Source organism: Anabaena sp. UHCC 0187, from assembly GCF_009712035.1.
Taxonomy (GTDB): domain Bacteria; phylum Cyanobacteriota; class Cyanobacteriia; order Cyanobacteriales; family Nostocaceae; genus Dolichospermum.
In genome coordinates this window covers 24518-82188 of the sequence record NZ_VILB01000008.1, presented here as the reverse complement: position 1 = coordinate 82188, position 57671 = coordinate 24518, and the positions used below count along the sequence as shown (strand labels likewise).

46 protein-coding genes and 1 tRNA gene (1 of these 47 cut by a window edge) are annotated in these 57671 nt (G+C 38.3%); 23 read left to right on the top strand and 24 right to left on the bottom strand.

What is annotated here, in order from left to right; all coding sequences use genetic code 11:
- The 7 genes from FJR11_RS07370 to FJR11_RS07340 all read left to right on the top strand — a co-directional run.
- Nucleotides 1-1828, top strand: the 3' portion of a protein-coding gene (locus FJR11_RS07370) for a hypothetical protein (RefSeq protein WP_168503061.1). 734 nt of this gene lie to the left of the window's left edge; only the last 1828 of its 2562 coding nucleotides appear in the window; the start codon falls outside the window, past its left edge; its stop codon occupies nucleotides 1826-1828.
- A gap of 154 nt (nucleotides 1829-1982) precedes the next feature.
- Complete coding sequence (locus FJR11_RS07365; RefSeq protein ID WP_168503060.1) at nucleotides 1983-2543, top strand: DUF11 domain-containing protein; 561 nt, start codon at nucleotides 1983-1985, stop codon at nucleotides 2541-2543.
- Nucleotides 2544-2575: 32 nt separating this feature from the next.
- Nucleotides 2576-4231 (top strand): DUF11 domain-containing protein, encoded by a 1656-nt coding sequence (locus tag FJR11_RS07360; protein ID WP_168503059.1) that lies wholly within the window; start codon nucleotides 2576-2578, stop codon nucleotides 4229-4231.
- Nucleotides 4228-8085, top strand: coding sequence for a TonB-dependent receptor (locus FJR11_RS07355; protein WP_168503058.1), 3858 nt, complete (start codon nucleotides 4228-4230; stop codon nucleotides 8083-8085). The genes FJR11_RS07360 and FJR11_RS07355 overlap by 4 nt, the downstream gene beginning before the upstream one ends.
- Nucleotides 8082-10175, top strand: a complete 2094-nt coding sequence (locus FJR11_RS07350; protein WP_168503057.1) for an OmpA family protein — start codon at nucleotides 8082-8084, stop codon at nucleotides 10173-10175. Before FJR11_RS07355 ends, FJR11_RS07350 begins: the two co-directional genes overlap by 4 nt.
- A gap of 74 nt (nucleotides 10176-10249) precedes the next feature.
- A complete protein-coding gene (locus FJR11_RS23520) occupies nucleotides 10250-13348 on the top strand; it encodes a lamin tail domain-containing protein (RefSeq protein ID WP_254444708.1) in 3099 nt (1032 codons plus the stop codon).
- A gap of 338 nt (nucleotides 13349-13686) precedes the next feature.
- Nucleotides 13687-14037, top strand: coding sequence for a hypothetical protein (locus FJR11_RS07340; protein ID WP_168503124.1), 351 nt, complete (start codon nucleotides 13687-13689; stop codon nucleotides 14035-14037).
- A 15-nt stretch (nucleotides 14038-14052) separates the two neighbouring features.
- Here FJR11_RS07340 and FJR11_RS07335 read toward each other — a convergent pair whose 3' ends face one another.
- Entirely contained in the window at nucleotides 14053-15054 is a 1002-nt protein-coding gene (locus tag FJR11_RS07335) for a cyanophycin synthetase (protein ID WP_168503056.1), read from the bottom strand.
- A 278-nt stretch (nucleotides 15055-15332) separates the two neighbouring features.
- Here FJR11_RS07335 and FJR11_RS07330 point away from each other — a divergent pair, with 278 nt between their 5' ends.
- Nucleotides 15333-15569: a hypothetical protein gene (locus FJR11_RS07330; RefSeq protein ID WP_168503055.1), complete on the top strand. Its 237-nt coding sequence runs from the start codon at nucleotides 15333-15335 to the stop codon at nucleotides 15567-15569.
- 80 nt (nucleotides 15570-15649) lie between these two features.
- On the opposite strand, the gene FJR11_RS07325 is transcribed toward FJR11_RS07330, so the two are convergent.
- Entirely contained in the window at nucleotides 15650-17755 is a 2106-nt protein-coding gene (locus tag FJR11_RS07325) for a M3 family metallopeptidase (RefSeq protein WP_168503054.1), read from the bottom strand.
- Nucleotides 17756-18170: 415 nt separating this feature from the next.
- On the opposite strand from FJR11_RS07325, the gene FJR11_RS07320 reads away from it, so the two are divergent.
- The 3 genes from FJR11_RS07320 to FJR11_RS07310 all read left to right on the top strand — a co-directional run bounded on the left by FJR11_RS07320 (nucleotide 18171) and on the right by FJR11_RS07310 (nucleotide 20751).
- Entirely contained in the window at nucleotides 18171-18959 is a 789-nt protein-coding gene (locus tag FJR11_RS07320) for a dienelactone hydrolase family protein (RefSeq protein ID WP_168503053.1), read from the top strand.
- A 98-nt stretch (nucleotides 18960-19057) separates the two neighbouring features.
- A complete protein-coding gene (locus tag FJR11_RS07315) occupies nucleotides 19058-19435 on the top strand; it encodes a DUF1823 family protein (RefSeq protein WP_168503052.1) in 378 nt (125 codons plus the stop codon).
- A gap of 272 nt (nucleotides 19436-19707) precedes the next feature.
- Nucleotides 19708-20751, top strand: a complete 1044-nt coding sequence (locus FJR11_RS07310; RefSeq protein WP_168503051.1) for a 3-deoxy-7-phosphoheptulonate synthase — start codon at nucleotides 19708-19710, stop codon at nucleotides 20749-20751.
- A gap of 211 nt (nucleotides 20752-20962) precedes the next feature.
- Here the strand turns inward: FJR11_RS07310 and FJR11_RS07305 are convergent.
- The 3 genes from FJR11_RS07305 to FJR11_RS07295 all read right to left on the bottom strand — a co-directional run bounded on the left by FJR11_RS07305 (nucleotide 20963) and on the right by FJR11_RS07295 (nucleotide 23049).
- Nucleotides 20963-21036, bottom strand: a tRNA-Arg gene (locus FJR11_RS07305).
- 33 nt (nucleotides 21037-21069) lie between these two features.
- Complete coding sequence (locus FJR11_RS07300; protein WP_168503050.1) at nucleotides 21070-22167, bottom strand: tocopherol cyclase family protein; 1098 nt, start codon at nucleotides 22165-22167, stop codon at nucleotides 21070-21072.
- A gap of 147 nt (nucleotides 22168-22314) precedes the next feature.
- Nucleotides 22315-23049 carry a M50 family metallopeptidase gene (locus FJR11_RS07295; protein ID WP_168503049.1) on the bottom strand — a complete coding sequence of 245 codons (735 nt, stop codon included), beginning with the start codon at nucleotides 23047-23049 and terminating at the stop codon, nucleotides 22315-22317.
- A 243-nt stretch (nucleotides 23050-23292) separates the two neighbouring features.
- Here FJR11_RS07295 and FJR11_RS07290 point away from each other — a divergent pair, with 243 nt between their 5' ends.
- A complete protein-coding gene (locus FJR11_RS07290) occupies nucleotides 23293-24357 on the top strand; it encodes a two-component regulator propeller domain-containing protein (RefSeq protein ID WP_168503123.1) in 1065 nt (354 codons plus the stop codon).
- A gap of 62 nt (nucleotides 24358-24419) precedes the next feature.
- On the top strand, nucleotides 24420-25193 hold the full coding sequence (panB, locus tag FJR11_RS07285) for a 3-methyl-2-oxobutanoate hydroxymethyltransferase (RefSeq protein WP_168503048.1): 774 nt from the start codon (nucleotides 24420-24422) through the stop codon (nucleotides 25191-25193).
- An 81-nt stretch (nucleotides 25194-25274) separates the two neighbouring features.
- Here the strand turns inward: panB and FJR11_RS07280 are convergent, their stop codons facing one another.
- From FJR11_RS07280 to FJR11_RS07275, 3 genes are all read right to left on the bottom strand, one after another.
- Nucleotides 25275-25511 carry a hypothetical protein gene (locus FJR11_RS07280; protein ID WP_168503047.1) on the bottom strand — a complete coding sequence of 79 codons (237 nt, stop codon included), beginning with the start codon at nucleotides 25509-25511 and terminating at the stop codon, nucleotides 25275-25277.
- Nucleotides 25501-25671 (bottom strand): hypothetical protein, encoded by a 171-nt coding sequence (locus tag FJR11_RS23860; RefSeq protein WP_371417481.1) that lies wholly within the window; start codon nucleotides 25669-25671, stop codon nucleotides 25501-25503. The genes FJR11_RS07280 and FJR11_RS23860 overlap by 11 nt, the downstream gene beginning before the upstream one ends.
- Before the next feature lie 114 nt (nucleotides 25672-25785).
- Nucleotides 25786-26748 (bottom strand): DUF1517 domain-containing protein, encoded by a 963-nt coding sequence (locus tag FJR11_RS07275; RefSeq protein ID WP_168503046.1) that lies wholly within the window; start codon nucleotides 26746-26748, stop codon nucleotides 25786-25788.
- A 1325-nt stretch (nucleotides 26749-28073) separates the two neighbouring features.
- Between FJR11_RS07275 and FJR11_RS07265 the strand changes: the two genes are divergently transcribed.
- Nucleotides 28074-29309 carry a glycosyltransferase family 4 protein gene (locus FJR11_RS07265; RefSeq protein ID WP_168503044.1) on the top strand — a complete coding sequence of 412 codons (1236 nt, stop codon included), beginning with the start codon at nucleotides 28074-28076 and terminating at the stop codon, nucleotides 29307-29309.
- Here the strand turns inward: FJR11_RS07265 and thiS are convergent.
- From thiS to FJR11_RS07250, 3 genes are all read right to left on the bottom strand, one after another.
- Entirely contained in the window at nucleotides 29306-29518 is a 213-nt protein-coding gene (thiS, locus tag FJR11_RS07260; protein ID WP_168503043.1) for a sulfur carrier protein ThiS, read from the bottom strand. The two genes, FJR11_RS07265 and thiS, sit on opposite strands and share 4 nt — an antisense overlap.
- A 181-nt stretch (nucleotides 29519-29699) precedes the next feature.
- Complete coding sequence (locus FJR11_RS07255) at nucleotides 29700-29900, bottom strand: type II toxin-antitoxin system HicB family antitoxin (RefSeq protein ID WP_168503042.1); 201 nt, start codon at nucleotides 29898-29900, stop codon at nucleotides 29700-29702.
- A gap of 260 nt (nucleotides 29901-30160) precedes the next feature.
- On the bottom strand, nucleotides 30161-31198 hold the full coding sequence (locus FJR11_RS07250; protein ID WP_254444707.1) for a thiamine phosphate synthase: 1038 nt from the start codon (nucleotides 31196-31198) through the stop codon (nucleotides 30161-30163).
- A gap of 254 nt (nucleotides 31199-31452) precedes the next feature.
- Between FJR11_RS07250 and FJR11_RS07245 the strand changes: the two genes are divergently transcribed.
- Nucleotides 31453-33018 (top strand): DUF1565 domain-containing protein, encoded by a 1566-nt coding sequence (locus tag FJR11_RS07245; RefSeq protein WP_168503040.1) that lies wholly within the window; start codon nucleotides 31453-31455, stop codon nucleotides 33016-33018.
- 140 nt (nucleotides 33019-33158) lie between these two features.
- On the opposite strand, the gene FJR11_RS07240 is transcribed toward FJR11_RS07245, so the two are convergent.
- From FJR11_RS07240 to FJR11_RS07230, 3 genes are all read right to left on the bottom strand, one after another.
- Nucleotides 33159-33839, bottom strand: coding sequence for a hypothetical protein (locus tag FJR11_RS07240; protein WP_168503039.1), 681 nt, complete (start codon nucleotides 33837-33839; stop codon nucleotides 33159-33161).
- A gap of 131 nt (nucleotides 33840-33970) precedes the next feature.
- Nucleotides 33971-36058, bottom strand: a complete 2088-nt coding sequence (locus tag FJR11_RS07235) for an S-layer homology domain-containing protein (RefSeq protein ID WP_168503038.1) — start codon at nucleotides 36056-36058, stop codon at nucleotides 33971-33973.
- A gap of 88 nt (nucleotides 36059-36146) precedes the next feature.
- Nucleotides 36147-36674 (bottom strand): fatty acid hydroxylase, encoded by a 528-nt coding sequence (locus FJR11_RS07230; protein WP_168503037.1) that lies wholly within the window; start codon nucleotides 36672-36674, stop codon nucleotides 36147-36149.
- Between the two features lie 201 nt (nucleotides 36675-36875).
- On the opposite strand from FJR11_RS07230, the gene FJR11_RS07225 reads away from it, so the two are divergent.
- Nucleotides 36876-37265 carry a 6-carboxytetrahydropterin synthase gene (locus tag FJR11_RS07225; RefSeq protein WP_168503036.1) on the top strand — a complete coding sequence of 130 codons (390 nt, stop codon included), beginning with the start codon at nucleotides 36876-36878 and terminating at the stop codon, nucleotides 37263-37265.
- Between the two features lie 89 nt (nucleotides 37266-37354).
- On the opposite strand, the gene FJR11_RS07220 is transcribed toward FJR11_RS07225, so the two are convergent.
- A complete protein-coding gene (locus tag FJR11_RS07220; RefSeq protein ID WP_168503035.1) occupies nucleotides 37355-37678 on the bottom strand; it encodes a hypothetical protein in 324 nt (107 codons plus the stop codon).
- A gap of 409 nt (nucleotides 37679-38087) precedes the next feature.
- Nucleotides 38088-38777 (bottom strand): NYN domain-containing protein, encoded by a 690-nt coding sequence (locus tag FJR11_RS07215; RefSeq protein WP_168503034.1) that lies wholly within the window; start codon nucleotides 38775-38777, stop codon nucleotides 38088-38090.
- A 741-nt stretch (nucleotides 38778-39518) separates the two neighbouring features.
- Between FJR11_RS07215 and FJR11_RS07210 the strand changes: the two genes are divergently transcribed.
- The 5 genes from FJR11_RS07210 to FJR11_RS07190 all read left to right on the top strand — a co-directional run bounded on the left by FJR11_RS07210 (nucleotide 39519) and on the right by FJR11_RS07190 (nucleotide 45045).
- Nucleotides 39519-40349 (top strand): squalene/phytoene synthase family protein, encoded by an 831-nt coding sequence (locus FJR11_RS07210; protein WP_168503033.1) that lies wholly within the window; start codon nucleotides 39519-39521, stop codon nucleotides 40347-40349.
- A 91-nt stretch (nucleotides 40350-40440) separates the two neighbouring features.
- Nucleotides 40441-41874, top strand: coding sequence for a hopanoid biosynthesis associated radical SAM protein HpnJ (gene hpnJ, locus FJR11_RS07205; protein WP_168503032.1), 1434 nt, complete (start codon nucleotides 40441-40443; stop codon nucleotides 41872-41874).
- Nucleotides 41875-42086: 212 nt separating this feature from the next.
- Nucleotides 42087-42923 (top strand): hopanoid biosynthesis-associated protein HpnK, encoded by an 837-nt coding sequence (hpnK, locus tag FJR11_RS07200; protein ID WP_168503031.1) that lies wholly within the window; start codon nucleotides 42087-42089, stop codon nucleotides 42921-42923.
- 171 nt (nucleotides 42924-43094) lie between these two features.
- The gene (locus FJR11_RS07195; RefSeq protein ID WP_168503030.1) at nucleotides 43095-44150 is read left to right on the top strand and encodes a J domain-containing protein; all 1056 of its coding nucleotides are present in this window, start codon (nucleotides 43095-43097) and stop codon (nucleotides 44148-44150) included.
- Between the two features lie 76 nt (nucleotides 44151-44226).
- The gene (locus tag FJR11_RS07190; protein ID WP_254444706.1) at nucleotides 44227-45045 is read left to right on the top strand and encodes an EndoU domain-containing protein; all 819 of its coding nucleotides are present in this window, start codon (nucleotides 44227-44229) and stop codon (nucleotides 45043-45045) included.
- Between the two features lie 187 nt (nucleotides 45046-45232).
- Here the strand turns inward: FJR11_RS07190 and FJR11_RS07180 are convergent, their stop codons facing one another.
- Genes FJR11_RS07180 through FJR11_RS07170 form a run of 3 tightly spaced genes read right to left on the bottom strand, consistent with a single transcriptional unit; the run spans nucleotide 45233 to nucleotide 49469 of the window.
- The gene (locus tag FJR11_RS07180) at nucleotides 45233-46369 is read right to left on the bottom strand and encodes an ATP-binding protein (protein ID WP_168503029.1); all 1137 of its coding nucleotides are present in this window, start codon (nucleotides 46367-46369) and stop codon (nucleotides 45233-45235) included.
- Nucleotides 46370-46371: 2 nt separating this feature from the next.
- Nucleotides 46372-48069, bottom strand: coding sequence for a WD40 repeat domain-containing protein (locus FJR11_RS07175; protein WP_168503028.1), 1698 nt, complete (start codon nucleotides 48067-48069; stop codon nucleotides 46372-46374).
- Nucleotides 48066-49469: an ATP-binding protein gene (locus tag FJR11_RS07170; protein WP_168503027.1), complete on the bottom strand. Its 1404-nt coding sequence runs from the start codon at nucleotides 49467-49469 to the stop codon at nucleotides 48066-48068. Before FJR11_RS07170 ends, FJR11_RS07175 begins: the two co-directional genes overlap by 4 nt.
- Before the next feature lie 226 nt (nucleotides 49470-49695).
- Here FJR11_RS07170 and FJR11_RS07165 point away from each other — a divergent pair, with 226 nt between their 5' ends.
- Nucleotides 49696-50010, top strand: coding sequence for a hypothetical protein (locus tag FJR11_RS07165; RefSeq protein ID WP_168503026.1), 315 nt, complete (start codon nucleotides 49696-49698; stop codon nucleotides 50008-50010).
- A 192-nt stretch (nucleotides 50011-50202) separates the two neighbouring features.
- Here FJR11_RS07165 and FJR11_RS07160 read toward each other — a convergent pair whose 3' ends face one another.
- Together FJR11_RS07160 and FJR11_RS07155 are read right to left on the bottom strand one after the other, a co-directional pair.
- Nucleotides 50203-50574 (bottom strand): DUF2237 family protein, encoded by a 372-nt coding sequence (locus FJR11_RS07160; RefSeq protein ID WP_168503025.1) that lies wholly within the window; start codon nucleotides 50572-50574, stop codon nucleotides 50203-50205.
- Nucleotides 50575-50583: 9 nt separating this feature from the next.
- The gene (locus tag FJR11_RS07155) at nucleotides 50584-52212 is read right to left on the bottom strand and encodes a cyclic peptide export ABC transporter (protein WP_168503024.1); all 1629 of its coding nucleotides are present in this window, start codon (nucleotides 52210-52212) and stop codon (nucleotides 50584-50586) included.
- A 1-nt stretch (nucleotide 52213) separates the two neighbouring features.
- On the opposite strand from FJR11_RS07155, the gene hpnI reads away from it, so the two are divergent.
- Complete coding sequence (gene hpnI / locus FJR11_RS07150) at nucleotides 52214-53386, top strand: bacteriohopanetetrol glucosamine biosynthesis glycosyltransferase HpnI (RefSeq protein ID WP_174762963.1); 1173 nt, start codon at nucleotides 52214-52216, stop codon at nucleotides 53384-53386.
- A 9-nt stretch (nucleotides 53387-53395) separates the two neighbouring features.
- On the opposite strand, the gene cysC is transcribed toward hpnI, so the two are convergent.
- From cysC to FJR11_RS07135, 3 genes are all read right to left on the bottom strand, one after another.
- Nucleotides 53396-53986 carry an adenylyl-sulfate kinase gene (gene cysC, locus FJR11_RS07145; protein WP_371417482.1) on the bottom strand — a complete coding sequence of 197 codons (591 nt, stop codon included), beginning with the start codon at nucleotides 53984-53986 and terminating at the stop codon, nucleotides 53396-53398.
- 32 nt (nucleotides 53987-54018) lie between these two features.
- Nucleotides 54019-56247, bottom strand: coding sequence for a DUF4114 domain-containing protein (locus tag FJR11_RS07140; RefSeq protein ID WP_168503022.1), 2229 nt, complete (start codon nucleotides 56245-56247; stop codon nucleotides 54019-54021).
- A 127-nt stretch (nucleotides 56248-56374) separates the two neighbouring features.
- The coding region (locus FJR11_RS07135) for a tandem-95 repeat protein (protein WP_168503021.1) at nucleotides 56375-57671 on the bottom strand (1297 nt) is incomplete at its 5' end.

Here is a 57671-nt window from a genome sequence, read left to right as displayed (position 1 = left end):
CAGCGCTACTCAAGGAACTACCGTAGGTGCTACTCCTAAAATCCAGGCCTTAGCAACTTTACTGAAAACTCGGACAGCTTACAGTCCTGGTCTCACATCCGTACTTAATGATGATGTGCTGACCTATGGTTTAAGCTTGCGAGTAGAGCAGAATGATCCAACTAATAGTGGTTCGATACCAGCGCCTTTAACAGCTACAAATATCACACTTGACGGTACTGCAAATACTCAGCGCATTTTAGTCTCTGATGCTATTCCGGCAAATACAGTGCTTACTGGCAAGCCTGTTGCTCCTGCTGGTTGGAAAGTAGTTTACTCCGTTGATACGGACACTACTAAAAAAGCTAATGCCCTTACTGACTGGGTAAGTTGGGACACTACCGCGCCTACAGCACTTGCATTGGTAAAAAGAGTAGGTTTTGTCAACGATCCTAATGCTATCACTTCTGTTTCACCAGGGGTAACTATTACTGGTTTTAGTATCCAGGTCATAACGAGTGGTATAAACGCAGGACCAGCAACTATTAACAACATCGCTCAAGTGTTCGGTGAAACTTCTGAGAAACCAGGTACACTTGTTTATGATGAATCAGGTGACCAAACCCCAAGTAACTTCAACGGTACAAACTTCTCTGATCCAGCAAATTTAACCACTGGTAATGACAATACTGCGGCTTCCGGTCTTGACCCAGGAAATAATAACAGTGGTACTGCTAATGATGGTAATGGTGAATATAACCAGCTAACAATTAGCATACCTGCTGCTTTATCTCTCTTGAATGGACCACAGAATGCTCCTGCTGCTGTCGGTCCAACTGATAACAATGATGATTTCACTAACAAATCATCATTAATTGACGCTAATGTTATCCCTGGTACTCCTATTAATCCGGCTGCTGTATCGTTTACTAACACGGCTCAAAATACTGGTGCCGCTGCTGCAAATATTTCTTTGTTGCCCACAGCACCAACAACAGTAGGTAATTTGCCAAGCGGTACAGTAGTAACCATAACTTATCAAAGTTTAAGTGCTTCTTACACCTATGATGGCGCAGGTAATTATACATTCCTTTCTGGAACGGGTACAGTAGGCGGTAATCCGATTTCTGATATTAACCCACTGCGGATTAATGGTGTTGCCAGTGGTGCTAACGTTACCTATGGTGTGAGTGTTGACTTGCCTGCTGGTACTCCACTATCAACTGATACATCGGCGCAAGGTACTACTGCTAGTCCTGTCACAACTGTCGAACGTGGCTTCCCTGCACCAATCACAGCTTTCATAGACAACGGCGCTACGCCAGGTGTGATCGATGCTACTGAAGTTAGAAACACCACCATTGACCGGGTGTACACTGGATTCTTGCAACTAGTCAAAAAATCCAGACTTTTACAGGGAACAGGTGCTGCTATCATCGCTGGAGAGGGAACATTTAGTACCGAACCCAAGTCGCCTCAGCCAGGGAATATTATTGAGTATCAGATTACTTACAAAAATGTTTCTGAAGCTACAGTAGGAACAAGTAATGTAATTTTGAGTGCTGATAAAGTTGTTATCACTGAGAATGGTGTATCAGGAACAAACAACTGGGCCAAGGACAATGACGGCAATGCGATAATTGACACCAGTAATATTGTTGGTTCAGCTAAGGATTCTGGAGCTTCAACCATCACCTTCTTCAGTGGTCAGCCTGCCACTACTTCTACGAGTGATGTAACAGGACTAACACAAGCTACTGATGTCACCAGATATGTGAACTCAGTGACTGGACAGATTGCACCAGGTTCTACAGCGAGAACATTTACTTTCCAACGGAAGGTTAACTAGTAGGTTGTGAATTATCCCCCCTAATCTTCCTTGGAAGGGGGGAAACTGGGGAATAGGAAAGGTTAATTACCCTCCTTAATCCCCTAGGAAGGGAGGAAACAGAAAATTTGGTTTCCTCTCTTTGTCAAGATGAGAGTTAGATAAGGAATATAAAATGAAACGTTTTTCTATAGTTAGTTTAAGTGCATTTGCTTTGGTTGCTACTGTACCATTTATTAGTCAAGTCCCAGGAATAGCACCTATATGGCAGTCTAGCAGTGCGATCGCCCAAAGTAATAACAAAAAGCCTCAACTGGAATTACTTTTAGAAGCTAAAAAACAAGTGATTGTGAAAGATGAACAAGGTAAGGAAGTTAAGAAATGGGAACGTTTAGAAGGTCAAGCTAATGTTAAGCCAGGTGATGTATTGAAATATACCTTAACTGGGGAAAATAAAGGCGCTCAACCTATTAAAAATTTGGTTCTTAATCAACCTATTCCTAAACAGATGGTTTATGTGTTGAACTCGACTAAGACTTCTAAAGGTGCTAAAATTACCTACAGCATTGATAATCAGCGCACCTTTGTAGAGAATCCTACGATTAAAGTGACTCGCAACGGTAAGGTAGAAACTCAACCTGCACCAGCAACAGCTTATACTCATATTCGCTTGCAAATATCCTCACTTCCAGGAAAAGCGACAGTTACAGCGACTTATGAAACCCAAGTTCGCTAATCAGAGGGAACAGGGAAAAATAGAGATTTTCCATGGAACGTCTCTACAATCTTTACCGGAAATGTATATCTATCTCAATTGATAAAACACCAAAATTTATTAGTGAATTAAGTCATCAAAGATGCGTTTTACCAGTGAATATTTATTTGCTAATCAAAAATTTTTTAAATTCTCAAGGTAGCTGGTGTAAACGTATAACAGCTAGTCTTTTATTGGGAAGTATCTTACAAACTACTATACCTGTAGCTGTATTAGGACAACAAACAGTAGTTGAGAAAAAATATCTTTTCGATAATCAGGCTACTTATACTTATACCTATACAGATCCAGATCCTAATTCTCCTGGTCCAATAACGATTGAAGGAAGTTCTACTCAACTCAGAACCAATAATGTTTTGGTTGACCCCCTAGGACGGATTTATGGGTGTGGAGGTGCATTATTACCTGACTATACAGGGTTTTCTGTGGGTGTTTATGAACCTCTTGGTGGTGCGACTGGTACAGAGTTGGGACAATTGGTTTCTCTGACACCGACAGAAGTACCAGATGTTCTTAATAATGTTGTGCCAGAAGGTTTATCACCAAATGATAAAAATGCCAACCCTTATTTTATTGTAAATAGCCCTTTGGAATACAAGGGTGCATATAATTTTTTACTTGATGCTAACAGAGGTCAAATTGATGTTGGTAAAACCTATATTTTTGTAGTTAATCCACCAGCAACTTCTGTCTTTAAAGAGCAACGAATTAAGGTTGAGATATTAAGTAATCAAAATAATGTTGTTACCTATCGGGCAACTTCTTTAGATGGTCAACCAATTAGTCTCAAGAATAATGAAACGACAATCACAGATCAAGCGGTATTGGTAAATAATGCGGCCACTCAATCATTAAGTCTTTTATCACTGAATTTTCAGGCTAAGTTGTGTCAACCAAATCAGATGCAGATTAATAAAACAGGCGATCGCGCTACAGCAGAACCGGGAGATACAGCTATCTATCGTGTCTCTGTGAAAAATACATCTGGGGTAACAATAAATAATTTAGCTGTTACAGATACTTTACCTTTGGGTTTCAATTTCTTACCCAATTCAGTGCGGGGAGAACTAGATGGTAATGCAGTGACTATTAACGCTGTTCGCAATGGCAATACAGTTAATTTTAGTACAAATACAACTATTGATATTGATAAGACTATCAATATAGCTTATGCGGTGCAATTAACAAATGATGCCCAACGGGGGACAGGCAGAAATAGTGCGATCGCTAGTTCCCAAAGAACAGATAATAATTTAACTATAAAAGATGGCCCGGCAACACACTATTTGAAAGTCCGCCCAGGAATTACTAGCGACTGTGGAACACTCATCGGCCGAGTGTTTGTTGATAAAAATTTTGATGGAGAACAACAACGAGGTGAACCGGGAATACCAAATGCGGTAATTTACCTCGAAGATGGCAATCGCATCACCACAGATCCCAATGGTTTATTCTCCTTAGCTAATGTTTTACCAGGAGCGCATACGGGGGTATTAGACTTGAGTAGTTTACCCGGATATACTCTAGCTCCGAATCGGAAATTCAATGAGCGTAATAGCCAATCTCGCTTGGTACGGTTAGAACCGGGAGGGATGGCACGGATGAATTTTGGGGTTACTCCCACATTCCAGGAGGGTAAGAAACCATGAAACCTAAACTAAACCATCCTGGTATTTTGAATGTAAGATTAATGGGGGCTATAGCTGGAGCTTTCAGTTTTATAGTATCTCATAATTTAGTTAAAGCCGAAAGCACAACTGAACAAACTAATTCAGAACCACAAACCTATGTTGGTGATGAAATTAGTGCTGAAGCAGCAGAAAATTATGCTGCTAAATCACAGCCGAAAATTACAGAAAAAGAAGAAGTTTCTGCGATTCCTCTAACTCAATTACCTGTACCTACAGCAGCAGAAAAAGCTGAAAATATTCCCCTTGCGCCATCTTTAAATTTTACAAATTCTGCCAATTATCAACCAGTCAAAACAGTACAAAAAGCTGGAAATATTCCTCTTGCTCAATCTTTAAATTTTGCTAATCCAACTACAGAAAAATCGGTAGATGCTCCTGCTCCGTTATCTTTAAATCCAACTACCACAATAGAAAATTCTCCAATTCCTGCATCTTTAAATCCAACTACCACAACCGAAAATGCTCCTGTTCCGGCATCTTTAAATCCAACGACAACAGTACCCCAAATTTCTCAAGTAGCCAAAGTAGTGAAAATTCTCACTCCTATGTCTGATGAGGTTTTAGATAGTCCTGTTACTTCCATAATTGTGCAGTTTAGTGCTGGTAGTCAGCTAGAATTGCGAGTGAATGGAGAGTTGGTTGATTCCTCCTTAATCGGCCGGACAGAAACAGATACTACTACCAATCTGGTAACTCAGACATGGTATGGGGTGGGTTTAAAACCGGGGGAAAACACTATTTCTGCTCAAGTGGTGGGAAGAACAGAACCACCGGAAATAGCCAAGGTAAGTATTAAAGGCGCACCAACAGAATTAAAATTAGAAAGTCGTGCAACTCGGATTCCTGCTGATGGCCGTTCTACCACAGTAATTCAGGGACAATTACTAGATAAAAGTGGTAATCGTTCTAATCAAGATGCTGTTATTACATTATTCCCCACAGCCGGGGAGTTTATTGGTACAGACTTCAAACCAGATCAACCAGGATTCCAAGTAGAAGCTAAGAGTGGCTTTTTTGTAGCTAATTTACGTTCAGATACGAAAGCTCAAACAGTGAGAATTCGGGCTACAGCTACTGGCTTAGAAGGTTTTACCCAACTACAATTTGAAACCGCACTTCGTCCTAGTTTGTTAACTGGGGTGATAGATTTACGAGTAGGTGCAAAAGGTACAGATTATTACAGCCGATATCGTGATTTTCTCCCACCTGATAAAGATAACAATACACAAGTCAGTTTTCACTCAGCCATATTTGCCACTGGTGCAATTGGAGAATGGTTATTTACAGGTGCATATAATAGTTCTCGCAGTTTGAATGAAGATTGCAACTGTGATAATAATTTGTTTAGAACTGGCTCATCTAATGATAAAAACTATCCTGTTTATGGTGACAGTTCCACATCTACAGTTGTTACTCCTTCTATTGATAGCGTATTTGCCCGATTAGAGCGATCGCCTAAGATTTCTGGTGCTAACCCCGATTATTTCATGTGGGGTGACTACAACACAGAGGAATTTGCCCAACCATCACAGCAATTTACAGCTACCAGTCGTCAACTACATGGTTTTAAAACTAACTACAACTTAGGAAATCTGGCAATTACAGGTTTTTATAGTCAATATGTTAAAGGATTCCAACGAGATACAATTCCCCCAGATGGGACAAGTGGTTACTACTTCCTTTCCCGCAGAATCTTGCAGGGAGGTAGCGAAAATGTCTATTTGGAATTAGAAGAACTCAATCGTCCAGGAACTGTCATTAAGCGGCAAAAACTCACCAGAGGCCCGGATTATGAAATTGATTATGATCGGGGAACTTTATTATTCCGAGAAGCGATTCGGCGAACTGCGCTGGATGAATATGGACAGATATTAGTCCGCAGAATTATTGTTACCTACGAGTATGACGTGAAAAACTCTGACGGTAATATTTATGCTGGTCGTTTGCAATATAACTTGAATCGGGGCGCGGGGAAAGATAGTTGGATAGGAGCAACTTACCTCAAAGAAAATCAAGGAATCCGAGATTTTGAAATCTATGGTGCAGATACGCAAATCTCCTTGGGAAATAGTGGTAAATTCATTGCTGAATATGCCCATTCCACCAATAATTCTGATGTAGCTGGTAAAGTCAGTGGCCAAGCTTATCGTTTGGAAGCACAAGGAGAAATTTTTTCAGGTCTTCAAGGTCGCGCTTATTATACTTCTGTAGATCCAGGGTTTGCCAATAATGCCACCATTAGTTTTGCTCCCGGACAAACTCGTTATGGAGCGCAACTGACAGGTAAAGTTACTACAACTACAAATCTGCGGTTGCAATATGATCACGAAGATAATTTTGGTATTGCTCCCGAAGTTCGTAATACCTTTGAAGAACTATTTAACCCCAAACCTGAAGCTACTCCCGGTAATCAACTTGATAATTCCTTAACTACCATTTCTGCGGGTATTCAACAACGTTTAGGTAAAGCCACTTTTGATGTAGATTGGATTTACCGCGATCGCCAAGATCGCATTTCTACTACTTCCCTCGGTGGTACTTCTCAACAATTGCGATCGCGTTTTTCTGTTCCCATTGCCAAGAGTCTCACATTTCAGGCTCAAAATGAACTTAGTCTCTCGGCTGAAAATGATAGTGTTTACCCCAACCGTACCATCTTTGGACTAAATTGGGCAGCTATTCGTGGCATTAATATTAGTCTGACACATCAACTTTTTAATAGTGGTCAATATAGCGGTAATGCTATCACCAGTTTAAATGTCAATGGTGAACACAAACTTGGTACAGATACTACTGTAACCGGGCGCTATTCTCTCATTGGTGGTGCAAATGAAATGACTACTCAAGGTGCAATTGGGTTAAAAAATCTTTGGACTATTGCTCCTGGTTTACGCTTAAATTTAGCTTATGAACACATATTTGGTAACTTCTTTACACAAAAAGCCACAGGTCAACAATCTGCTCAACCTTTTGCTTTTGGTCAAGCAGCTTCCGGCATTAGTTTTAATAGCGGTGATAGCTACAGTGCTGGCTTAGAATACAGTGATAATCCTAATTTTCAAGCCAGCACTAGATACGAATATCGTAATTCTGCTGGAGGCACAAATACAGTTATTTCTGGTGGTATAACTGGTAAAATTACGCCCTCTTTAACAGCTTTAGCACGTTACCAACAAGCTAATTCTTCTAATCAAAAATTGGTTGGCTTAGGAGACACAATCAACTTGAAAGTTGGTTTAGCTTATCGTGACATTGGTAGTGATAAGTTTAACGCCCTATTACGCTATGAATATCGTCAAAATCCGGCAACTATTCCCGATACAATCCTGTTAGGAAGTGGCACAGGTTCAGAAGATCATACTTTTGCAATGGAAGCTATTTATGCTCCTAATTGGCAATGGGAATTTTATGGTAAATATGGCTTACGTAATAGTACCTCTTATCTAGCCAGTGATTTAGCCGGGACAAGTACAGTAAATTTAGCACAATTCCGGGCAACTTATCGCTTAGGATACAACATGGATGTGGTGGGAGAAACGCGGTGGATTAGTCAAGGTAATTATACAGAAACAGGCTTTGTTGTAGAAGCCGGCTATTATCTAACTTCTAATTTGCGTCTTGCTGCTGGTTACGTTTTTGGTAAAGTTGATGACCGAGACTTTTCTGGAACTCGTTCCGCAGGTGGTCCATATTTAGGTTTAACTGTGAAACTTAATGAACTATTTGAAGGTTTCGGACAACAAAAAGTTGCACCACAACAACAACAGGAATCATTAATTAAAGGAAACACAGCCGGGAAACTAAGAATATGAAACTATTAAAATTTAAAATTATAAACTTATTTAATCTTTATTTATCACTACTCATCTTTCTGCCAATTCCTACCTTAGCTCAATCTCCAGGACTAAAAATAGTAGTGAATAGTAATCAAGACGGAGAAATTAAAGCAGATGATACTTTAACATTGAGAGAAGCAATCTCTCTAATTAATGGTACTCTAAAAATAGAACAATTAAGTAATATTGAAAAAGCTCAAGTTACCCCTAATCAAGATTCTCGGATAGAGTTTAATTTACCACCACAAAAAACTACAATTTATCTGCAAGAAATTTTACCACCTCTAGCTACTCCTGGCTTAATTATTGATGGAACAACTCAACCAGGATATGATAGTAAAAAGTCGCCAACAGCGGAAATTAATATTCCTCAACCTGTAGTTAGTATTACTGCTGCTAATAATGCTGAAGTTTTTCGTGGTTTAACTATCACCGCCGATAATATCACAATTCGCGGTTTGAGTATTTATGGTTTTAACTCCTATCATCGAGATACCGCAAGTACACCACCAGCAGATATTTTTATATCTAATACTTTTACCCATCCCCATACAATTAAATTAAAATCTTTCGTGGGAGAAATTTCTGAAACAGAAAATAACCAACCTCCTAAAAATGTAGTCATTGAAAATAATTGGTTAGGTATTCTCCCTGATGGGAAAATGCCAGAAAATACCTCTGCTTTTGGGGTTTCTGTGTTTAATTCCCAGGGAACAATTATCAAAAGAAATCGCATTTCTTATCATGATGGTAGTGCGATTATTACAGGTTGGCAAGCCACAGAAATGCAAATAGCTGAAAATATTATTATTAGTAATGGTTTAGCGGGAATGCCCGATGCTATTCGCTTAGATGGTAATATTGATAAATCGGAAATTACATCAAACTTAATTTGTGGGAATGATGGTAGTGGAATTTATGCCTTTAAACCACAAGGATCTACTAAAATAATTAATAATCAAATTAAATCTAATGGCAGGAGATTTCGTCGCGCTGCTATTTATTTAATGGGGAATGATCATCAGGTTAATAACAATAATATTAGTTATCAAGCAGGTGCAGGAGTAGTAATTACATCCTATCCCCAAAGTGATAGAAATATTATTGAAAATAATAAATTTTCTTTTTTAGAAGGATTAAGTATAGACCTAAATAATCAGCATAATGTGGGAGTAGATGATTTTCAAAATGGGGACGGACCGAACCCTATGCGTAATTCCGAAAATAGAAGATTAGATACAGCTAATGGTGCTATTAATAGCCCTAAATTTCTCAGTTCTGAATTTTTCCTAGGGATAAGTTCTAAAGTTGGTATTGATGGTATAGCTGAACCTAATTCCCAAGTTGATATTTATCGAATTACTGGTAAAAGCGGTTATGGCTTTTTAAGCCAACCATTAGCAACCACCACCGCCGATAATCAAGGTAAATTTAGCTTTAACTTGGATAATTTACAACCAGGAGATAGAGTGAGTGCGATCGCTACCCTCAAACAATATGGTACATCAGAACCTGCCTATCCGGCGGTAATTCGTCCTATTAATATCAATAAACCGATTGTTATCAATAGAAAATCTCGAATTTCTCTCCCATTTCCTAATTGTTTAATTCCACCACGGCCAAACAAACCTCCAATCACTCCCCCAGAAATTACAGAAATACCTAATGAACCAATCAAACTCAAAGTTCCTAAAAACATCCATTTTGCCCTAGACAAATATAATATTAGTCCCGCTAGTGCGAACATCCTCAATAAAATTGCTCAAGTATTACGTGAAAATCCCTCAATCATCGTTGAAATTTATGGACATACCGATAAACGTGCCAGCGATCAATATAATATGAAATTGGGAGCAAATCGCGCCAAAGCCACCCGAAATTATCTCATTCGTCAAGGTATTGACCCAGAAAGAATGATAATTCGTTCCTTTGGTGAAACCGAACTATTAACCCCTGGCAATAGTAAATTAGATCATGCACGTAATCGTCGTTCAGAATTTATTTTCAAAGATATTCGAGGCATAGAAGTAATTGTTCAAGAGGAAGATTTGCAATTGGAGAGATAAACAACACATCTCCCTACTTCTGAAAAGAACCTGTGATCCGAAACCTTAAATTATAATCATCGAATAAACTATTTATGAGCCTATTATTTCAATATCTTTCCCAAATAATTCTCTCCGCAAGATGCTCTAAAAATCAATCAGCTTCATGTAGAGACGTTCCTCGGAAAGTCTCTACAAAGAATACTTCTAAACATCAACCATCTGTCAATTACCAAACAAAATGGCTCGGTGTCCTTCTTCTCATACTGTCTTGGGGTTACTGGATACAACCAGTTCAAGCTGAAGGTAGTAGGGATTTACATCCTTCTAGTGCTACTGGTTTTAGAGCTAACCTTGAATGGTACGGAAGTCAATTCTGGGGACCAACTTCTGCACCACCTGGCGCTACTAATTTTGTTAACAATTCTCTACGACGGCGGACATTACTACAAGTCTACGCTAATGCTGGAGAATACATCCTCTTGGGTTCTAGTTCCGAAGGAGTGGGTCAGGCTCAAATTACTATTTATGGTACGAAAACAGGGAGAATTGGCGATGAAACTCTCTCTAATCAAGTATTCCGATGTTCCAGCCAAAGAACTTCCACTACAAATACAAATTTAGGCAAAATCACTAGCCGGACTCAAGAATTAGCCGGTCCAGACACCATCACAAATGAGACAAATGGCACACCAGGTAATGCTGTTTCTGGTGGCTACGTACCTTGTTACTATCAAGTTCCTACGACTGGTATTTATTATGTAGTTTTCTACGGAGTTGGCGGAAGCAGTACGGATACTGGTACTGGTACTAGGCACGATGGAGCTATTAATTTTACCAGTCAGGATAATGGCAGCAATAGTTCAGCCGCTAATATAACAGCATGGGATGTCACAGTCCGCAGTAGTCTAACTTCTACAACAGACATTAAAGGGCGACTATTTACAGACTATTTGGCGCTCACTACGGGAAATAATGGCAGACCTATCAATTCTGAGTTCTATATTGTAACTAAAGATGGCTATCAATATAAAACTAGCTTAAACGGATTAGATCCTAATGGTTTTTTGGTCTATGGTAATGATATTGGTTACTTGGATAGTGATGGCTTAACACCTCTTTATCATAATCTTGTCAATAACGTAGATAGTCCTTTATTGCAAACACCTCAAGGTGGAGTAAATATTGCACCACCCAACCACGTTATTTTCTTTAATATTCCTGATTCTAACTCTATATTAGCTCGTAGCCTCCCCATATCAGCCATATCACCAGTTATCAGTAATGCCAGTTTTACTGGTACACTAATGTCCAATACCTCCAACTATAAAAGTGGAGGAACCTTTAAGTTCGACAGTAATTTGTTGAGCAGTTATGAAATAATCATTAGCAGAGACGGTGTAAATTTTGACCCTAATAATTCCAACAACCGTTTATTACGTGGAAAAATACTGTCGCCAATAAATAAAACCGTTACCTGGGATGGTAAAGATAATAGTGGCAACTATTTCCCCGTTGGCACTTACTCAACTACTATCCGCAACCGTGGTGGTGAATACCATTTTCCCCTGTTTGATGTTGAAAATAGCACTCTTGGTGGTCCAAATTTTACTCTCATCAATGCTACGAACCCATTAGGGCAACATACAGGATTTTATGATGATCGTGGTTATACTACTGTAGGGGGAACTACTGTAGGAACAGTAGGAAACGTTCTTTGTGGAAGTAATCCACCTCCGGCTGTCAACGGTCAACATAGTAGTAATTTAGATTCAGGATTTAATACTCTTAGCACTCAACGAGCTTTTGGCGCAAGTTCTGGTGGAAGTACTAACACCGTTTGTACAGGCTCATTTGGTGATGCCAAAGGATTAGATATATGGAGTTATGTTCCCAGTGCAGCAGAGTTTGTCCCTGTGGAGATTATTGATATTGTTTCCCCTAACGCTGGCAACATCATCATCAATGAAGTATTACACAAGGAAACAGGAACAACTACTGCTACCAATGATGAATTTATTGAACTCTACAATTCTTCTGCATCAGCGGTAGACTTGAGTGGTTTTCGTTTATCAGATGGCCACTTAACCGCAAGCGATAATGATGTTACTAATGGTTTTACCTACACATTTCCTAATGGTACAACCTTACAACCAGGGCAATATGCAGTGATTTGGATTGGTGACAACAATGCCAATAATCAAGCTACAGGAGCAGCGTTTCAGAGTTGGTTGGGACTAACTCCTAAACTGAATAATACAGGTGATGATGTTTGGTTATACGACAATCTGGATAAGGTGATTGATTATATCGCTTATGGTACTGGTGGTGAGATTAATTCACCTCCAAACAGTGTTCTCAATCTTTGGGACAATACCTATCAGTCTAGTTTAGTGACGACTGCTTTAGGTCAGTCTATTAGTTTGACTCGAAATGGCACTGATACTAATACGAGTGCGTGCTGGGAAGCGACTACCAGTGGAGATGCTAATACAAATAATAGATGTGCAAACTTTTTACCAACTATAGATACTGATGGTACAGGTAGTCGGATTACTAGCGTTGGGCAGAATAATAACGGTAATGCGCCAAAATCAAAATTGCTTTTGGTTAAACGCATCACCAGAATTAATAGTCAAGATTTTAATACTTTTATTGATGGTAGTAGTGCTGTATCTCCCACTGCTGACAATTATGTACCTACACCCCGTGATGTTGATGATGATGCCATACAAAAATGGCCTAGCGGCTACTTGCAAGGCTTAATTAATGCTGGAACTGTGAAGCCAGGTGATGAAATAGAATACACAATTTATTTCCTATCTAATGGTACAGCAGATGCTACTAATGTTAAATTCTGTGACTTAGTACCAACTAACGTCACTTTTGTCCCTACAGCTTTTAATGGTTTAACTCCTAATGATGGTGGTTTACCAACATCAGATCATGGTATTGCCTTAGCAGTTGGCTCTAGCACTGTTTATTTAAGTAATGATCCAGATGCAGATCGGGGTACTTATTATCCAGCTAATAATAATACCAATATACCAGCTTCATGTGGTAGTAATACTAACGGTGCTGTAGTAGTCAATATCACTAATTCAACTACTTTACTGAATCTACCTGCTGCTACTAGTTCGGGAAATCCAGCTAATTCTTACGGCTTTGTGCGCTTCCGTGGCCAGGTAAAATAGGTGTCAGAGACTTCTTGCAGAAATCGAGAAATAGAAAAGTATTTTCCTTTACTTTTTTGCCAGCTTTTGCAAGAAGTTAATTCTTTCTTGAAGAATATTAAAAATCATTTACATCCTGGGATTAATGCCATATATTATTTAATAATACAATGTAACAACCAAATAAACTTTAGCACTCACAAGGGTTGAGTGCTAATTTCTGACCTCATATTGAAACTGATGTAGTAGGCAGAAAATCTACTTTTTCTCAATGGAGTTAACGGACTTTTCCTTAATAGTTTTTTGCCTAAAATTCAGGTTTCTCGGCAATTGATGAATTCATTAGGAGGACGAGAATGATTAAATACAGCTTCAATCTGGTAGGGGTATCTCCTGTTTTGCATTTTTTCAATCACCAACAACAGAGTTTAGCTAAACCACAGCACCAAGGCATAGAATATCTAGGAACTCACATTTGTACTTTAGATGCCTTTCTAGCATCTATAGAACCAGTTCCTATAAAATGGGGTTGGAACTTAGATCAAGTGGTAGATACGGTAGTTGAGTTTTGGATGAATAATGCTGAGAGTATTAACTATTGGAAATCTCGATTAAACGATGCCGGAGATGATAGTCTAATCGTAGCTAGGGTCGCAGATATGAACTCTTTGTCAGCGGAACTCGAATCACTACTAGGGAAAAATTTGTAGTCAGAATTCACCAAGTCAGGAGGGGAAGTTATAACTATCATTTTCCAAAGCTTGGAGAATTTTCAGATATAATTCTTCCACTCTCTTAGCTGCTACCTCACCACTAGCAGCATAGTGATTTAATCCAGGAGAACCATTTACTTCAATGAGGGTATAATCTACCATCGGCATAGTTATATCATGGGTGAGTATATCCACCCCTGCTAATCTTAGTCCGATATCTTTGGTAATATTAATTGCTAATTTCTGAAAATCAGGATGAATATTGTCCGAAAAATCTACTGCTTCTCCACCACTGGATAAATTAGCACTATCCAAAAGATAGACAATATGATCATGAGGAATTACACTATCCCAATCAAGATTTTGTGTTTGTAATTTTTGGAAAATGCGGAAATCATCAAATTTAACAACATTTTTTCTACCCGCACTAATAAATTTTGCCTGCTTTTGTTGAAGTAATTCTAAAACATTAGATTTACCATTACCAAGAACAAATAAGGGGATTCTTTGGTAAGCGGCAATCACTTCGTTATCTAAAACCACAATTCTATAGTCATTACCACTATAAAACTTTTCCACAATCAATCCTGATTTAATTTGGAATATTTTATTAGCTACATCATAATATTCTGCTTGATTATATACCTTAGTCACCAATATTCCTTGACTAAGATTCAGCGGTTTAACAATTACCGGAAATCCCATTGATTGTGCATAATTAAATCCATCATCAATATTTCTAGGGTTTGCTAATTTAGCACATAACTTATCAGCAAAAAATGTCTTTCCCTCTGTCACTCTATATCCAAACTGCTTTAAGAAAAAATTAGCATAGGCTTTATCTTTGGCTAAATCTGCTGAAGCCAAACCGTTAATATCTAATTTGGCATAACTAAAAACTGACCTTTTACCATTTTTAAAAGTAATATGTCCCACAAATTCATATTCTGGTTCAACTAAAACTACAGCCCCTATTTGTAATGCGACTTTTTTGATGATTGATGTGATTGACATTTTTATTTTGCAAGATAATCTCAAATAATTGAAGCTTGGTATAGTTTATACCAACATTTTTCGTTTTTATGTGAGTTTAAACACTGAATAAATCAGTATATACTCGTTGGAATCAAATAAAACTAAACATTGTCAAAAGATTCAGTTGTTGCACCAGGTATTGACAATTTTTAAAATATGTAATAACAAGGTGGCATCATCAATAAAAAGAGCTAGTACATCTTTGACTAAAAGACATACTAACGCCCTTCACTCAAGTTCATACGCATAAAATAATCATGCCACAAAATACGGATTACAAAGATACCACTTCAGAAAATCAAGCTATTGCCTATAAAAAAAGGCTGAATGGTTGGGCTGTAGCTCGTGTCGTTACCGAACAAGAGAAAGTAATTGTTTCTCGGTTTCGGAGTCGTGCGGATGCCGAAGGCTATATTCAGCATATCCGTCAGATGATTCCTGATACTGTTTTTGAGCTTTTCTTTGATTGCCAACGGGAAGAAGTTGTCATGTAAATTTACTGAGGGAATGGGTAATTGGTACATGAGAAGAAAAAGAAAAATATTCTCCTCTAGATCCCTACACCCCTACACCCTTAGATAGTAGTCAGCAGCCCATTGTGCTTAAGTAAAGCCTTGGTACTGGGTTCTCGTCCCCGGAAGGTTTTAAAGACATCCATTGGATGCTGGCTGCCACCTAGTGCTAACACCGTATCTCGGTAACGTCTGCCAATAGTATGGATGGCGATTTCATCTTCTAAGCCCGCTTCTTCAAAAGCAGCAAAAACATCAGCACTGAGAACTTCAGCCCACTTATAGCTATAGTATCCGGCTGCATAACCACCTTCAAAAATATGACCGAAAGCACATAGAAACGCATCCTCCGGTAATGGTGGTAATACAGTTGTTAACTTAGCAATGCGGTGTCGCACATCTGTCACGGTTTCCTGACTATTGGGAGAATAGCGGTAGTGTAATTCCAAATCAACACTACTAAAGTCCAGTTGCCGCAACATAGTTGAACCACTCATATAGTTACGTGCTGCCAACAACTTTTGGTAATAATGCTCCGGTAATGATTCCCCTGTTTGATAATGTTTAGCCATACCAAACAATGTCTGGCGGTCATAACACCAGTTTTCCATAAACTGGCTCGGTAATTCCACCGCATCCCATTCAACATTATTAATACCTGCTGCCCCCAAATAATCCACCTTAGTTAGCATATGATGTAAGCCATGTCCAAATTCATGGAACAATGTCTCCACCTCATCAAAAGCCATCAAACTAGGATTACCATCCACAGGGGGAGTTTGGTTACAAATCAAATAAGCTACAGGTAGGCGAATTGTAGTCACACCATTTTCTGTGACTTTACGACGGTGAATGCAAGCATCCATCCAAGCACCACCGCGTTTTTCTGCGGGACGGCTGTAAGCATCTAAGTAAAAATAAGCAATAGGTTCACCATATTTATCCGCAATTTGGAAATAGCGGACATCCTCATGCCATATTGGGGCTTGGCCATCAGCAGGAGTCACCCTCACACCAAAAAGCCTTTTTACCAGCCCAAATAAGCCATCTAGCACTTGAGGGAGGGGGAAATAGGGACGTAATTCTTCAGCCGTAAAGGCAAATTTTTCTTCCCGTTGACGTTCAGCCCAAAAGCTAATATCCCAATGTTGCAAATTTTCGGCTTCTGTTGCGCCCTGAGCTTGAGCAAAGGCTTTGAGTTGCTCTAAGTCTTTGACAGCAGCATGATAACTAGCTTGACGGAGTTCTTCTAAGAGCTTTTCAACAGCGGGAACATCCTTGGCCATCTTACTAGCCAAACTGAGTTCCGCAAAACTTTCAAAGCCAATTAATTGAGCTAGTTCTTGACGTAATTCTAAAATACGGATAATCAAAGGATTATTATCTAATTCCCCAGCCGATGCCCTGGTAATATAAGCTTTATAGAGTTTTTCCCGTAAATCCCGTCGGGTACTGTGCTGCATGAAGGGGAAATAGCTGGGAAAATCTAAAGTAATATGCCAAGGGCCATGTTCTGGTGTGGCATTTTCTTCTCCAGCCGCCCGCGCTACTTGGGCTGCAAGACTCAACAAGCTACTTGGTAAGCCATCAATGTCATCTAGGGTGGTGAGTATTAAAATAAAGCCTTTAGTGGCATCGAGAACGTGATTCGCAAATCTAGTTGCCAGTTCTGCTAATTCCATCTGAATAGCGTTAAAACGTTCTCTGTCTTTTCCTTCTAAACCAACACCAGACAATTCTGCATCTCGAATGGCAGCTTTGATAATTCGTTGTTGGGCTGAATCTAAAGTTTCCCAAGTAGAACTATTTCTAATTGCTTTAAAAGCATTATAAATGGGTTTGCTTTGACCCAGAATATTCATAAACTGGACTACTTGTGGCTGTACCTTTTCATAGGCAATACGTAGTTCTGGACTATTTTTTACACCCATTAAATGATTCAGTATCCCCCAACTCCAATTTAGCCGTTCTGTCAATTTTTCTAGAGGTTCTACTAAGCCGCTCCAAGTAGGCTCTATATTTGTCTCCAAGCCAGTTAACTGCTTCTCAAGTTCGGCTAACAGATAACTAAAAGCTGGTTCGACTTGCTCCGATTCAATAGCCGCAAACGCGGGTAAACCAGAGCTTTGAAGTAGGGGATTCTGATAAATAGTAGCAGTTGCACGCATGGTAGTGAGTTAATAGCCGATAAATTAGGTGGGAACAACGATTGATTTTTCTTATATAACTAATAATTTAGCGTTACGACAAAATTTCGCATTGCTAGAATGGCAATCTTACTAAACAGAATACAGAAGTTAGGAGATTAGCATCAATTAAGTACGGTTTTATACATTAAATGATTGAATCTATCTCTATTCCTATGCCAGTTATACAAAAAGTTCATTCTGATAGCGTAGCGTAGTGTGGCCTAAACCATACTCCTGCAACTTTTAACTACTGAATTCTTTTTTGATAGCTGAGACATATTGTACAGAAGCTAAAAGCAGAATTGTAGCAATTATTTTCAAAATAATGACTTTTATTTGGTCGGGTTTTATGGTGATAATTCACCATAATCAATTTTGAATACTGAATAAAGTTATGAAATTTTTACTTTCTGTTTTGCTGACACCTGCGGTAATATTGTTAAGTTCCACTCATGTATTAGCAGAAATTAAAACTAAAATAATTGAGTACAAGCAAGGAAATACAGTATTAGAAGGATATCTTGCTTATGATGATGCTATTAAAGTTAAGCGCCCTGGTGTATTAGTAGTTCATGAATGGAATGGGTTACAGTCTTATACCAAAAAACGGACTCAACAGTTAGCCAAGTTGGGATATGTGGCTTTTGCAGCCGATATTTATGGTAAAGGAATTAGACCAAAAAACATCGAAGAATCAGGCAAACAAGCCACTATTTATCGTCAAGATCGGAAATTACTGCGGGAACGAGCAAAAGCTGGGTTACAAGTTTTACAAAAGTATCCCTTGACTGACTCTAAACGCATTGCTGCTATTGGTTACTGCTTCGGTGGTGGTACAGTCTTAGAACTAGCTCGCAGTGGTGTCAATATTGCGGGTGTAGTCAGTTTTCATGGCAACCTGGACACGCCTGATCCTAACGATGCTAAAAATATTAAAGCTAAAGTATTAGTATTGCATGGCGCTGATGATCCCTTTGTTCCCGAACAGCAAGTGCAAGCTTTTCAAAGAGAAATGCGTCTAGGCAATGTCAACTGGCAATTAATATCCTATGGTGGTGCGCTTCATGCTTTTACTAACCCAGAAGCTAAAAATAACCCCAAAGGTGCTGTTTATAATTCAAGTGCAGATCAGCGTTCTTGGCAAGCTATGCGGCAGTTTTTTGCAGAAATATTTGCTAAGTAATATTTTGTGGGTTTGAACACTGATTATATCTGTAATAGCTGGTAATTGGTAATTGGTAATTGGTAAAATTCTTACCTGTCACCGATTCCTTAAAAATTATGTCTAATCTTCCAGCACTGAATACAGAAACAATTTGGGCAATCATTAACGATAAAATTGATGATGATACTGTAAAAAAATTATTATGGTATCACCTGGGTTATCGCTATAATCCCATTACAGACACATGGACTAATAGTGAAGTAGCAGTAACCTGGAGAGATGAATATCCACAACCACCGGATTTTATTGATTCTCGTCCAGCAATTATGAAATTAACTCGTTCTATTCCTCCAGAAAATAAACAGCTACTCAAGGAAAAACTCGGTTTTAAAGGTTACAAAATTGGTGAATTTGGGCCTCGACAAACTCGCAGAGCTACATCAGCAAATTGGTTATTAAGCTATATGTTAATAACCACTGGTAAAATTGAGTAGAGTTGCTAAATATAGCAATTTTCCCCAAATATCCCCGACTTCTTGAAACAGTTGGGGATAGGAGCCTTTTGTCTAACTTAAGGTATTAATTATCTTGTATTTTTCTCAAAAACTGTGTATATTAATATATCAACCCTTGCATATAGCCATCTGATCTCATTTGTGTAACTTGTTTTTTTTAACTAATTTAGACTTAAAGAACATAAAAAACGGCTTCACAAATATTTTAGATAGGATGATTACCGTATAACACAATTCAAAATATTTCTGCCATGATTCACAAATTAATTAACACTAACATTAAGAGTTCTCATGTTTTACCAACTCCTAATGAAGTAAAAGCAAAATTACCTTTAACTAAAACTGCTGAAAATACAATTTTAAAATTCAGACAAGAAATAGAAAATATTCTAGATTTTGAAAATCGGCGTAAATTTGTTGTCGTGGGTCCTTGTTCAATTCATGATCCGAAAGCAGCCATAGAATATGGAGAAAAGTTACTAGGTTTAGCCGAAAAAGTTGAGGATAAACTGCTATTAATTATGCGAGTTTACTTTGAAAAACCGAGAACTACTGTAGGCTGGAAAGGATTAATTAATGATCCAGAAATGGATGATTCCTTTCAAGTAGAACGAGGAATATCAATTGCCAGAAACTTACTATTAAAGTTGACAGAATTAGGATTACCAACTGCCACAGAAGCACTTGATCCGATCATTCCTCAATATATCAGTGAATTGGTATCTTGGTCAGCAATTGGCGCAAGAACCACCGAATCACAAACACACCGAGAAATGGCCAGTGGTTTATCTATGCCGGTGGGTTTCAAAAATGGTACAGACGGTAATATTCAAGTTGCTGTAAATGCGCTCAAATCAGCGAACACACCGCATAATTTCCTGGGTATTAATCAAAAAGGACAAGTAAGCGTATTTCAAACTAGAGGAAATGCTCATGGCCATGTAATTTTGCGGGGAGGAACTCAGCCTAATTTTGATGCAGAGAACATTAAATTAGTAGAAGAACAATTAAAAGCAGCTAACTTATCACCAAGAATAGTAGTTGATTGTAGTCATGGTAATACTAACAAAGATTACAGATTACAATCTATGGTGTTTGAAAATATTATTCAGCAAATAGTAGATGGAAATACTTCAATTGTCGGCATGATGCTAGAATCGAACTTGTACGAAGGTAGCCAACCGATTACCGGAAAACGAGAAGACTTGCAATATGGTGTTTCCGTAACAGATAAATGTATCAATTGGGAAGAAACAGAAAGAATCATTTTAGCTGCTCACGCTAAATTACAGTAAATTTAATTCAGAAAAAATCCAGAACCACAAATTCTTACTTCTTTGTAGTTGTGCTTTAGTGCAAAGTACGACTACATAAATCTGATAGTTTACAAAAATAAACCAACACGATTTAGTTAAGCATTTTCTCTTGCCTCTGCGTCCTCTGCGCCTCTGCGGTTAGTCAAAAAAAGATTATAAAGCCCAACAGCAAACTTAATTAGAGTATAAATGGGATCGGTGCGGATCGAACGCACGGCCTAGCGCTTAGGAGGCGCTCGCTCTATCCAACTGAGCTACAACCCCAAAGATGAACCAAATATTATCATAGCAGTATTTTTAGTGAGACTGCCAGTAATTATCCCAATCATCACCACCAACTTCTAAACCGCACAGATTACTACTGGCATTGAGGATAACTTGAGATTTGCCGCCATTAACTTCTCGCAATTCTAAATTTAGCTCCCCTTGCATAGTATCCCGACAACAAAAATTTAAACCATTAGTTGTCGGTGCGCGGAGGGGTGTACCTGGTAGCTGGGTAGTTCCTGTCAGTTCAACTTCATAATTTAGGTTTTTGGCTTGCATTTGCCATCTACCCCAGGGCTGAATTTGCCATTTTACTTCTGAATTCCAGGGAACGAATTCATAAAACTTGCCTTGGTGGTGAATACCAATCATGGCGACGGATTCCATCCACCATAATACCCCACGTCTGCCGCCACCGGCTGTTAAAGCTAAGTCAGGTTGATTGATAAAAGAATTGCAATTTAGCCAAAACCATTTTTGGGGAAATGCACCACCCCAATTTTTTTCTGCGTATGCTGGAGCATTTGTAAACTCATAAATTTTACCATGCCAATCTATCCAACCACTGGCTAAACCGTGAGCCATTAAAATTTGCCAACCGGGTTCAAATATCTGGGAAAATGATAACCAACCGGCGGTTGATTGCTGAAGACTATTTTGATTTCCCCATGCGTACACGGGTTGAATTTCATACTCCCATCGGCAATAATTACCAGTAGCAGGATCTGTAATTATGCCTTGGTTTAAGGTGGCTGTGGCTTGATAGCCTTCTTGAATATGGTGTGTAAATTCACTGGGGACAAGATACAGGGGAGGAACTTGTAAGTTAGTTTTTCCCCAATGTCCTAATTCTAAAACGTCCCGACTGGCCCAAAACTTATTAACATCGGGAAAGGTGCGACAAAGGTATTCATCATTTATGCCCAGGATTTGGGCTGCACCACCGCTGTAGGGCTGATTACCCTTGGGATCTTCGATGGAGTACATGAAGGCGATGGTTTGCCTAATTTCGGGCAGTGTGACGCGGTAATACCAACCTTCAAAAAAGCGGCGGTTGCTACCGTCCCAATGATAGCCGCTGTGAGGGGTTTGGGTGAAATTGAGGAGGTTTTTGGGAATATTGAGCATAGATATAGGAATAATACTGAACGGGATTTTTTTAACGCACCGCAGAGGCGCAGAGATCACAGAGGAAGAGAAAAAGGAGAAATGTATTCCTAGATTAAGTTACACGTTGGCGTAAATTTGCGTTATCACGCTTTACTTTTGTTTTGCTTATTTTTCGATATGGGCGATGCGAAGACTTTGGACTAAGATGATTAAAGAAGCGATCGCCATTAATAGCCCCCAAAACCAATAAGGTAAAAACAAATATCGCTGCATTTGTCCTGTATCTGATAATCCTAGGGGGCCAGCAGTATAACTAAATAAATAATCCAATTGATGATAGGTACTTACACAAGCTTGCACACCTAAAAATTGGATTGCAAATCCTTGTACCCAAAGAGGTGTTTTTAAGGCAATTCCTAATATCATTAAACCTAACAGGGGAATGGCCACAAAACCAAACCAAGAACGCACCCAAATTAATGTAGATAGCAGTAAAAACCCACCTAAAATTTTTAAACTCAAAGAAGCTGTTTTCAAGCTGCGAGAAGCGAGAATTAAACTTGCACCGGCAATAGGTGGCCCCATTGGACCAGCAGCCGCGACTAAGCCGATGCCAAGGTATCCCCATGTGCGACTTAAAGTATAATGAGCTACGCCAGAACCATTACTAAAAATTTCTAATTGTTGAAACTGTCCCCCCAACATCAAGGCCATTAAACCGTGACCCATTTCATGAAACCATGTTGCCAGAATAGAAAATGGGTATAAAATATAATTTCCTATGGGTATTTGCCACATAATTACTGTGACTATAGCCGCTGCTACTAACCAAGTTAACCCCATTTTTTCTACTTCTGCTGGAGTAAATAGAGGGTTGAGATTTTTACTGGGTTCTCTCATTAGTGATTATCCTGCTAGTAATTACACCAATTAGTGGAGTATTCTTGAATCTATCCTAATTTACTCCAACCGAAAGTAGAAAAATTATTATCAGAGGCAGGGAAGAAGGGCTTGTTTCCTCCCTAGAAAGCCCCCTTCCCCTCTACCTTTTCTGGAGTTCCCTGTTCCCTTGTCAAAATTGGATACTCTATCAGCAGGAATATAACTGTGACTTTATTTCACAAGCATACTAATTTATTGATAATGTCCGCCTTGCTGGGATTAATAGCTTTACCAAACATGGTAACACCAGCTAAAGCTCAAAAGGTTGATAATACAGACAAAAATCCCACTCTCAATCAACCTAATTCTACCCCCACCTATCCAGCCGCAGCACCACCAGAACGAATTAAACCCTTACCCAACGAGAGAGAATTGCAAGAGGGGGAAACAGAAGTAGATTATCGCATTAGTAACTTACTCGGAGATTTTACAGGTAATCTTTGGGTAGGTTCATGGCGCGGACTATCACGCATTGACCCCAATACTGGCAAAGTTATTTCCCGTGTTAGTTTACGAAATATTGCTATTAGTGCTTTAGCACAAGATAAAGTAGGGCGTTTGTGGGTAGGAAACAATGAGGGTTTAACCAGAATAGACCCCCAAACCAGTCAAATTACAGCCCAAAATTTATTATTACCCTCCAAACGAGTATTATCACTGTTACTTGATAAGCGGGGTTACTTGTGGGTAGGAACTGATGCCGGTTTAACCCTGGTTAGTCCCGACCAAGGCTTAATCATGACCACAGTTAAAAATATGCCTGGTGTTAGTGTTAACGCCATGACTTTAGATGCAGATGGTCAACTGTGGGCTGGGACGCTAGAGGGAATAGTCAAGGTGAATACCTCCAGTGCTTTACTAATGAAGAGAATCGAAAATCTCCCTGGGGGGACTGTCCAGACTTTAGCAATTAGTCCCCAAGGATTAATTTGGGCAGGAATGCCAAATCAATTGTTAGTGATTAATCCCAAAAATGGTATTGTATTACGGTCTGTGACTCCCCTGCGCGGACGCAACGTGACATCAGTTAAGTTTGCCAGAGATGGTAGTGTATGGGTGGGTACTAACAATGGGTTGCTCCGATTAAACCCATATACAGGAGCCGTCTTAGACCAAGTTACCGGACTTCCTTCCAGTCGAGTTTTGACCCTGGCACCAGATATTGGTAATAAATTATGGATAGGAACAACGGAGGGTTTAGCTTGGTTAATGCCTTCAGTCGGTAAAGCCCAACCTCATTTTGGTTTTGGTCGGTATGTGAAATAGGGAATAATTGACAATTATCAATTGACAATTAACAATTGACAATTATCAATTATCAATTATTTATGGCAGTTACTACCCAACAATTAACTCAATGGAAACAACAGGAACGGGCGATTGTTGCGTTAACTGCCTGGGATTATGCGATCGCTCAACTTTTAGATATAGCTGGTGTAGACTTGATCTTAGTTGGTGATTCTCTTGCCGTCATCCTTGGTTATGAAACTACTTTACCCATAACTTTAGATGAAATGATTCATCATGCTAAAGCTGTGCGGCGTGGTGTCAAAAATGCTTTAATGGTAGTTGATTTACCATTTTTGACCTATCAAGAAAGCATCTCCCAAGCCATGCACTCCGCCGGCAGGGTGTTGAAAGAAACAGGAGCGCAAGCGGTAAAATTAGAAGGTGGCTATCCCGCAATGGTGGAAACTATTGCCCGATTAGTGCAATCTGGAATTCCGGTTATGGGTCATGTGGGATTAACACCCCAATCAATCCATCAATTAGGGTTGCGACAACAGGGAAAAACCCAGGAAGCAGGAGAGAGAATTTTTAACGAAGCGATCGCTCTCGAACAAGCTGGGGTTTTTGCGATAGTATTAGAACATATTCCTACAAAACTAGCCCTGCAAATTACACAAAAACTCCATATTCCTACTATTGGAATTGGTGCAGGTTCTAGCTGTGATGGTCAAGTATTAGTCACTTCTGACATTCTCGGACTTTCGGAAAAACAACCACCATTCGCCAAGGTTTATACAAATTTACGAGAAACAATTACCAAAGCTGTCCAAGATTACGCTGTGGAAGTGCGCGAAGGACAGTTTCCTAAATGAGTTTGTTGGGCTTCGCCCCGCTTCGCTAACACGCAGAGGCGCAGAGTCACAGAGAGTAAGAGTTTGAAATCTTTTATACTCCTAATGGACTCTTTTTTTGTTCTCTAAGGTAATTCGTTCCTGAATAGCTTGTTCCGCTAACCGGACATTCTCTTCTATTGGTATACCTTCTGCTGTCACCATTGGCGCATACCATGTAGCTTCTGAATCAGGAGTACGACTACTCACTAGAATATTCAAAGCCTCCCAATCACTGGGATGTCTACGTACATAGTCTTTCAACTCAGACCTCGACATTTGAGCAAAATTAGGTTTCATTATTAAACCTCCAATTTCCTTCAGGGAAGATTAGAATTTCCATTTCATCACCTGCCAGAATATATACATATCGCTCAATTTCGTCAAATCGAATCAAGTGGATGTCTAGAAGGCGGTTAGACAGCATCTCACAAACCCTGAGACAGGTTAGGGCTTGCACAGCAGTAGGATTATAAATGGTAGTTTCCTCAATTGTGACATAGATAATCTTAAAACGAATGTCGCAATTCTCGATTACAAGTCACTTCTAACTGTTTTCAGCCCTAAACCTCAATTAAACCAATTTCAAATCAGGATATTCAGCAAACAAATCATCTGATGTTAGAGTATCCCCTTCAGCTTGGGGAGTCCACAAAACTTCAATTGCTAAAAGTTGTTCACCACCAAGACTACCAATTTGACGTAAAGCTTGGCGTAAATCATCAGCATTATTAATAGCGGGAATTTCACATTTACCCAAAGTTGCTGCTAATAAAGTGACAATAATATATTCTCCTGGCCCTTCACTAATCAAACGAGTCGGGTTATCTTCACCAGATAAAGCTTCCTGACTGAGAACAGCCTTTAACTGATTATTGACATTAGAAAGAGTTTCTTCGCTAAACTTACTGCGTTCGGCTAAAGATAACCGATTAAATTGGGATTCTGCGGAATTTAACTTTGCTTGTTGAGTTCCACCACCCGCATATACCCAATATTCAGGGTGACGCAATAAAGCCAAACTAGCTTCTTGTAAAACTTCGCTTCTTCCCGTTGGGCTATTGGTATCAGCAGTTTCCGCAATCCGATTGAGTTCGGGTTGTAAATCTCTGGCTTGGGCTAGTAAACCAACTTGTAAACGAGTAACGGAAACCGAAGGATTACTACTGTAGCTGACTTCTTCCGTTTCTCCACTGGTAACACGGCGAAATGTTTGGACTAAAAAATTCGCCATAGCAAAAAAGATCAAAATCCCAAACAACCCGCCAAAACCGCCACCAAAACCCCATAAGGGCAAAAGAAACGGAAATCCGAAACCACCACCATAGGGAGCGTAGTAACCGCCACTGCTGGGCATATTTGTCCGGGGTGTGTAGGTACGACTAGAAGGCATTCTAAAAGAACCACCACCAATTCTGCCACCACTGCGGGCTGCTAAGGCATCATTAGCATGACTAAAAGCCAAAGTTAGCACTAAGCTAATGACAAAGATGGTTTTAAATAGGGGTTTGAGGAATCCTTGTATTTTTTTACTCATAACACATTTATTGTGACAACTGTATTTTTATGATGACTTCCCCTGTTTTGAAGAAGTGACGCTATATCTAATCTACCGCTTCTTATCTTGGTTAGGGAGAAAATAGGGAGAGATTTCTGGCGTTGATAACCGTACTGGGAAACATCCTTACCATCAAAAAACTTGGGAATCAATTAATTATTTCCATTGCTCAATAATGCCATACTGATAATGTTGGGGCTAAAAAAGTAATTTGTATCATTGATTAATTAATAATCTCAGTAATAATTCTTACTGATGATGGCAGCACTTATTTATTAAGTGTAAATCCTACTACTGTTAAATATTTTTTTGAGCATCTGAATAAGCCTGTTTTAAATGATACGAGTTTTTTTATATTACTAATTTTGCTACTAACAGATTTTTTCCGGATAGAGACGGAATATTTAGCACCTATATCTTAGGGGGTTTTATTTTTCATCAGTCGTCAGTAATATAAGCGCAGTGACAATTAATAATTTTACACTTACTACTGATTAACTATGGCAGCGGGTTGAAAAACTCGTTTCTAGGATAAGCTGTAATGTGGCAAATATATCCATGATTACCATCTCAGGGTATTCAAACTCAACATGGGGTAAATGCAATGATTGATACCCTAATTAATGATGAAAATTATGTACGCAACAAAGGTAAAAATAATGGATGTTATTAAATCATTATTTGGCAATAAATGCTATGACACAGATTACAAAATTACCGATATTTTCTGGCGATTTGGCACTAAAATAGACAATATTTGCGGTATTCTAGAGGAAATAGTTAGATTTAACAATTTTCCGAGTAGTTTCTGAGTAATCTCTTGGGAGTATCAGTGATAAATCATAGCTATCTTTGATTATGCAGATAACTTATCCAGCATTGATAAACCTGGGCAAATTAAACAATAATTGGCAGCGAAATTGGTGATAAATTTATAGTTTTGTTAGCCAGGTGTTACACATATAAATCATCTTCTGGGCATTAAGTGAAAAGTGCAAGTTTTATCTGTTAACAAAAATGTCAAAACCTAATTTTTGGAGTTAGAACTTAATAATTTTCTCTAAATCAGCAGAATTCGACAACCTCTATTTATATATCTCTTCTGTTTTATCTGTTGTCGGATTTGTCTGGACTATACCTCTATTAATGCAAATGATTATTTCATTTTTTCTGATTACTAATTTTTTGAAATTGCCATTTAGATTGGATAGTTTTGGCAATATATTTACTTTGCTATTTAGCAGTAAATAATCAATTCAATTGAAGATAATGCCCTAATTCCAGTTAATTTATCAAGCTTAATTATGGAAAATATATCACAACTAGGGTCACAAATTAGAGATAAAACGGCTTCTCCAGATATCCTGGTTATTTCCCGAATATTTCGCCCAAAAGAAGCTGTAATTGGTGAATATGTCTATAATCGTTGTTTACAAGATCCAGATCGGGTAATTGTTCTCGCTGGTGGTTGTGCTGGAGATAAAAAATTTGATCAATCCCAGCAATTTCCGGTTTATCGTTGGTTTAATTTTCCAGCTTGGTGTGATAACTGGTTAGGAAATATAATCCAATCTGGCTTTAATATTATTGCTGCTTTTTTATTAGCTATTAAATTATATTTTCGCTATCATTACCGCTACATTGAATGGTGTCATGGTTATGATTTTCCGGCGTTGTTGTTACTCAGTTACATTTTACCAATTCGCTTTTTTATCTATTTACATGATAATGATTTAGTCCGTACAGCTAGTAACCCTTTGTGGAAATGGCTATTAAAATTAACTCTCAAACGCGCTGATGGAATTGTTTGTAATAGTTCTTATATTCGCAATTCTTTAAGAAATACTTTTCGGTTAGATACTCCAACTCATGTGATTAACCCAGTTGTGAGACCAGAAAGATTTGGTAATCCTACTAGTTTTAGTCATATTGATGATTTACGTAATCGTATTCGTCAAACTTACAATATTCCGGAAACAGCGATAGTTATTCTCTCTGTGGGGAATTTGGTTAAATATAAAAACTTTGATCGGGTAATAGATAATATTCCCGTATTGCTAAATTTTGGTGTAGATGTTCATTGCATTATTTGCGGTACAGGAGTTTGTGAAAACCAGCTAAAATCCCAAGCGGAAAGGTTGCGAATAGATAAACGAGTACATTTTGCAGGGTATGTCCCAGAAAGGGATTTAGCCGGTTATTATGCAGCTTGTGATATTTTTGCGATGTTAAATTCAGATAATCATGAAGATAAAACCATAGATAATTTTGGTGTAGTTTATTTAGAAGCTGGTTATTTTGGTAAACCTGTAATTGCTTCTCGCTTAGGTAGTGTTTTAGATGCGGTTCATCATGAAGAAAATGGCCTGTTGGTAAATCCCGATTCTGGTTATGAGATGTTGCAAACTTTTAAGCGTTTGTGTCAAGATTCACAGCTTCGGGAAAAACTCGGCCGTCAAGGTAAGGAATTAGCGAAACGGAAAACCTATCATCGCTGGTTATATAGTCCTGAATCTTGCTATTCTTGTTTGTTAAATTAACCACCACCAACTATGGTGACTACTTCCAAGCGATCGCCATTTTTGATTTGAGTTTCAGTCCAAAATTGACGATGTAATATTTCACCGTTGTATTCTACTGCTATTAAGCGCAGATTAAAACCCAACTGTTGCAGTAATTCGGGTAAAGCAGTTGGGGATATACAATTGCGCGTTTCTCCATTGACTTGGAGATGAATTTGATTGGACATGGAGAAAAAGTTTGAATTTAAGAGTTATAAAAATAATAATCTAGTCAGAATCAGGATGTCCACCGATTAAAGGATAAATAGGATGAAATAGAGATTTGATCACCAATTATCAATTGTACATTGTTTAAATCTATTTCTAATATTTACGAATTGATATTGATTTATTTCCCTGAAATTGATTTCATACGGCAATTTCTAATATTTGAGCAGATTCATCCAGTTCTAATGAATCAACATCAACGAGTAAACAACCCTCAACGGCTTCATATATATTTTGTAGTAATTCTTCAAAAGTATCTCCCTGGGTAGCACAACCGGGAATAGCAGGAACTTCTGCCCAATAACCTACTTCTTCTTTGTGAATAATGACTTTTATTTTCATAGTTTGAAGTTCAAGTTTTTAGGTAGGGGATGATCAAAATAATTATATCTTAATATAGCGGTTCTTGATTGAGTGAAATACAAGAACCCCACCCCCAACCCCCTCCCCGCAAGCGAGGAGGGGGCTATTATGTACAGGGGAATATAATACTTTTCCAATTAATTTAGAAGCAATAAAAGCCATAGACTAAATCACAATATTGACAAACACAGCAAGGTGGGTGAAATTAACCCACTATAATTACTGTCAATATTCCTGAATTATTTAATTCGGTGCAGTTGCGAAAGAAAATACTGAGTTGCCAATGTAGGTTGATCTGATTCGATCAGCGATCGCACTACAGCCACCCGTTGCGCTCCCGCATTCATGACATCATTCAAATTACTCATATCTATTCCCCCAATTGCAAACCAGGGAATTTGACAATTTTGGGAAACATACTTCACATACTCTAAACCCGCTGCGGCTTTACCTACTTTAGTTGGTGTTTCATACACAGGCCCCACACCAATATAGTCCGCACCTTCGGCAATTGCCCCTTGCATTTCTTGAGGATTTGTGGTAGAGCGGCCAATAATGCGTTGATGTCCTAGTAATTGACGCGCTACAGCAATAGGTATATCTTGTTGTCCCAAATGCACACCATCAGCATCCACAGCTAAAGCTAAATCTACCCGATCATTAATAATGAATAAAGCACCATAATGGTGACATAACTGCCGTAGCTGCATAGCCCGTTCTAAACGTACCGAATCATCAGCCGTCTTTTCCCGATACTGTAACAGAGTTAATCCACCTTGAAGGGCAGCTTCCACAATTGCGAATAAGTTATCTGCGGGAGATGTTACCAGATATAAATGCGATCGCCATAATAACTGATGACGCTGATAACCCATCAAATTACTTTCCAGGGTATAAACCTGATAACGCATTTGTTTACAAGCCGCTCCCATATTCCCATGATAAAGCTTGCCATATTCTTCTAATACGCGCAATGCTTCTTGCACACGGCAAAAATTAGCCTGTAATAGAGATGTAATATCAGCCCGTTGTTCCTCTTGGGGGTGACTTAAATCAGTTCCCGGATCACCTGGTGTATCGCGGGCTGCGCGGATTTCAGCCGTATGCCAAGCGCCCAACTCTTGACGCAAGTGTTTACATATACCTGAAAACTGGGCATTATTTAAACCAAATCGGCACCATTCTTCAATAATTCGCAAACCCTCACGAGCGCGATCCAAGTTCGCATCTAAAATGCGATAAACAGTTTGTTGTGTGTGACTATGGGCTGAAACCATTACAAAAACCCCATTTTTAATGCTTGCATCGTAATAGCCAGCCTGATTCATATTTTGATTATTAAATAATTGCTAACTAATTGTGGTCAATTTGTCAAGGTACGAGTAACATCGTGAACATACTACTGTTGGACAGTATAAAAATTGATTGTATAGCAGTTGTCTGGCAGCAGTTGATATACAGTGATAATCAAAGTCATAGAAAAAAAGACTGTCAATCTTCCTGCTAGATATTTTCAGGAGTTCTATAAACAATGATAATTCCCCAAAAATCTGTGAACACCCTGCATAATTCCCTGAGTTTCTCAATTTTGAGTTTAACTATTAGTTTAGGAATGACGAGTACAACACTCTTAATGACAAGCGCAAGTAGTGTCTTTGCTCAAGTGCCTACAGGAATAGAACAGCTATTTCCAGGTGAAAAAACAATCTCTCAGGTTAACCAATCATTTGTCAACCCAAGTATGGGAAATGACAAAACAGGTAATGGGAGTGAAAGCGCACCTTGGCAAACAATTACTCAAGCCTTAGAAGCATCACAGTCTAACAGTTTAATTATCCTCTCTCCTGGTACATATAGTGCCAAAACTGGAGAAGTATTTCCTTTAATTTTAAAACCAGGGGTAGCGATTCAAGGCGATATTAACAATAAAGGCAAAACCGTAACAATTATTGGTGGTGGTGAATACCTCAGTCGCAGGTTTGGTGGTCAAAACGTCGCCATTGTCGGTGCTAACCAAGCTAGTTTAAGTGGTGTCACCATTACTAACTCTAATAGTCGGGGTTATGGATTGTGGATTGAATCTAGCAATATTGTAGTTCGAGACAATACCTTTACTAATAGTACCCAAGATGGAATTGCTGTCACTGGTGATGCTACACCTAGCATTAGCAAAAATTATTTTATTCGCAATGGTGCTAATGGCATAACTATTTCTGGTAATGCTCGCCCCGAAATCAGAGAAAATATTTTTCAAGAAACTGGTTTTGGGATTAATGTTGCTCAAAATTCGTCTCCGGTGGTAGTAGCTAACCAAATTCAGGACAATAGATCGGGTATTATTGTCCAAGCAAATGCTACACCCATGTTCAGGAATAATTTTATTCAAGGTAACAAAGAAGATGGTTTAGTAATAATTGCCCAAGCTAGACCAGATTTAGGTAGTAGTTATGACCCAGGGAAGAATGTATTTCGGAATAATGGTCGTTATGATATCAACGCCCAAAGTGCTAAGTTGCTAATTTCTGCCCCTGGAAACAATTTAGTTAGCAATCGCATCAGCGGTAAGGTGGATCTTCAAGGCATAACCGCATCTACAGCCCAAAATTCTGGTTCTAACTCTTTATCAAGAGAAATTTCGGGGAATACACCAATAACCTTTTCTACCCCCACAGTTTCCAATTTTCCTAATCAAAGAACTCTAACACCTTTAAAAATTAGAACCATTCCTAATTCCAGTCAACCGCCACAATTACCAAATAATCAGTCTGATTTACCACAGTTTAATTATGTGCGACTTGACTCAGGTGCTATTGAATTTGTCGCTCCTCAAGCCGCAACAGGGGCAAATATTCAGAATTCAGCCCCTCAAAATTATTCAGCTACTAATAAAAATTCCCGTTATCGCGTGCTAGTGCTAGTTGCAAATCAACAGCAACAGAATTTAGTCAGTTCTCTAGTTACTGATGCTTTTTCTAAAGTTTGGCAAGGCCGCAAGGTGATGCAAGTGGGAATCTTTAGCAGTCAGGAAAGTGCTAGTGAAATGGTTAACTCTTTCAATAGCAAAGGTTTAAGAGCAGTTATCGAGCCTATAAAGTAATTTCTTTCTTCCTTCTTCCTTCTTCTTTCTTCCTTCTTCCTTCTTCTTTCTTCCTTCTTCTTTCTTCCTTCTTCTTTCTTCCTTCTTCTTTCTTCCTTCTTCGTCCTGACTCCTGACTCCTGACTCCTACTCCTGACTCCCTAAAATACAAACTCCAAGCTTTCACTAGTGAGGGCTTTGAGTTTGGATGTAAAAGATTCGGTGCGATCGCTTTTTTGGGGCATAAACTGACCAATGGGGGGATGATTGGCCGTTGCTGCTAACATTAGCTGTGGTGTTGGTTCATATGAAATACTCTCAATAATTTCCTGTTGACTTACTTCTGCTGTTAATTGAAAAGAAGGAGGTGTAGGGACTAGATTTTCTTGGTCAGAGTCCCAGGTTGCGACTGTACGCTGTAAATTATTATTTATTTGATACTTATAACTAACTTCGGCTGGTAATAATTGAGGATGTTTATATTTTTCAGTCCTGATCTCCTGTTCAGGTGGTGGTAAAACTGGGAGAGAGGGAGAAGTGAGACGTTCGGGGAATTTGCTGCAAATCATGCGCTCAAATTCCATGTTGAAATGATATGTTGTCTCTCCCCTACGCCGCCAAAAGGTCAAAATTTGCTGTACAGATATAGCTTTATAACGTCCTTGATACAAAGCTTCTATCACCGCCAAGTGTAACCAATGAATGGGATATTCTGATTGCCAGCGGCTAATTAACTCACTGGCATTATACCCATTGAGATCAAAACTGTAGTGAGTTAATAATTTAGCTGCTAATTCGGCAGGAGCCGCAAAAGTTGGAGTAACCGGGGCTGTTGTTAACATGGGCTGTAAGTTTCTATGGCAATAGGTATAAACATTTCACCCATCGCATCTAGCCTAACGTATTTTTAGCTACATGAGTGTTTTTTTTCACCAGCGGCAAAATTGATAGGCAGTGTTTCTCATTCTACTTGTCAATTGCTGATCTGCAAAACAATATATGGTGAGTTGATAACTTTAGTGCGTTGACTGGCTACTAATGCCTGATAGACCATAGCCGCAACTTCGGCACGGGTGGCTTCCCTGGTTGGTGCCAGCAAATTGGGATCTGGATAATTAACAATAATTTTTTGCTGGGTAGCTATGGTAACTGCTGTCCGGGCATATTCGGGAATTTTATCTTGGTCAACATAGGTTACGGCTTTTTGGGCAGTTGGCGAAAGTCCCAGTCCGTTGACTAAGGAGACTATGACTTGTAGCCGTTGGACGTTTTGGGTAGGACGGAAGGTGCGATCGCTAAATCCGCCTACAAAACCGCCTCTGGCTGCTATTTCGATGGCGTTAGCTGCCCAAAAATTCTGGGGTATATCTATAAATTCTGGGGACGGGCGTTTGGCTGGGGGATTAAAGGCCGCAGCGATTAAAGCTGTGTATTGGGCGCGAGTCATGGCTTGATCTGGTTGGTATGTACCATCAGCAAAACCCTGGGTTAAGTTCATACTAACCAATGCTCGAATAAATGGTTCTGCCCAATGTCCGACAATATCGGAAAAAGAGGGAATCTCTGTCTCTGGTTTGACAATATAGGGAGAGGGAAGAGGATTTTCTTGACCTGTAGCGACTAATGCCTGATAAATGAGAACGGCAACTTCAGCGCGGGTAATTTCTCGCAGTGGTTCTAATTGATCCACTTGGGGATAATTAACTACTAATAGTTTTTGCGTAGCTACGGTGGTGGCGTTGGTAGCGTAACTAGGAATTTGGGCGCGATCACGGTATACCATTAAGACGTTAGGATTACCACCATTCAAGTTTAAACCGTTGACAATGGAGACTAGAGCTTGAATTTTTGTTAAGTTATTTTCCGGTCGAAATGTCCCATCAGGAAAGCCCTTCAAAAAGCCTTGATCCGCCGTACTGGCTATGGCTTTAGCAGCCCAAAAGTTTGATTTGACATCTTTGAATCTATCTAATTGATTACTTTCAGGTAGTTCAAATGTTTTAGTCATCAAAGCCGCATATTGGGCGCGGGTAATTGGTGTGGCTGGTTGAAAAGTCCCATCAGGAAAGCCACTAATAAAACCTTTACTCACCAAGGACTCCACAAAAGCTGCCGCCCAATGTCCCTCTAAATCAGCAAACCTGGTGCTAACTCCTATTTGACTGGGGGTGTCAATGGTAGCAGCCATAAAATCTATTGCCCCCATTACCTGGGGAGGGCTTAACTGATTACCGACGGACATGATTTTCTGATCTGTGACATTTTGTAAATCGAATTTACCCTGTTCCCGAAAAATATTGTCAGCAGGATCTTGAGGACTTCCTAAATCGGGAATAGCATTACCATTTATCAATAGACCACCTTGGATATTATTAGCAATCAGATTCCGGCGTAATACTGGTTTAGCATCCCTAGAAAGGGCGATCGCTGTGCCATTGGCTGAAAGTTTATTATTGGCGATTAAAGGGGCAGCAAAATCACTAATCGCTATACCCAAACCGTTATTTTGAAATACATTCCGCAATATTTCCCCTTTACTATTTTTAGCGATGACTAATCCACTCACCTTATTGTTAATAAACAAATTATCCACAATACCCGGTTTAGCATTGCCAGTGGTAAAAATTCCTTCCCTAGTACAGTTCTTAAATGTACTATTAGCTATGGTAGGTATTGATGACTCAATCCAAACACCAGTACCTTTAAGTGAATTATTAATCACGGTAACACCTAAGAGACTGGCATCACCTAGTAATAGTAAAGTTATATTCTGGACTCCGAAACTAGGGCTTTGATATTCCCCACTGCCAGAAATGATAATTTCCTGACCTTTATTGGCCTCATTTCCTACTACCAATACTCCCGGTGGAATGACTAGGGGAAAGACTTCGCCATTGGCTGTGCTATAAGTGCCTGTGGACAACTGAATAATTGTTGATGCTTTCCCTTGCTTGAGGGCGCGGGTAATAGTTTTTAATGGCGTAGACCGAGAACCCGTATTAGCATCATTTCCCGTAACGGAATTAACATAGACTGTGGCAACAAGACTAGAATTAACCATTGATTGTTAAACGTGTAAGGTTTTAATGGTGACATCCATAATTAACCATACTTTTAACACACTCAATATTTTAAGTCGGTAATTCTAGTCAAAATCGAGTTGATCGAGAAATGTGAGTTTCCGGATCAGAACGCCAATACATTCTCAGTAACCGCAACCAACGCAGCCAAATTTTTGCAGGTTGGTCAAAAAACGTGAAAATATCCCCGAAACCCATGTTAGTTTTTTGGTGATGTAACCAGTGTTGTTCCGGCGTAGTAACAAATAAAAATTTACACAAAACCGTTACAGCTTGAGGTGTTTGCCACCCTAAAGAAATTACGTGTCTCCACCACACATGGAACTGCCCAAGCAACAAACCACAAATTACGCCTATGGGTGATAACTGCCATAACCAAACGGCTACTAGTAAATAGGGCAAAGCTCCCAAAATCCCATCTAAAAGCACCTGGGGATTAAATGTTAAAATAGCATAGTGGCGAAAATTCTTTTTCCAGGAATGATGAGTTGTCAGGTGGAGGCTACCAAAAACGTGTTCAGGGACATGATAGAAGAAGGTAGAAACAAAATCGCCAAGAATCAGTAATAGCCCAGCAACAGCAATAACTTCAAGCATTTGGAATCCTGTATACATCTATAACCTGATAGATATACTGTGTGTTTTTTATCGTATCCTCACCATCTTCTAACTAAGGCAGATCCAATGAGCAAAGATTGAGTTAACATCAGTACAAATTTAGGTTAAATTGCATATTTAGGGAACAGGGAACAGGGGGAAGAATTTTCCCAATTACCAATTAGCAAAGAGTATATCAAGATGCCAAAATGGAAACTAAGTACAGAATTTACCTTTGATAGCGCCCACTATATCAAAGACTATAATGGTCCTTGTGGGAGAATGCACGGACATACTTATAAGGTGAGAATTGAAGCGCAGTCATCAACTTTGCATTCCTCAGAATACTGTCCTCACCCAGTTATGGTGGCTGATTTTAGAAGTTTACGTTGGGCTAAAAAAGATATGACTCAGGGAGGGCTAGATCATTGTATTTTAAATGAGGTGATGCCACCTGAATATGAAACAACGGCGGAAATGATTGCTAAATATATTTATGACGAAACTAAAAAGCGGTTATCGAATGATATAAAACTTAAGGTTGCTGTATCGGAAACTGCTAATTCTTGGGCAGAATATGAAGATGATTAAAGTTTAAATTCAGGGAGTCAGATTTCCAGATGTAGACTTTAAAAAAAACAATAAGCAATTCAAAATTCAAAACCAGTTACGATGGTTATTTAAGCATGGCAAAAAAGATCATAATAACACAGCCAATGTTCATGTACCGAACTTAAATAGTAGGAAATACTAAACGCGAATATTGCTAAAAGCACAGGAACTACCATAGTAAATTCTAACTTGCCTTTTTTAAGGATTTCTAAGCAAGAAATCACAATTACTACAGGCCACAAAATAGTGGTGATAATAAACATGATAAAGGAGAAAAATTTATCCTCTGGAGAAGATGTAGGATGACGGAGAGAAAAGGTTAACCAATTGGTAAAAAAATAGCCAGTCATTAGGACATAGCTAATAACTAAAGTTAACTGAATTTGATTCACAGTACCTACTCCTTTAATAATATAAGTTATAGGAAATACGGCTTTAGCGTAGCTGTCGTAGGCATAGGCCACGCTGGGATATCAAGCATGAAGCAGGTTTTACTCCTGACTCCTGAATTCTGCTGTATCTATTGAGGATACATTTTAAGTGAATACTAACAACACATTAATCAGCAATCATACTTTACTTAAAACTGAATTTTAAAGTATGGTGATTATACTTGTTAATGTTAATTAGCTATTTCTACACTGATATAGCATAGATTTTAAAAAAGTGCCAAATAAAATGCAACATTAAGTACCTCAAATTTTTTGAGTTTGAGGATAGCGTAATAAATATCTAAGACCCCAGAATTTACAAGTATTTTATATTTGGTATCACAAAAAATTAGGTACTGGGAATTTAAAGCTAGTAATTAGAAGGAGTTCGGTAACTATAACCGATACAAGAATCTTTTTGAATGTGTTGTTTCATACTATCAAAATCTATGAATTCATCAGCCACATCAATAAGGTAATTTCTAGATCGGGCTTCGCTATCGCTAGTTGTTGTTTGCAAACCAATTACTTCTACTCTAGCTCCTATCCGACTAACGGCATTAACCGCATAAGATAGATCTCCATCCCCACTAACTAAAATAGCTGTATCATAATAGGGTGCTAAAGTAATCATATCAACGGCAATTTCTACATTCAGATTTGGTCTTTTGTAATTATCTACAACTACACTCATATCTTTAGTAACTACACGATAGCCGTTACGACGCATCCATAAAAGAAATCCCTGTTGCTTTTCGTTGCCACTGTCCATTCCCGTATAAAAGAAGGCACGTAATAATCGAGAACTTTTAGTTAAACGACAAAGCAATTTTACATAGTCAATTTCAATTCCTAGTTGCAATGCGGCATGAAATAGATTTAAGCCATCAATAAAAATTGCTACTCGACCACGATTGTCATCATCACTCAGGGTACTATTATTGACTGGATTAGGTTCTTTAGCTTTAAGACTACCTTTAGTAGGGGGATAATGTCTTTGAGGTTTTTCTTTAAGTTCTTTATATTCGTTTGTTTTTTTGCTAAGATTATTAAACTCCATTGATACCTCTAAAATATTAAACTAGGGATGTTGTAGGTACGTTGACAATAGCTGAATTCTGAGTAATTTATTGACACTGCCCTGATTGAATTAAGGTCTATCAGGTAGATTTTAGCCAATTTTTGGGAATGAATGTGATATTTTGCCATTTACCTGCATATACTTTACACAAAATGAACACTTTTGGACAAAATTCACTATTTATATAAATATCCTATTTCATTTGTGATAACTGACTGTGGATAGCCATACTTCCTAGTAGAGATAGGTAACAAGCAAGACTAAAGCAAAAAAATAGGTGTGTAGGTTATTTTTTGTGAAAAATGAGATAAGATACAGTTTTTATAGTATCAATATTATACTTAGTGTCGAATATTGCGTTAATAAAAACTTGTAGGTGATGGTAATAGACTCAAAATCTCGACAAATTTTGTTCCTCCAGCGGATTAGCAGTAAATTAAGTTGAGTTAATATTAAGCAATAATATTTTTTTTATACTCAAAACTTGGGGTTTGCTCTGTCTAAATTTATAGCCAAAGTTGTTGTTACCAAAACCTTATATACTATACTAAACTTTGATAAACTTGAGACTTATGTTAAGTACGACACCATAAACTGTTAATTCCTAGATTAAATACTAGGGTATCTATGGTTTTTAAGGTTTAGTAAAAACTAAAGCCAGTATCATCAAAAAAAATCCGAATTGTGTGTGGTGTGAAAATAAAGAGAGGAGTTAACAAAATGGATTTACGTGGAGATGCTTTGCAAATCCTCAAAGACACTAGTCGAACTTTTTATATCCCAATTAGTATTTTACCATCAGGATTGCAAGAAGCGGTAGCATCAGCATACTTGTGTATGCGGGCAATTGATCAAATTGAAGATGATCCAAAATTGGATAATGAGACTAAAAAACACCTATTGCAAAATATTAGTCTGACATTACAAGCTGGAGTAGATGGTTTTCCCCTTGATGCTTTTTCTGTGGGATTTGACGGATACGAAAATTCTTTACAGGAAGTCAGCTTACGCATTAGAGAATGGTCAATATTAGCACCTGAAAGCATTGCTCCCCGGATTTGGGATGCAACAGCCGCAATGGCTGATAGAATGGCTTACTGGGCAGATAGAAATTGGAAAATAGAAACAGAAGCTGATTTAGACCGTTATACATTTGGAGTAGCGGGTGCGGTAGGCTTGTTACTCTCGGATTTATGGAACTGGTATGATGGAACTCAAAGCAACCGCACTCAAGCCATAGGATTTGGTAGGGGTTTGCAAGCAGTAAATATTCTGCGGAACAATTCTGAGGATTTAACCCGTGGGGTCAGCTTTTCTCCCGTGGGTTGGGATAACGATCATCTCCAAGAATATGCCCGTCGCAATCTTATCTTAGCAGATGCTTATACCAACTCTTTGCCAGAGGGGCCAGCTTTGCAATTTTGCCAAATTCCTCTAGCTTTAGCTCATGGTACTCTTGATGCTTTAGCCAGTGGTAAGGAAAAACTCAGCCGCAGTGATGTTATTTCCCTGATTGAAAACCTCATGGGTGTGAACGTCAAAGCTAGTTAGGTCAGAGGGAACAGGAAACGGGGAACGGGGAACAGGTAAGAGGAAACAATTGTATATTACCAAAATAAAAATTTGTGTGTGAGAGATATTCATGAAAACTACTTTATTTCTGAGTCCACCATCTTTTGATGGTTTTGATGGTGGTGCAGGGGCGCGATATCAAGCAAAACGAGAAATTACTTCTTTTTGGTATCCCACTTGGTTAGCACAACCAGCGGCTTTAGTTCCTGGCAGTAGGTTAGTTGATGCACCTCCCCACGGGCAAACTGTGGATGATGTGTTAAAAATTGCCAAGGATTACGAATTGGTAATTATGCACACTAGCACGCCTTCTTTGGCGAATGATGTTAAGTGTGCAGAAACGATCAAAGCGCAAAACCCTAATGTGCAAATTGGCTTTGTGGGGGCGCACGTTGCGGTTTTACCAGAAGAAACTTTGCGGGAAAATCCAGTAATTGATTTTGTCTGCCGCAATGAATTTGATTATACTTGTAAGGAGTTGGCAGAGGGGAAACCTTGGGATGAAATCAAGGGTTTGAGTTACCGGGATAAGTTGGGAAATATCCACCAAACTGAAGAACGTCCTTTAATTCATGACTGGGATGCTATGCCCAGTGTGTTACCAGTTTATGCCCGTGATTTGGATATTAGCAAATATTTTATTGGCTATTTGCAACATCCTTATATTTCTTTTTATACTGGGCGTGGTTGTCCGGCAAAATGTACTTTTTGTTTGTGGCCGCAAACTATTGGCGGACATTTATACCGTCATAAAAGCCCCGATGCCGTAGGCAGAGAAATGGAAGAGGCTAAGGTTCTCTTTGGGGACAAGGTGCGGGAGTATATGTTTGATGATGATACTTTTACCATTGACAAACATCGAGCAATAGCAATTAGTAAACACATGAAGCGACTCAATTTAACTTGGAGTTGCAATGCTCGTGCTAATTTAGATTATGATACTCTGAAAACTTTACGGGATAACGGTTTAAGGTTATTATTGGTAGGTTTTGAATCTGGTAATCAAGAAGTTCTCAATAATATCAAAAAAGGCATTAAGCTAGAAGTGGCGCGAGAATTCATGAAGAATTGCCACAAACTTGGTATTACTGTTCATGGGACTTTTATTATTGGTTTACCAATAGAAACTCCAGAAACTGTAGAAGAAACAATTCGCTTTGCTTGTGAATTGAGTCCCCATACAATTCAAGTTTCTATTGCTGCACCTTATCCTGGTACAGAATTGTATGACCAAGCTAGAGAAAAGGGTTGGTTTGCGAATGAGTCTTTAGTAGCAACTTCCGGTATTCAAACTTCAACTTTGCAATATCCAACTCTTTCCAGTGCAGAAATTGAAGATGCTGTTGAAAAAATGTATCGCAAGTTTTACTTCCGTCCAAAAGCGATTATTCCCATTGTGCGGGAAATGCTTGGTGATAGACAAATGTTAGTTCGTCGTTTGCGCGAGGGTAAGGAGTTCTTTGGTTATTTGAATGAACGTCGGACTCAAGCTTTAGCTAGGTAAATTGTCAGAATCAGGATATCCAGGATTAAAGGATGTTCAGGATTTGATTTAATAATTATCTTCTGAGGACTGTCTGAATCAGGATTTACAAGATTTAAGGATGTTCAGGATTTAATTTAATTATCTTCTGAGGGTTTTTTAATTAATCCTGTTAATCCTTTAATCCTGGGTATCCTGATTCAAACATTTTTAATCATCATCACTTTTTACCAATGTCTTATTTAATTATTAATGCTGATGATTTCGGTGTTTCGTCCGGTGTAAATGCAGCGATTATTAAAGCCCATGAGGAAGGGATTTTAACTAGCACTAGTTTAATGGTAAGTGGTGATGCAGCACAAGAGGCGATCGCTCTAGCAAAAAATCACCCTGATTTAGCAGTTGGTTTACACCTGGTTTTAGTTTGTGGTAAATCAGTTTTACCACCTGCAAAAATTCCTCATTTAGTAGACTCTCAAGGTAATTTCTCTAATGATCCTACTCAAGCAGGATTAAGTTATCAATTTAATCAAGCTACCCGTGCAGAATTGCGGTTAGAAATATATGCTCAATTAGAAAAATTTCGGGATTCTGGTTTAAATCTTGCTCATGTTGATGGACATTTGCACCTTCATGTGCATCCTGTAATCTTGAATATTTTAACCGAATTTGCCCCAGAATTTCAGATTAAATTTATCCGTTTACCTTCCGAAGAATTAACAAAAAATCTGAAGATTGATAAACGCAACTTACTGATTAAAATAATTTGGTCTATTGTTTTTGGACAATTACGCCGTTATGGAGAAGGTTTATTAAAAGCAAATCAAATTAAATTTGCTAACAGGGTTTATGGATTGTTACAAACTGGTGACATGAGCGAAAAATATTTACTAGGTTTGATACCGCAAATAGAAGCGGAATTAGTAGAAATTTATTCTCATCCTGATTTAGTGAATACTGATATAAATAACGGTGGTGAAGTAGAATTAGCGGCTTTGTTGAGTCAACAAGTGCGGGAAATGTTGACTGTGAAAGGGTTTAAATTAAGTAATTATAACCAGCTAATTTAATTAAGAATCTTGTATAAACATCAATATTTAAAATATAATGTTGTTTAGTACCGTCTGTTATTGTCCATTTTAACTTTTATTGAATTTGTGTAGAATCTTCAAGAATAATTGAACGCAGATAAACGCGGATAAACACAGATAAATACCCTGATTTTACTTGCATCTACTATTATGGCACGCAAAACAAAAACAGCATCCTCAACTACAGTAACTCCCTTAGCTCTTTCTGACTTACATCTTCAGTTACAGGGTTTAGAGAAAGAACACGAATCTTTATTAAAGCAAATTAAGAAAAAGCGGACAGAATTAAATAACTTTGTCGAAAAAATGCGTTCTTTAGCTACAGAGGTATTTCATCGAGTTAGTCCGAATATGAAAACAATGGCAGAATTAGATGCAGAAATTCATGCTTTGTTTGCCGAAATTTTAACTACGAGAAAGATGGGAAAACAAACCCAGAAAAATATCCAATCACTGTACAGAAGTTTACAAAAGGGAGGAATTATTAGTTATAAACCCATTGATGATGATGAAGAAGATGATGATGAAGAATTAGATGAACTATTTGAAAATGATGATTCTGAAGAAAATCATCAACGTCGTCGTCAGTTTTGGGAAGCAGAAGGAGATTCAGAATCTCCCACAGTAGCGAGAACAGATGAATCTAGAAAAGTCCGACAGACATTTTTGCGATTAGCGGAAATCTTTCACCCTGATAAGGTTAAAGATAATGAAACCCAAATGACGCACACAGAAATAATGAAGGAAATTAATAAAGCTTACCAAGAAGGAGATTTAGCGCGACTTTTGGAAATTGAACGTAAATATGAAGTCGGAGAAACAATTGATAATAATAGTGAGGATGATTTAAGTCGCAAATGTAAAAATATAGAACAACACAATCAAATTCTCAAAAATCAGTATGAGAAATTGAAGCAAGAACTCCGATTAGCAAAAAATACCCCAGAAGGGTCTATGGTTGCTGATTACAAAAAAGCAGCTAAACAAGGTGTTGATTGTATTGAAGTGATGCTGGAAACCATGCAAAATCAAACTAAAATCGTTGCAGAAATTCGTGATTTTGTCAAAGATTTTAAAGATAAAAAAATGACGATTAAGGAATTTCTGGCAGGTCCCGAAAGTCTCCGTTCTATGCAGGAGGAGATGATGGAAGAATTAATGGAGAAAATGATGGAAGAATTTGGGGACATGATGAATTTTAATTAGTAACAATTGACACGATTAATAGTTTAATGGTACTTTGGTGCTGTTTATATTAATACGTGAATCCAGTGAGATGCCAATGATGTTAAACAAGTTAAATGGATTTCTCTGCTTAATTTCAGCAACAGGACTATTTTTTGTAACTACTCTATCTAGTCCTACCTTGGTAAGCGCAGAGGAACTTTTACCTTTCTTTGATAATATTGATAATCCTGTTAACGTTAAATTTGGTGGTAGACAAGATTTAACTCCTCCTCCTCCTGTATTGAATAAGTTTGATCAAGCAGTTAATCAATTATGTGGGAAATTAGGAAAAGTGGTTAAACCTACTGAATTCAAAACCATGTTTAACAGTTTTCCCAATGTTCTCAGCAATATTAAAACTAATGTTGGGGGTTATATTTTTCCAGATAGAACTTCTAATCCAAAATTTCTGGAAGATTTAACTAATCTTTGGTTTAATGCAAAAGGATTCGATCATGTTTTTTGTGGTGAACCCGGAGAAACTAAAATTGGTGGTTTACACTATGCTGGACGTTATTTAGATTTACAGAAACGAGGTATTGCGGGAATTTCACCTCAGTCTGTGAAAAAATCTGAGGTGAAACCAGGGGCTGTTTATTCCTTTGGTGTTAGCATGAAAGTGGGCAATCGCATCGTCAATGATCCATTCAAAGGATATGGTTACACCCTCAATGCCGAAGAGATTTTAACTATTGCAGCTAAAGCATACAAAAATAACCCTAGTTTAAATGCAACTCCCAAAGCTTGTTTGTTGAGTGTGACTGATAACGGCAAAACATTTGCAAATATTTTTGTTGCTAAAAAAGGTGCTATTCGTACCTTTTATCCTGACGCTACTCCTAATTATGGAAAAACTCCAAAATGTCGGAGTTAATAATTTGAGTTAGTGGCAGTTTTTTAATTACGAATTACCCGATATTTTTGCAAGTCTGCTAAATTACAAACTTCTAACGCCCTAGCGTGGTTCTTGCCCTCTTGCAGCGCGTAAATACCAACAATCACCGGCTTTTAAACCGGGAAAACTAAAATGATATACAGCACTTTGCGATTAATTATTGTATTTAACCGTTAGGCAAAGTGCTGTAATAATGAAGATATAACCGAAAACTGTGATGATATAATTGGTATTGAGTTTCCTTACTTGTGCGTATTTCTTGCAGAAATTCTAACCAAGTTTCCATAATTTCCGCCACATCAAAAACATCAGCTTTGATAATTTGACTAATAGCTACTGTTGACATGGGTTGAGTTTCTTCAGCAGTCAAAACCCGCAATATATCCATCGCAACATCAGATAAACCCTGACCTTGCATTTTTTGCCAATGTTGTTGATAATAGACCTCTAAATCTGGTGGAATTTGCTCAAAATCATTTGCAGAATAAAAACCATCAGCAATAGCTTTTAAAATTTGTTGCACATACATAAAATTATCTTCATTTTCATTAAACCTCTCCCCCAACCCCTCTCCTGGGAGGAGAGGGGAGTTAGAAAACTCTTGTTCCCCCATTCCCTGGTAGGGAAGGGGGGTTAGGGGGGTTAGGTTTCTCTGAATATATGCTTTAATATCTTCCCTATTCTCCACTGGATAATCTGCTAAATCTAAAATCTGTGAAGGTGCTTCAATTAACAAGCCACTATGGGATTTTTGATAGGGACGACGAGCGAAAATAAAATAAATTTGATCGGGTAAATATCGCGGTAGATAAAATAAATTCGTTCCTACAGCTTGACTATTTATATCAATTCCATCCAAACCATCAATCACAATAATTATTTTCTGATCTGGTAATTTCTCGCTGACTTGTTGCAATAAAGTAGAAAATAACCAACTTCCCTCATTTGCATTGATAAATCCTGTCTCTGTCATGGTTTGCGGGGAGGGTTGGGGAGGGGTGCTAGATAAATTCTCTAACAATAAATTTAACTGTGTACAAACCTCTGGAAAAAATGCCTCAACTCGATTTTTACCCGCAATTTGGGCATTGTAATAAATAGTATGGGGATTTTGGCGCACAAATTGGGCAAGAATGGCACTTTTACCGCTACCGGGAACACCCACAATGGTGAAATAACCCTTGGGGTAACGGTGGAGAAAATTATTAATAGCAGTGAAAATAAAATCACGACCAACAAAATTTTCTGTTTTGCTGAGGATGATGGATTGTAAGTCTGGGGAAGAGAAAGATAAGGTATTCATTTTCACCTTCCTTGCAGACGCAGAAAATGTAACCTTCCCGATTCTTCTCCCGCTACTATTGTCACCCCATCGGGAGCAACTGCACAGCATTTTATTGGACTTTCTCCTGTGAAAGTTGCTATTTCTTCACCTGTTTCCAAATCCCAGATTTTGATAGTATCGTCCCCTGAAGCAGAAATCACGGTTTTACCATCGGGTGTGACTGCAAGCACTTCTACCCAGTCACTATTATTAGTGAAGGTGAACTTTTCTGCACGTGTTCCTAAATCCCTGATTTTGATAGTGTTGCCACCTGAAGCAGAAATCAGGGGTTTACCATCGGGTGTGAATGCAATCGTTCTATGACCTTTAAGAGTGAACTTTTCTGCACCTGTTCCCAAATCCCATATTTTGATAGTATTGTCATATGAACCAGAAATCAGGGTTTTACCATCGGGTGTAACTGCGAGCGCATTTACCGATTTAGTATGACCGTTAAGGGCGAACTTTTCTGCACGTGTTCCTAAATCCCAGATTTTGATAGTTTTGTCAGATGAACCAGAAATCAGGTTTTTACTATCAGGTGTGACTGTGAGAGCATTTACCCAGTCACTATGACCGTTAAGGGCGAACTTTTCTGCACGTGTTCCTAAATCCCAGATTTTGATAGTTTTGTCATATGAACCAGAAATCAGGGTTTTACCATTGGGTGTAACTGCGAGGGCATTTACCCAGTCACTATGACCGTTAAGGGTGAACTTTTCTGCACGTGTTCCTAAATCCCAGATTTTGATAGTGTTGTCAGATGAACCAGAAATCAGGGTTTTACCATCGGGTGTGACTGCAAGCGCTCTTATCGAGTTACTATGACCTCTTAGGGTGAACTTTTCTGCACGTGTTCCTAAATCCCAGATTTTGATAGTTTTGTCAGATGAACCAGAAATTAGTGTTTTACCATCGGGTGTAACTGCGAGCGCATTTACCAAGGAGCTATGACCGTTAAGGGTGAACTTTTCTGCACGTGTTCCTAAATCCCAGATTTTGATAGTATTGTCATATGAACCAGAAATCAGGGTTTTACCATTGGGTGTGACTGCGAGCGCTCTTACCCAGTCACTATGACCTCTTAGCGTGAACTTTTCTGCACGTGTTCCTATCTCCCAGATTTTGATAGTGTTGTCAGATGAACCAGAAATCAGGGTTTTACCATCGGGTGTGACTGCAAGCACATTTACCAAGTTACTATGACCTGAGAGGGTGCGAATTAATCCACCACCACCAGGAGGTGTGAGGCTACCTATTAAACTATATAAACCTATATTTTTATCTGTGGCGATTTGTGCTAACAAATTTTCAATTTCTAGTAAATCAAAATATTTTAGTCGTGCTGATAGTTGTACCTTGAGTTGTTTTGGCTCTCGAAATATTATGTGTGCTGATCTGGATAAAGCACCTTGAACTAATTTTAGTGATTTGATAGTTTCTGCATATTTTAAATTATTCATGATTCCTGAAGTATCTAATAAATCATAATCTTCAATCAGTGCTTTTACTCCAAATAAAGGATGATTAATTTTCGCTTCGATAAAGTAGTAGTTAGCTAATAATTGGCACAGTTTTTTATACTCTTCATTTGCTAACAATAATCGGGTATATTCACCTAAAAACTGTTCTTGTGCTTCCTCTGATTTTTTATCAAACCAAGTGCGAAAGTTACTCATAGTATTAATCCCTCAGCCATATTTTTAGCAACTTCCGCGCTGATTTGAGGTAAACTCACCCCCGCAGCTTCCACAATCTCCTGACGTTGTAAAAAATCGCGGAAACTTTCATGATAAAAGCGATAACGAGCCGGTTGATAGGTTTCTTGTTTCTGTAAAAATTGTGTCCAACCTTTGAGAACTTCCTGCACTGTGAGATCATCTTCCTGGGAATATTTCACAATCATTTCACGGGATACGGCACTTTCTAAAGCACACATTACATAAATGATTTTAATTTTATCCTTGGGTAAAGGTCTAGCAGTCATTCCCATAATGCGCCAATGACTCTCATAATATCCCTGTAAACCTGCGGGTAATTGTTCTAGTTTTTCATCTTTATAAAATCCTTCTGCAATTGCTTCTAAAACATAGCGTAAATACATGAAATTATTTTCACTTTTAGCAGCGATAGTTTTAATAAACTCATCTACTGACAAATTCCTTTGTTGTATTATCCAATTTTCTAAACGTGCTTTATATTCTTGTAAATCCATAAATTCTTTAATATAGGCTTTTACATCATTATTACTTTTATCCTGATATTCCCTCAAATCTAATTCTTGATATTTAGTATCGGGGGAAAGAGTTAATCTTTTATCATCTAAATTATAAGGTCTTCTGGTGAAAATCAAGTAAACCTTTTCCGGTAAATACATCGGTAAATTTAATAGATTTCCGTTGTCTTCTTGATCAACTTCATCTAAAGCATCAATAACAATTACTAAATTTTCAGAATTAGATAATTGTTGACTAGCTTTAATTAATAAAGTAGATAAATCATCATTTTCTACATTCTGTAAATCAAACCTATTTACTAATTGTTGACGAATTAATCTCAGAAATACATCGGGACGATTTCTACCTTCAGCGCGAATATTAAAAAAGCAAATTGTTCCAGGATTATCTACTATATATTTGGCAGAAATAGCACTTTTACCCATTCCCGCATCACCAAGGATGGTAAAATAGCCACTTTTGTTATCTTTGATAAATTCGGTAATAGCATCAAATACAAATTTGCGACCGCAAAATATTTGGGTTTTGTCTGCAATTACGGTTGTAAATTCTGTTGGTATTAGTGGTGGATACCAATCATCAACTATATCTGATGGTGTGAGTTTTTCATCTATATCATTTTTTTTAAATCCTGCATTTATAGCATTCACTACATTTTCTATAATGTATCTATCAACTGCTTTTACTTTTTGGGTATTTTGTCCTATTAAATATTTAATTTGGTCTTGACTAGCATTTGCTGTTGTTGCTAGAGTTTCTATAGTAAAACTTGCTTTTTTATATACTTCTTTTAGTTTAGCTTTTCCTGCCTCACTAGCTTGTACTTTTTCTGGTTTATTCATGAATATAAATTAGTAGTAGCTTAATTTTCTCTACTATAGCAAATATGGATTATTGTTGTCTAGGGAATTTGGGGTATTGATATTTCACTAAATTCCCTAAAGTTTGGGGAAAAGTTTTCACGAAGAAAACCCTTTTTTCATCTTTCTCATTTTGAATGAAATTTCTATATTGTTATTAAGTTCAAAAACGAACTGAGATAAATCATCAAAATAGGAGTTAAGAGTTATGTTTAACTGGTTTAAAAAATCCCCAAAAGATTCACATATTCAAATTACTCAAGAAAAGCAAAGTCAAATCATTGATTTGTTAGTTCATCAATCAAGGGTTACTTATTACTTAGGTGTTAGTATTACCATTTTATCTACAATGGTAACGTTATTGATAGTCATTTTATTATTATTTAATAGGATACAATCAGACCGAGTTAATGTCCCTTTAAGCATTGTAGCTAATTTAGCTAGTTTGAAATTGACTCAAGAAGCAAAAAAGGACTTGAATGATCTTTTAGAACGTTCTCAAGTCAGTAAAAGCAGTAAATAACTCTTTTAGCCTCCACACCCACCCGGAAATCAATTTCCGGGCTAATAGCAAAAGTGCGTTAAAACGCACTCTAAAAACAGTCGGTTAAAACCGACTTTAGCTTTGAGACAGGGAATTTATTCCCTGGCTACTTAGATTTTTTCAAAATTCATATACTATTGCTATATTTGCTAATAATTATTAACCACTTTCCTAATTACGAATTACCCGATGTTTTTGCAAATCTTCTAAATTACAAGCTTCCAAAGCCCTAGCATGGGTGGCTTCTAAAACTACGGTCGGTGCAACACCAGCTTCTAAGGCTTCTTGCCACCTTGCAGCGCATAAACACCAACAATCACCAGGTTTTAAGCCAGGAAAATTAAAATGAGGTGCAGGTGTACTCAAATCATTTCCCTGGGATTTAGTATATTGCAAAAATTCCTCTGTAACTTGAGCGCAAACAACGTGCATTCCCGTATCTTGTCCACCTGTGGTACAAAATCCGTCGCGGTAAAAGCCAGTCATGGGAGAAGTGCAGCAAAGTTCTAATTTTGTCCCCAGTACGTTTTTCGCTTCTGTCATTGTTAATGCCTAAGTTTGTGGGAGTTGATCAAATTCAATTTTGCCATAGTCTAGTTTAATAATTCTATCGGCTAAATGAAAATAATGATCATCATGACTAATTACTAAAATTGTTTTTCCCTGTGCTTTCAATTCTGGTAATAATTGGGTATAGAATATATCTTTGAATAGGGGATCTTGATCAGCAGCCCATTCATCAAATAAATAAATTGGGCGATTTTCCAAATATGCTGTTAGTAATGCTAGACGTTTTCGTTGTCCTTGGGAAAGAGATGTGGTGGAAAGTTGCCCATTTTCAATTTTAACTTTATGATCAAGTTGCAATTTTTGTAAATATTTTTGAGCCTGAATATCTAAGTTATTATTTTCTAATCCTAGTAGTTCTTCAAATAAGTAGAAATCAGAAAAAACGACGGAAAAATGTTGGCGATACCATTCGCGGTTAGCTTCATTAATCAAACTTTGATCTAAGATAATTTCGCCATTTTCAGGAATATATAAACCAGTGATTAATTTCGCTAAAGATGATTTACCGCTACCATTTCCACCCACAATAAAAACTAATTCTTGGGGATAAAGGGTAAGATTAATTGGCCCAAGAATAAAGCTATTATCTTCTTTATCTGTGTAATAGGTGTGAGTGACGTTTTTTAGTTGTAAACTGTGCCAATTTGTGAGAGCATGAGGTGGTGCTGTGGCAATTTCCGCCCGACTGGCTAAAGATAAATCTAAAGATTCGATTTTTTGTAAAGCAACACTGGCTTTACTAATTAATGGTAAATTATTGGAAATATTATCCATAGGCAACATTAAATAAGTGAAAGTGAGAATGTAACCGGATAAAGTTTCGGCATCAATAGCGAATAAATGCGGTAAAATGAAAAGGACAAAACCAATAGCAAAGAAAAATATTAATTTACCCCAACTGGTAGTTGTGGCAAATAAAGTTAAACCTTGAACATTATGATTTCTAAATCTGCTGGCTGTAGCTTCTAAACGATTACTCAGAAAGAATTGACGGCGTTGATAGTGGAGTTTTAGTTCTTTGATTCCCGCTGTAAGGGTGCTAAAATTATTAAACAAAGCATCTTGATCTTCACGGGCTAAAGCTAATAATTTTTCGCCTTTATCTAATAATAATTTACAACTAGCAATAGCAGCAATCATTAAAGCCACAACCATGATAAATACTAACCAAGATAGCCAAGTTATATATAGTAAACAGCCTAATGCCATTGATATATCAATACATAAAAAGGGAATCACATATACAGCATTTGCTACCGCTTGGACATCTTCTGTTAAAGTTGCTAATAAGCGGGGATTTCCTAATTGTTCTAAATGACTTAATTCCGACGCTAATATTTGCCGACTTAACTGCATTCTCAATTGCAAAACGGCATTTTGAGATAAGCGAATTAACATGATTTGGGAAATCACGCCGGTAATTAAGGCCACGGTGACTAAACCAACGAAACCCCAGGCTATAGTTGTCAAAGGTGCAGCATTGCTTTTGCTCGCTGCACTACTAATCAGGGCGATTAATCCCGCACTACTACCACCACTCAAAAAACCTGTGGTAATAGCAATCGCTACCATTTTCCAAGAAGACCGTAAAAGAAAGTAAATTAGATTCATTATGTCAATTGTCAGTTGTCAGTTGTCAGTTGTTTTACTCCCTGATTCCTTTCCCCTGATGTTAATTCTTTGTTTATCAGCCGTTTTATTTTACACCTATGGGGTTTATACAGCGATAGCATTTTTGCATGACTCTCCTCCCATAAACCCGGAATTTCATCCCCCTGTCACTATCCTTAAACCGCTGTGTGGTGTTGATAAGGGGACTTACACCAACTTAGCTTCATTTTGTCAACAAGATTATCCCCAGTATCAAATTATTTTTGGTGTCCGCAGTTCCACAGACCCTAGTATAGAAGTAGTTAAGAAATTAATTCAACAATTCCCCGAAATAGATATTAGTTTGGTGGTGAAAGATCATATTATCGGCGCAAATTTAAAAATCAGTAACTTAGCTAATGCTGTCACCGGTGCCAACCATGCTATTTTAGTAATTGCTGATAGTGATATTTATGTTAGTTCAAACTATTTGCAAACAGTTATTCAACCTTTACAAGATGAAAAAGTCGGCGTTGTTACCTGTTTATATCGTTCCACAGCCCAAGGAATAGCCACAATTTTAGAAGCTATTTGTACAGCCACAGATTTTCAACCCGGCATTTTAGTTAGTAAACAATTAGAAGGGATAAAATTTGCCTTGGGTTCAACCATTGTCATTCGCAAAACCACATTAGCGAAAATTGGCGGTTTTGCGGCTGTAGCTGATTATTTAGCAGACGACTATCAACTCGGCTATTTACCAACGCAAGCAGGTGAAAAAGTAGTTTTATCTAACTATATAGTAGAACACGGATTAGGATATAGTAACTTATTTGATTCTATCAACCGTCAAATCCGTTGGGCGCGTTGTATTCGTGTTTCTCGTCCTTGGGGTTATGCCGGATTAATATTTACTTTTGGGACAATTTCTAGTTTACTATTATTGATAACTAGCAGTGGTTCTATTCTTTCTTGGTTGGTTTTCTCCATAACTTTATTAATGCGATTTATTATGGCTTGGGTAATAGGGGTAAAACTTCTTGATGACGCAGTTACTAAAAAGTATTTTTGGTTAATTCCTGTTGCAGATATAGTGCGCTTTATAATTTGGTGTTGCGGGTTTGTGGGTAATACAATTGAATGGCGAGGGACAAAGTTTAAATTAGTTAAAGATGGTAAATTGGAAATGGGTTAATGTTGTAAATTAATGATTTATTATAGAAATATATCCTTGCTTCTCTAAATAAATGACTACTTGAGAAACACATTGTTCAACAGTAAATTTATCAGTAATACAAATAATATCTGGATTTAAAGGTTCTTCATAAGGATCAGATATACCTGTGAAATTTTGGATTTGTCCAGCCCTAGCTTTAGCGTAAAGTCCTTTTATATCACGGGATTCGCAAACCGTTAATGGTGCTTGAACGTAAACTTCCACAAAGTTAGTAGTTGTCTGTTTTAGTTCCTCTCGAATTTCTCGATAGGGGCTAATTGCTGCAATGATCGCTATTATGCCATTACGACTGAGTAAATTGGCAACAAAACCAATACGGCGAACATTGATATCCCGATCTTCTTTACTAAATCCCAACCCTTGAGATAAATTAGTGCGAACAACATCACCATCAAGTAATTCTACTCTGCAACCGCGTCTTTGTAGTTCTTGGACAACAGACGAGGCGATCGTTGTTTTACCTGCTCCACTTAAACCTGTTAGCCAGATAATTGTACCTTGATGATTCATAAATCGTGATTTTTCGCTTAGTTTATCAGATTTTTTACCACAGAAGATGCCAGAATTAAAGTCAATTATTTTTTCACAGATTACTGGACAGTGAAGTTCAATTTAATAATTAAATCATTGTAATCCAAGTCACCACCACCAGATAAGTCCTCGAAACCAAATGTATTGTCTGCTAATAAGCGAATGTGGTCTACTCCATCAGAATTGACTCCCAAGTAAGGGAAATAAACTTGAGGATCATTATCAGTATTATTATCAGTCAACTGTGACAAAGTGCCATTGATAATGATCATGGGAGCGAAGATTGAACCACCTGTAATCATGGCACTGTCTGTGAATTGACCCTGGTTAGAAACAGCAAATTTGATGGTTTCACCAGTTTCTGCATCTTTAATCAGATTGTTGATGGCTGCTTGTAAGTAATTGGCTCTATTAGCTGAAGTTGCTTCCAGGCTGCCAATTTGTCCTTGAGCATTGTTGACTTCATAAAAATAGACCTCGTTGTTGTATGCAGCTTCTCTAAACACAGAAAAGTCTGCTTTTACCAAACCTGATATATCTCGTAAATCAATTAATTTTGCTTGGCTTTCTTCTTGTAGTGCTGTACCTATAGTTAAGGATTCATCAGTTGATTCTATCTTCACTACTAGAGAATCGAAGTTGGTCTTAGTCGTATTTTCTTTCCAGGAAATTGTAAAATTACCCTCTTCTTGTGTAATGATTTGGTTTGAAGAATCAGCAAATAAAATGTTGGTATTTTCAATGAGTCCGGCTTTGAAAGCATCAACCGTACCGTCTTTGACTAAAAAGAATTTTAAGTAACTACCAGAATCAAATTCCAGTAGTCGTGTCAGACTATTAGTTTCAATGTCAGTTTTAAACAGATTAGGAAGATTAGCAATGGCAGAAAAAATACCTTCACCTTGGGTTTTTGCTCGGTTAAAAGCGGCTTCATTGTAACCTTGTTCCCCTGGTGCAATACCGTTAATTCTACCTTCGGCATTGTCAACAACAAATACACCAAGTTCGTTGACAAAAGTAGAATTGCTTTCTATTAAGGTGGCTTTGAGTCTGACTGTATCACCAACTCCTTTAACACTAAATATGCTGTTGTTGGTAATAACGGCTAGAGGTATATCTTCATCATTAATAGTTCCCTTGGCTATGCCATTTGTAGAATTGATAATTGATCCGTTTGTGGGATTACTTAAAGTCACAGTAAAAGTTTCAGCACTCTCGAATAAGCTATCTAGTATGCTGGAAACAGTAAAGATTTTTTGGGTTTCTCCCTGAGCAAAGGTGATAGTTTGAGTTTGAGCAGTGAAGTCAGAAACACTGGCTGTATCTCCTGTATTTATGGATGTGGATACAGTCACTGTTTGCTCAATTAATATATCATCGGTGCGGGTAATGGTGAAATTTAGATCATTACCTTCAATAGATGCAGCATCAGTAATTGAGAAAACAGGAATTATAAAATCAAAATTAGAAGCATCTAGATCACTGCTGAGGACATTTCGTAAAATGCCCAAGTTTTTTTCACTACTATCAATTAGAGCTTTGACAATTGTGTCATTCCCAACTTGCTCTAGAATGATGTCTTCAAAATTATGGACTTGAGGGATGCCAGCAATGACAACTTTATCATCACTTTTTGTAAAATCTAATACTTCTGCGGGTACATCAGGAACTGAACCATTACCAAGATAAAAGCGGTCAAATCCATTACCGCCAATCATTTTAGTACCTTGTTTACCAGCGTAGAGTAAGTCATTTCCATCATTACCAAATAAGCTATCGCTCGCCAGTGTTCCCATCAGAGTATCATTACCTTCACCACCCTCTAGGGTGTTGTTACCTGTGATGCTGAGTGTCTGAAGAAAATCATTACCAACCCCGCCTTTGAGAGTGTTAAGGCTACCGTCCATGACATAAAGCTCATCATCTCCAGCATCACCATTCAGGCTGTTATTATCGCCTTCTAAGACAAACAAGCGATCGCTATCATCACCACCATTGAGGATGTTATTACCGGAATTACCTTCAGCATATAAGTCATCTTCTCCAGCACCACCATTGAGGATGTTATTACCGGAATCACCTTTAGCATATAAGCTATCATTTCCATCACCACCGATTAAGGTGTCGTTATTATTCCCAAAAAGCTTGTCGTTGCCAGATCCACCGTCAAGGATGTTATTTCCATCACCATTAGCTGCATCTAGGGTATCATCACCTGCAAATCCAAAGACTTGATCACCTTGTTGGGCAATTAACTCATCGTTATTGGAAGTACCATTAATAATCATAATAATTACGATTTTGCCTACGTAAATGGTTAAATAGTTTTAAACAAATAATACGATATACCGAAAACTCTTGTAGAGACGTTCTATATAACGTCCCTACATTCTCAATCAGAGATATCTAATCCACTTAAACAGAGATAAAGTTGTTCTGTGTCAGTGTAGTAGTATCAAACCCGGTCAATATGCCTAAAGTTTGATTACCCAAACGAATCTCATCACCAGAGAAGGACAACTGATTGAAACTCAAGCCAGACAAGCCGATTTTATCGCCCTGACCTAAACTAAAATCAGTGATTTTATCTCTACCTGCGGCTTTCTCGAAGACGAAGATATCGCTACCAGTACCGCCAGTCAGGATGTCATCTTGCTTGCCACCGTTGAGGAAGTCATTACCAGCACCACCAACAAGCAAGTCTTCACCATTACCACCGAAAAGGGTGTCGTTACCGTCACCGCCATAAAGTTTGTCTTCACCGTTATCACCTTCGAGATGGTCGTTACCAGCATCACCATAGAGGAAGTCATTGCTGTTACCGCCATAAAGTTGATCGTTACCAGCACCGCCATAGAGTATGTCATCGCCATTGCCACCAACAAGGTTGTCGTTACCAGCATTGCCGAAGACATTATCATCACCATTGAGGGCGTTAATGATGTCGTTGCCGAGTGTACCGTTAATAACGTCATCTTTGTTAGTACCGTTGAGGTTAACCCCGACAGCTACTGTTACCATGCCTAAGTCAGTGCCACCATTGCCATCGCTGACGGTATAGCTAAAGCTGCCATCCCCACTAAAACCTGTGGTGGGAGTAAAGACGACATTGCCACTGCTATTGATAGTTACGCTACCGTTAACACTGTTGCTGACAGCAGAGATGCTCAAAGTAGGGCTATCTACATCGGTATCATTTGCTAACAGGTCGCCAGATAGCAAGGTCAATGGGGTATTTTGATTGGCACTAAAAGAGTCATCACCAGCTACAGGTGCATCGTTGACAGGAGTTACGGTCAGGTCAAAGGTATCATTAACACTGGCATTGCTGGTGTCAGTCGCGGTAACTTTGATGCTAATTGTGCCGTTATCTGGGTCGTCGGGTGTGCCACTAAAGGTATTGGTAGCAGCATCGAAGGTTAACCAGGTAGGTAGAGAATTGCCGTTAGCGAGAGTAGCAGTATAAGTTAAGCTGTCACCTGCATCAACATCAGCAAAGGTATTGGCGGGAAGGGTAAAGCTGAAGAAACCATCTTCTAGAGTGGTTTGGTTTGCGATCGCATTTGCTACAGTTGGTGCATCATTAACCGGAGTCACAGAGAAAGTCTGAGTTTGTCCAGCTAAGGTATCTGTACCATCACTCACACCGTAGGAAAGATTAACTGCACCATTAAAGTCAGCAGTTGGGGTGAAGGTATAAGTCCCATTACCG

Coding starts and splice junctions, on each gene's coding strand:
- FJR11_RS07365 (WP_168503060.1), top strand. CDS start 1,983: ATGAAACGTTTTTCTATAGTTAGTTTAAGTGCATTTGCTTTGGTTGCT.
- FJR11_RS07360 (WP_168503059.1), top strand. CDS start 2,576: ATGGAACGTCTCTACAATCTTTACCGGAAATGTATATCTATCTCAATT.
- FJR11_RS07355 (WP_168503058.1), top strand. CDS start 4,228: ATGAAACCTAAACTAAACCATCCTGGTATTTTGAATGTAAGATTAATG.
- FJR11_RS07350 (WP_168503057.1), top strand. CDS start 8,082: ATGAAACTATTAAAATTTAAAATTATAAACTTATTTAATCTTTATTTA.
- FJR11_RS23520 (WP_254444708.1), top strand. CDS start 10,250: ATGAGCCTATTATTTCAATATCTTTCCCAAATAATTCTCTCCGCAAGA.
- FJR11_RS07335 (WP_168503056.1), bottom strand. CDS start 15,054: ATGTCAATCACATCAATCATCAAAAAAGTCGCATTACAAATAGGGGCT.
- FJR11_RS07330 (WP_168503055.1), top strand. CDS start 15,333: ATGCCACAAAATACGGATTACAAAGATACCACTTCAGAAAATCAAGCT.
- FJR11_RS07325 (WP_168503054.1), bottom strand. CDS start 17,755: ATGCGTGCAACTGCTACTATTTATCAGAATCCCCTACTTCAAAGCTCT.
- FJR11_RS07320 (WP_168503053.1), top strand. CDS start 18,171: ATGAAATTTTTACTTTCTGTTTTGCTGACACCTGCGGTAATATTGTTA.
- FJR11_RS07315 (WP_168503052.1), top strand. CDS start 19,058: ATGTCTAATCTTCCAGCACTGAATACAGAAACAATTTGGGCAATCATT.
- FJR11_RS07310 (WP_168503051.1), top strand. CDS start 19,708: ATGATTCACAAATTAATTAACACTAACATTAAGAGTTCTCATGTTTTA.
- FJR11_RS07300 (WP_168503050.1), bottom strand. CDS start 22,167: ATGCTCAATATTCCCAAAAACCTCCTCAATTTCACCCAAACCCCTCAC.
- FJR11_RS07295 (WP_168503049.1), bottom strand. CDS start 23,049: ATGAGAGAACCCAGTAAAAATCTCAACCCTCTATTTACTCCAGCAGAA.
- FJR11_RS07290 (WP_168503123.1), top strand. CDS start 23,293: ATGTCCGCCTTGCTGGGATTAATAGCTTTACCAAACATGGTAACACCA.
- panB (WP_168503048.1), top strand. CDS start 24,420: ATGGCAGTTACTACCCAACAATTAACTCAATGGAAACAACAGGAACGG.
- FJR11_RS07280 (WP_168503047.1), bottom strand. CDS start 25,511: ATGAAACCTAATTTTGCTCAAATGTCGAGGTCTGAGTTGAAAGACTAT.
- FJR11_RS07275 (WP_168503046.1), bottom strand. CDS start 26,748: ATGAGTAAAAAAATACAAGGATTCCTCAAACCCCTATTTAAAACCATC.
- FJR11_RS07265 (WP_168503044.1), top strand. CDS start 28,074: ATGGAAAATATATCACAACTAGGGTCACAAATTAGAGATAAAACGGCT.
- thiS (WP_168503043.1), bottom strand. CDS start 29,518: ATGTCCAATCAAATTCATCTCCAAGTCAATGGAGAAACGCGCAATTGT.
- FJR11_RS07255 (WP_168503042.1), bottom strand. CDS start 29,900: ATGAAAATAAAAGTCATTATTCACAAAGAAGAAGTAGGTTATTGGGCA.
- FJR11_RS07250 (WP_254444707.1), bottom strand. CDS start 31,198: ATGGTTTCAGCCCATAGTCACACACAACAAACTGTTTATCGCATTTTA.
- FJR11_RS07245 (WP_168503040.1), top strand. CDS start 31,453: ATGATAATTCCCCAAAAATCTGTGAACACCCTGCATAATTCCCTGAGT.
- FJR11_RS07240 (WP_168503039.1), bottom strand. CDS start 33,839: ATGTTAACAACAGCCCCGGTTACTCCAACTTTTGCGGCTCCTGCCGAA.
- FJR11_RS07235 (WP_168503038.1), bottom strand. CDS start 36,058: ATGGTTAATTCTAGTCTTGTTGCCACAGTCTATGTTAATTCCGTTACG.
- FJR11_RS07230 (WP_168503037.1), bottom strand. CDS start 36,674: ATGCTTGAAGTTATTGCTGTTGCTGGGCTATTACTGATTCTTGGCGAT.
- FJR11_RS07225 (WP_168503036.1), top strand. CDS start 36,876: ATGCCAAAATGGAAACTAAGTACAGAATTTACCTTTGATAGCGCCCAC.
- FJR11_RS07215 (WP_168503034.1), bottom strand. CDS start 38,777: ATGGAGTTTAATAATCTTAGCAAAAAAACAAACGAATATAAAGAACTT.
- FJR11_RS07210 (WP_168503033.1), top strand. CDS start 39,519: ATGGATTTACGTGGAGATGCTTTGCAAATCCTCAAAGACACTAGTCGA.
- hpnJ (WP_168503032.1), top strand. CDS start 40,441: ATGAAAACTACTTTATTTCTGAGTCCACCATCTTTTGATGGTTTTGAT.
- hpnK (WP_168503031.1), top strand. CDS start 42,087: ATGTCTTATTTAATTATTAATGCTGATGATTTCGGTGTTTCGTCCGGT.
- FJR11_RS07195 (WP_168503030.1), top strand. CDS start 43,095: ATGGCACGCAAAACAAAAACAGCATCCTCAACTACAGTAACTCCCTTA.
- FJR11_RS07190 (WP_254444706.1), top strand. CDS start 44,227: ATGATGTTAAACAAGTTAAATGGATTTCTCTGCTTAATTTCAGCAACA.
- FJR11_RS07180 (WP_168503029.1), bottom strand. CDS start 46,369: ATGAATACCTTATCTTTCTCTTCCCCAGACTTACAATCCATCATCCTC.
- FJR11_RS07175 (WP_168503028.1), bottom strand. CDS start 48,069: ATGAGTAACTTTCGCACTTGGTTTGATAAAAAATCAGAGGAAGCACAA.
- FJR11_RS07170 (WP_168503027.1), bottom strand. CDS start 49,469: ATGAATAAACCAGAAAAAGTACAAGCTAGTGAGGCAGGAAAAGCTAAA.
- FJR11_RS07165 (WP_168503026.1), top strand. CDS start 49,696: ATGTTTAACTGGTTTAAAAAATCCCCAAAAGATTCACATATTCAAATT.
- FJR11_RS07160 (WP_168503025.1), bottom strand. CDS start 50,574: ATGACAGAAGCGAAAAACGTACTGGGGACAAAATTAGAACTTTGCTGC.
- FJR11_RS07155 (WP_168503024.1), bottom strand. CDS start 52,212: ATGAATCTAATTTACTTTCTTTTACGGTCTTCTTGGAAAATGGTAGCG.
- hpnI (WP_174762963.1), top strand. CDS start 52,214: ATGTCAATTGTCAGTTGTCAGTTGTCAGTTGTTTTACTCCCTGATTCC.
- FJR11_RS07140 (WP_168503022.1), bottom strand. CDS start 56,247: ATGATTATTAATGGTACTTCCAATAACGATGAGTTAATTGCCCAACAA.